This is a genomic window from Acinetobacter sp. SwsAc6, from assembly GCF_013391565.1.
GTDB lineage: Bacteria > Pseudomonadota > Gammaproteobacteria > Pseudomonadales > Moraxellaceae > Acinetobacter > Acinetobacter cumulans.
The window spans coordinates 115,344-173,014 of sequence record NZ_JACAXE010000007.1 but is presented as its reverse complement, the minus strand read 5'-3'; the positions used below and the strand labels follow the sequence as shown (position 1 = coordinate 173,014).

58 protein-coding genes (2 of these 58 cut by a window edge) are annotated in these 57,671 nt (G+C 42.5%); 8 read left to right on the top strand and 50 right to left on the bottom strand.

The genetic code is table 11. The features are described from left to right. The 29 genes from HYG93_RS07655 to HYG93_RS07515 all read right to left on the bottom strand — a co-directional run. Nucleotides 1-460, bottom strand: the 5' portion of a protein-coding gene (locus HYG93_RS07655; RefSeq protein WP_178962250.1) for a hypothetical protein. It extends 80 nt beyond the left edge of the window; 460 of the gene's 540 nt are visible here — the first part of the coding sequence; it begins with the start codon at nucleotides 458-460; its stop codon lies off the left edge, out of view. Between the two features lie 60 nt (nucleotides 461-520). Continuing rightward, entirely contained in the window at nucleotides 521-1,177 is a 657-nt protein-coding gene (locus tag HYG93_RS07650; protein WP_178962248.1) for an ORF6N domain-containing protein, read from the bottom strand. A gap of 412 nt (nucleotides 1,178-1,589) precedes the next feature. Next, complete coding sequence (locus HYG93_RS07645) at nucleotides 1,590-1,970, bottom strand: hypothetical protein (protein WP_178962246.1); 381 nt, start codon at nucleotides 1,968-1,970, stop codon at nucleotides 1,590-1,592. Beyond that, nucleotides 1,960-2,151: a hypothetical protein gene (locus tag HYG93_RS07640; RefSeq protein WP_178962244.1), complete on the bottom strand. Its 192-nt coding sequence runs from the start codon at nucleotides 2,149-2,151 to the stop codon at nucleotides 1,960-1,962. The genes HYG93_RS07645 and HYG93_RS07640 overlap by 11 nt, the downstream gene beginning before the upstream one ends. 293 nt (nucleotides 2,152-2,444) lie before the next feature. Beyond that, complete coding sequence (locus HYG93_RS07635) at nucleotides 2,445-2,657, bottom strand: hypothetical protein (RefSeq protein ID WP_306172555.1); 213 nt, start codon at nucleotides 2,655-2,657, stop codon at nucleotides 2,445-2,447. 47 nt (nucleotides 2,658-2,704) lie between these two features. Continuing rightward, the gene (locus HYG93_RS07630; protein ID WP_178962242.1) at nucleotides 2,705-3,139 is read right to left on the bottom strand and encodes a phage tail assembly chaperone family protein, TAC; all 435 of its coding nucleotides are present in this window, start codon (nucleotides 3,137-3,139) and stop codon (nucleotides 2,705-2,707) included. Next, nucleotides 3,139-3,618, bottom strand: a complete 480-nt coding sequence (locus HYG93_RS07625; protein ID WP_178962241.1) for a phage tail tube protein — start codon at nucleotides 3,616-3,618, stop codon at nucleotides 3,139-3,141. The genes HYG93_RS07630 and HYG93_RS07625 overlap by 1 nt, the downstream gene beginning before the upstream one ends. A gap of 69 nt (nucleotides 3,619-3,687) precedes the next feature. Then, nucleotides 3,688-4,050, bottom strand: a complete 363-nt coding sequence (locus HYG93_RS07620; RefSeq protein WP_178962239.1) for a DUF3168 domain-containing protein — start codon at nucleotides 4,048-4,050, stop codon at nucleotides 3,688-3,690. Continuing rightward, on the bottom strand, nucleotides 4,047-4,517 hold the full coding sequence (locus HYG93_RS07615; RefSeq protein ID WP_178962237.1) for an HK97-gp10 family putative phage morphogenesis protein: 471 nt from the start codon (nucleotides 4,515-4,517) through the stop codon (nucleotides 4,047-4,049). Before HYG93_RS07615 ends, HYG93_RS07620 begins: the two co-directional genes overlap by 4 nt. Continuing rightward, entirely contained in the window at nucleotides 4,514-4,855 is a 342-nt protein-coding gene (locus HYG93_RS07610) for a phage head closure protein (RefSeq protein ID WP_178962235.1), read from the bottom strand. The genes HYG93_RS07615 and HYG93_RS07610 overlap by 4 nt, the downstream gene beginning before the upstream one ends. 7 nt (nucleotides 4,856-4,862) lie before the next feature. After that, the gene (locus HYG93_RS07605) at nucleotides 4,863-5,051 is read right to left on the bottom strand and encodes a hypothetical protein (protein ID WP_178962233.1); all 189 of its coding nucleotides are present in this window, start codon (nucleotides 5,049-5,051) and stop codon (nucleotides 4,863-4,865) included. Further along, nucleotides 5,038-5,217, bottom strand: a complete 180-nt coding sequence (locus tag HYG93_RS07600) for a hypothetical protein (RefSeq protein WP_178962231.1) — start codon at nucleotides 5,215-5,217, stop codon at nucleotides 5,038-5,040. The genes HYG93_RS07605 and HYG93_RS07600 overlap by 14 nt, the downstream gene beginning before the upstream one ends. After that, nucleotides 5,218-5,505: a head-tail connector protein gene (locus HYG93_RS07595; RefSeq protein ID WP_178962229.1), complete on the bottom strand. Its 288-nt coding sequence runs from the start codon at nucleotides 5,503-5,505 to the stop codon at nucleotides 5,218-5,220. It abuts the gene before it with no gap. Next, nucleotides 5,486-6,760, bottom strand: a complete 1,275-nt coding sequence (locus tag HYG93_RS07590; RefSeq protein ID WP_178962227.1) for a phage portal protein — start codon at nucleotides 6,758-6,760, stop codon at nucleotides 5,486-5,488. The genes HYG93_RS07595 and HYG93_RS07590 overlap by 20 nt, the downstream gene beginning before the upstream one ends. An 11-nt stretch (nucleotides 6,761-6,771) precedes the next feature. After that, a complete protein-coding gene (locus HYG93_RS07585) occupies nucleotides 6,772-7,074 on the bottom strand; it encodes a hypothetical protein (protein ID WP_178962225.1) in 303 nt (100 codons plus the stop codon). Between the two features lie 68 nt (nucleotides 7,075-7,142). Next, nucleotides 7,143-8,471 carry a phage major capsid protein gene (locus tag HYG93_RS07580; protein WP_178962223.1) on the bottom strand — a complete coding sequence of 443 codons (1,329 nt, stop codon included), beginning with the start codon at nucleotides 8,469-8,471 and terminating at the stop codon, nucleotides 7,143-7,145. Further along, entirely contained in the window at nucleotides 8,468-9,082 is a 615-nt protein-coding gene (locus HYG93_RS07575) for an HK97 family phage prohead protease (RefSeq protein WP_178962221.1), read from the bottom strand. The genes HYG93_RS07580 and HYG93_RS07575 overlap by 4 nt, the downstream gene beginning before the upstream one ends. Nucleotides 9,083-9,095: 13 nt before the next feature. Continuing rightward, the gene (locus HYG93_RS07570; protein ID WP_178962218.1) at nucleotides 9,096-9,278 is read right to left on the bottom strand and encodes a hypothetical protein; all 183 of its coding nucleotides are present in this window, start codon (nucleotides 9,276-9,278) and stop codon (nucleotides 9,096-9,098) included. Further along, the gene (locus tag HYG93_RS07565; protein WP_178962217.1) at nucleotides 9,275-10,963 is read right to left on the bottom strand and encodes a terminase large subunit; all 1,689 of its coding nucleotides are present in this window, start codon (nucleotides 10,961-10,963) and stop codon (nucleotides 9,275-9,277) included. Before HYG93_RS07565 ends, HYG93_RS07570 begins: the two co-directional genes overlap by 4 nt. Nucleotide 10,964: 1 nt before the next feature. Then, complete coding sequence (locus tag HYG93_RS07560; RefSeq protein ID WP_178962215.1) at nucleotides 10,965-11,468, bottom strand: terminase small subunit; 504 nt, start codon at nucleotides 11,466-11,468, stop codon at nucleotides 10,965-10,967. Between the two features lie 79 nt (nucleotides 11,469-11,547). Continuing rightward, nucleotides 11,548-11,769, bottom strand: coding sequence for a hypothetical protein (locus HYG93_RS07555; protein ID WP_178962213.1), 222 nt, complete (start codon nucleotides 11,767-11,769; stop codon nucleotides 11,548-11,550). A gap of 200 nt (nucleotides 11,770-11,969) precedes the next feature. After that, entirely contained in the window at nucleotides 11,970-12,404 is a 435-nt protein-coding gene (locus HYG93_RS07550) for a hypothetical protein (RefSeq protein WP_178962211.1), read from the bottom strand. After that, the gene (locus HYG93_RS07545) at nucleotides 12,404-12,712 is read right to left on the bottom strand and encodes an HNH endonuclease (RefSeq protein WP_178962209.1); all 309 of its coding nucleotides are present in this window, start codon (nucleotides 12,710-12,712) and stop codon (nucleotides 12,404-12,406) included. The genes HYG93_RS07550 and HYG93_RS07545 overlap by 1 nt, the downstream gene beginning before the upstream one ends. Further along, nucleotides 12,712-13,119 carry an HNH endonuclease signature motif containing protein gene (locus HYG93_RS07540; protein WP_178962207.1) on the bottom strand — a complete coding sequence of 136 codons (408 nt, stop codon included), beginning with the start codon at nucleotides 13,117-13,119 and terminating at the stop codon, nucleotides 12,712-12,714. The genes HYG93_RS07545 and HYG93_RS07540 overlap by 1 nt, the downstream gene beginning before the upstream one ends. A 146-nt stretch (nucleotides 13,120-13,265) precedes the next feature. Then, nucleotides 13,266-13,739: a hypothetical protein gene (locus HYG93_RS07535; protein ID WP_178962206.1), complete on the bottom strand. Its 474-nt coding sequence runs from the start codon at nucleotides 13,737-13,739 to the stop codon at nucleotides 13,266-13,268. Between the two features lie 396 nt (nucleotides 13,740-14,135). After that, nucleotides 14,136-16,034: a DUF5906 domain-containing protein gene (locus HYG93_RS07530; RefSeq protein ID WP_178962204.1), complete on the bottom strand. Its 1,899-nt coding sequence runs from the start codon at nucleotides 16,032-16,034 to the stop codon at nucleotides 14,136-14,138. Next, entirely contained in the window at nucleotides 16,031-16,939 is a 909-nt protein-coding gene (locus HYG93_RS07525) for a primase-helicase zinc-binding domain-containing protein (RefSeq protein WP_178962202.1), read from the bottom strand. Before HYG93_RS07525 ends, HYG93_RS07530 begins: the two co-directional genes overlap by 4 nt. Continuing rightward, the gene (locus HYG93_RS07520; protein ID WP_178962200.1) at nucleotides 16,939-17,442 is read right to left on the bottom strand and encodes a phage regulatory CII family protein; all 504 of its coding nucleotides are present in this window, start codon (nucleotides 17,440-17,442) and stop codon (nucleotides 16,939-16,941) included. Before HYG93_RS07520 ends, HYG93_RS07525 begins: the two co-directional genes overlap by 1 nt. A 13-nt stretch (nucleotides 17,443-17,455) precedes the next feature. After that, nucleotides 17,456-17,686, bottom strand: a complete 231-nt coding sequence (locus tag HYG93_RS07515; RefSeq protein ID WP_178962198.1) for a ribonuclease D — start codon at nucleotides 17,684-17,686, stop codon at nucleotides 17,456-17,458. 100 nt (nucleotides 17,687-17,786) lie between these two features. On the opposite strand from HYG93_RS07515, the gene HYG93_RS07510 reads away from it, so the two are divergent. From HYG93_RS07510 to HYG93_RS07475, 8 genes are all read left to right on the top strand, one after another. After that, nucleotides 17,787-18,428 carry a LexA family transcriptional regulator gene (locus tag HYG93_RS07510; protein WP_178962196.1) on the top strand — a complete coding sequence of 214 codons (642 nt, stop codon included), beginning with the start codon at nucleotides 17,787-17,789 and terminating at the stop codon, nucleotides 18,426-18,428. Nucleotides 18,429-18,534: 106 nt separating this feature from the next. Further along, nucleotides 18,535-18,852, top strand: a complete 318-nt coding sequence (locus tag HYG93_RS07505) for a hypothetical protein (protein WP_178962194.1) — start codon at nucleotides 18,535-18,537, stop codon at nucleotides 18,850-18,852. Continuing rightward, complete coding sequence (locus HYG93_RS07500; RefSeq protein ID WP_178962192.1) at nucleotides 18,849-19,250, top strand: hypothetical protein; 402 nt, start codon at nucleotides 18,849-18,851, stop codon at nucleotides 19,248-19,250. Before HYG93_RS07505 ends, HYG93_RS07500 begins: the two co-directional genes overlap by 4 nt. Beyond that, the gene (locus tag HYG93_RS07495) at nucleotides 19,247-19,534 is read left to right on the top strand and encodes a hypothetical protein (RefSeq protein WP_178962190.1); all 288 of its coding nucleotides are present in this window, start codon (nucleotides 19,247-19,249) and stop codon (nucleotides 19,532-19,534) included. Before HYG93_RS07500 ends, HYG93_RS07495 begins: the two co-directional genes overlap by 4 nt. Beyond that, nucleotides 19,534-19,683: a hypothetical protein gene (locus tag HYG93_RS07490; protein ID WP_171262570.1), complete on the top strand. Its 150-nt coding sequence runs from the start codon at nucleotides 19,534-19,536 to the stop codon at nucleotides 19,681-19,683. The genes HYG93_RS07495 and HYG93_RS07490 overlap by 1 nt, the downstream gene beginning before the upstream one ends. 3 nt (nucleotides 19,684-19,686) lie before the next feature. Further along, a complete protein-coding gene (locus tag HYG93_RS07485; RefSeq protein ID WP_178962188.1) occupies nucleotides 19,687-19,875 on the top strand; it encodes a hypothetical protein in 189 nt (62 codons plus the stop codon). Further along, nucleotides 19,875-20,114 carry a hypothetical protein gene (locus HYG93_RS07480; protein WP_178962186.1) on the top strand — a complete coding sequence of 80 codons (240 nt, stop codon included), beginning with the start codon at nucleotides 19,875-19,877 and terminating at the stop codon, nucleotides 20,112-20,114. Before HYG93_RS07485 ends, HYG93_RS07480 begins: the two co-directional genes overlap by 1 nt. Continuing rightward, on the top strand, nucleotides 20,107-20,388 hold the full coding sequence (locus HYG93_RS07475) for a DNA-binding protein (RefSeq protein ID WP_178962184.1): 282 nt from the start codon (nucleotides 20,107-20,109) through the stop codon (nucleotides 20,386-20,388). Before HYG93_RS07480 ends, HYG93_RS07475 begins: the two co-directional genes overlap by 8 nt. Nucleotides 20,389-20,418: 30 nt before the next feature. On the opposite strand, the gene HYG93_RS07470 is transcribed toward HYG93_RS07475, so the two are convergent. From HYG93_RS07470 to HYG93_RS07370, 21 genes are all read right to left on the bottom strand, one after another. Beyond that, nucleotides 20,419-21,438 (bottom strand): site-specific integrase, encoded by a 1,020-nt coding sequence (locus HYG93_RS07470; protein WP_178962182.1) that lies wholly within the window; start codon nucleotides 21,436-21,438, stop codon nucleotides 20,419-20,421. Between the two features lie 344 nt (nucleotides 21,439-21,782). Beyond that, nucleotides 21,783-22,277, bottom strand: coding sequence for a hypothetical protein (locus HYG93_RS07465; RefSeq protein WP_178962180.1), 495 nt, complete (start codon nucleotides 22,275-22,277; stop codon nucleotides 21,783-21,785). Further along, complete coding sequence (locus tag HYG93_RS07460; protein ID WP_121530673.1) at nucleotides 22,274-22,858, bottom strand: glycoside hydrolase family 19 protein; 585 nt, start codon at nucleotides 22,856-22,858, stop codon at nucleotides 22,274-22,276. Before HYG93_RS07460 ends, HYG93_RS07465 begins: the two co-directional genes overlap by 4 nt. Continuing rightward, nucleotides 22,858-23,238, bottom strand: a complete 381-nt coding sequence (locus tag HYG93_RS07455; RefSeq protein ID WP_042890510.1) for a hypothetical protein — start codon at nucleotides 23,236-23,238, stop codon at nucleotides 22,858-22,860. Before HYG93_RS07455 ends, HYG93_RS07460 begins: the two co-directional genes overlap by 1 nt. 79 nt (nucleotides 23,239-23,317) lie before the next feature. Beyond that, the gene (locus tag HYG93_RS07450; protein ID WP_178962179.1) at nucleotides 23,318-38,806 is read right to left on the bottom strand and encodes a PLxRFG domain-containing protein; all 15,489 of its coding nucleotides are present in this window, start codon (nucleotides 38,804-38,806) and stop codon (nucleotides 23,318-23,320) included. Between the two features lie 147 nt (nucleotides 38,807-38,953). After that, the gene (locus HYG93_RS07445; RefSeq protein WP_178962177.1) at nucleotides 38,954-40,912 is read right to left on the bottom strand and encodes a hypothetical protein; all 1,959 of its coding nucleotides are present in this window, start codon (nucleotides 40,910-40,912) and stop codon (nucleotides 38,954-38,956) included. A gap of 75 nt (nucleotides 40,913-40,987) precedes the next feature. Further along, nucleotides 40,988-42,886 (bottom strand): hypothetical protein, encoded by a 1,899-nt coding sequence (locus tag HYG93_RS07440; protein WP_178962175.1) that lies wholly within the window; start codon nucleotides 42,884-42,886, stop codon nucleotides 40,988-40,990. Beyond that, complete coding sequence (locus HYG93_RS07435) at nucleotides 42,886-44,043, bottom strand: hypothetical protein (RefSeq protein WP_178962173.1); 1,158 nt, start codon at nucleotides 44,041-44,043, stop codon at nucleotides 42,886-42,888. Before HYG93_RS07435 ends, HYG93_RS07440 begins: the two co-directional genes overlap by 1 nt. Beyond that, on the bottom strand, nucleotides 44,036-46,606 hold the full coding sequence (locus tag HYG93_RS07430; protein ID WP_178962171.1) for a hypothetical protein: 2,571 nt from the start codon (nucleotides 46,604-46,606) through the stop codon (nucleotides 44,036-44,038). The genes HYG93_RS07435 and HYG93_RS07430 overlap by 8 nt, the downstream gene beginning before the upstream one ends. Before the next feature lie 4 nt (nucleotides 46,607-46,610). Next, nucleotides 46,611-47,198: a hypothetical protein gene (locus tag HYG93_RS07425; RefSeq protein WP_178962169.1), complete on the bottom strand. Its 588-nt coding sequence runs from the start codon at nucleotides 47,196-47,198 to the stop codon at nucleotides 46,611-46,613. Between the two features lie 30 nt (nucleotides 47,199-47,228). Next, a complete protein-coding gene (locus HYG93_RS07420) occupies nucleotides 47,229-48,419 on the bottom strand; it encodes a hypothetical protein (RefSeq protein WP_178962168.1) in 1,191 nt (396 codons plus the stop codon). Then, a complete protein-coding gene (locus HYG93_RS07415; RefSeq protein ID WP_178962166.1) occupies nucleotides 48,409-51,708 on the bottom strand; it encodes a hypothetical protein in 3,300 nt (1,099 codons plus the stop codon). Before HYG93_RS07415 ends, HYG93_RS07420 begins: the two co-directional genes overlap by 11 nt. Nucleotides 51,709-51,812: 104 nt before the next feature. Then, nucleotides 51,813-52,991, bottom strand: coding sequence for a LamG-like jellyroll fold domain-containing protein (locus HYG93_RS07410; RefSeq protein WP_178962164.1), 1,179 nt, complete (start codon nucleotides 52,989-52,991; stop codon nucleotides 51,813-51,815). A gap of 7 nt (nucleotides 52,992-52,998) precedes the next feature. Beyond that, the gene (locus tag HYG93_RS07405; RefSeq protein ID WP_178962162.1) at nucleotides 52,999-53,319 is read right to left on the bottom strand and encodes a hypothetical protein; all 321 of its coding nucleotides are present in this window, start codon (nucleotides 53,317-53,319) and stop codon (nucleotides 52,999-53,001) included. Between the two features lie 68 nt (nucleotides 53,320-53,387). Next, entirely contained in the window at nucleotides 53,388-53,792 is a 405-nt protein-coding gene (locus HYG93_RS07400; protein ID WP_178962161.1) for a hypothetical protein, read from the bottom strand. Then, nucleotides 53,773-53,970 carry a hypothetical protein gene (locus HYG93_RS07395; protein ID WP_120364425.1) on the bottom strand — a complete coding sequence of 66 codons (198 nt, stop codon included), beginning with the start codon at nucleotides 53,968-53,970 and terminating at the stop codon, nucleotides 53,773-53,775. The genes HYG93_RS07400 and HYG93_RS07395 overlap by 20 nt, the downstream gene beginning before the upstream one ends. A 93-nt stretch (nucleotides 53,971-54,063) precedes the next feature. Then, nucleotides 54,064-54,738 (bottom strand): DUF6682 family protein, encoded by a 675-nt coding sequence (locus HYG93_RS07390; RefSeq protein WP_178962159.1) that lies wholly within the window; start codon nucleotides 54,736-54,738, stop codon nucleotides 54,064-54,066. Further along, nucleotides 54,738-55,589, bottom strand: a complete 852-nt coding sequence (locus HYG93_RS07385; RefSeq protein ID WP_178962157.1) for a RyR domain-containing protein — start codon at nucleotides 55,587-55,589, stop codon at nucleotides 54,738-54,740. Before HYG93_RS07385 ends, HYG93_RS07390 begins: the two co-directional genes overlap by 1 nt. A gap of 78 nt (nucleotides 55,590-55,667) precedes the next feature. Next, nucleotides 55,668-56,141: a hypothetical protein gene (locus HYG93_RS07380; RefSeq protein ID WP_120365285.1), complete on the bottom strand. Its 474-nt coding sequence runs from the start codon at nucleotides 56,139-56,141 to the stop codon at nucleotides 55,668-55,670. Between the two features lie 67 nt (nucleotides 56,142-56,208). Further along, the gene (locus HYG93_RS07375; protein WP_120365284.1) at nucleotides 56,209-57,498 is read right to left on the bottom strand and encodes a DUF4043 family protein; all 1,290 of its coding nucleotides are present in this window, start codon (nucleotides 57,496-57,498) and stop codon (nucleotides 56,209-56,211) included. Nucleotides 57,499-57,523: 25 nt separating this feature from the next. Continuing rightward, a protein-coding gene (locus HYG93_RS07370) for a hypothetical protein (protein ID WP_120365283.1) crosses the window boundary here: on the bottom strand, nucleotides 57,524-57,671 show its end. Its footprint extends 893 nt past the window's final position; the window shows 148 of its 1,041 coding nt (coding positions 894-1,041); its start codon lies off the right edge, out of view; it ends in the stop codon at nucleotides 57,524-57,526.

The window sequence follows — 57,671 nt, the reverse complement described above, 5'->3', positions numbered from 1 at the left end:
CAAAAAACTCATCAACTGTACGTTGGCCGGTGGTGAAGTATCTAACTGTTAATTTATCAGAATTAAGAATATTACTAATAATTCCACAATTTTTACTGGCTTTCCCGTGAAATGAAGGTGTTTCAATTTTATTATCAAACCCAGAAATTCTATTACCCGCCCCCAAACTCAACGGTCTACCTTTATTTGCTTTATAAATTACAGCATTTCTACGATTAATTTGATCTAAACTATTTGTTTTAAATCCTAAATAAACCATATCTTTAGAATGACCGCTTGCTGATGCAGATCTCGAATCTTTTCTAAAAATATAAACCTCACTCTCTCCATTAATACTTTTTAAACTAACTGCTGGAAATGCTTCATCAGAATATCCAGCTTTACTTTCAACCCACTCACTTGCAGAGACATGACTAAATCCCATAAAGCAAACACAAGCTGTTAATAATTTTGTTTTCATAAATAACCCCATCAAACTCAAAAGTCTAATGAGGATATTATGAATTATTTAATTAATCTACTATACACCGCGCCAATTCAATCTACCCAGTATTGGCAACAGATCTGCATCCAGCTCTAAACTTTCACCCAAACGCTCCAGCGACCTAGAAAAAAGCTCTAATTCCTGAATAATCGTTTGGCAATCTTTCTTCACTACATCCAGCTGCGCCCGACGGATCATGGCGTATTGATCGGCCTGCCGTACAATTAAAGTGCCGTCTTTTTGGTTTTCTACAAAATAACGACCTTCGGCTTTAGGCAAATACAAATCATTGCCTGTCTGTCGGTATGCTGTCTTTTGCTGTACCGCAGGTGCTGCACTTTGTTGCGGTTTAAAATAACTATCTTCCAAACGCTCGAACACATCCCAAGCATGGTCGGTATCTAACATTTTGGCATGACGCGCAGCGCCACGCTCAGTCCATAAAATTAAGCGTGCTGCACGAATTGAAACATGGTGAACATTATTCACCATGTTCTTGAATTCCTTTAACTCAGCACCTTCCAATTTAAAATAATGCTTACCTTCGATAAAACGCTCAGTATTATTTGAAAAATTCTTTTTAATATTATTTTGCACTGTTCCATAAAATTCAGCCAGCTGTGCAGTCGTCACAACAGGTTGATTTTTAAAACGGATGATTTGATTTTTAGATGCAGAAATTTGTGTACTCATGATGAAACTCCTTAAAAAGAGGAATTCACCACCAAATTTAGGCTAATAAATTGGGTGGCGAGTTAAGCAGGATTAGCCTTACCAGTCATCATGAGCCTGGCGCGCCGAAACGCTCCTACCTAACCCGCCATAGCAGGTGCTGTTCTGCAAGATGCAGAAAGCTATAGGCAATAAAAAACCGCGAAAGCGGCCATATTGACCATGATGAAATTGATTGGAGGCTAACCCAAACACTAGATTTTGCTAGTGCCTTTTTAAAGTAGCTTGGATTGTGCATCTTGTCAATTTCATTTCGGGTTTTTGCCAATATACAGCAAAATCAAAGTTTAGTTAATATTTTTGGTTAAATTTAAGTTTACTTAATATTTAGGGTGTAAAAAACCCTGCAAATGCAGGGTTTTTGTTAGGCAAATTATTTATTTTTAAAAATAAAAGCAACTGCCAGAGTTCCAATGGTCACAGTGGCAATTGTACCACCTGCACCCGGTGCACCATTCAATGCGACGTAACCACCGCCAACAATACCGCAAATACCAATTGCGCCTGCAAAAAGCTGGCCTAAAATTCTTTCAGCAAAAATGAATTTATTAGTCCGACTTGTCTGCTTACGTCGTTCTATAGCTTCTTCAGTTGTCATCTTTACGACCCAATCGACTAAATCGGGTCTAAATGAATGCAATTTTTCAAGCTCATTGGTATATACGATTGGTGCATCAGACTCTTGGTGATGAACTTGAACTTCATCACCTTTACCATTACGTGCGCCAACGGCCACCCGTTTGTTACCGGCCATAGGCCTCCCGTGCTTTATTTTGAATATCGTTACCAACAGCATGAACGTCATTACGCAAATTCATTTGGTCTTGACGGAAGCCATTAGTAACTTGCTTATATTTACGCTGCTTATGTGGAGCTTCTAATATTACACCCGCTCCATCAAACAAGTTTGATAAGTGACGAATAATAGTTTCCATTTATTTCCCCAGTTGAGGTTCTAGTTACTTAAACAATAACTAGAAAGTATTGCTGAATAATGGATATGTACATAAAACTACATACAAAAACAAAATCTGCAAAAAAAGACCAGTTGAATGGTCTTTACGCTGTATTAAAGAATAAAATGAACAAAATTTAATCTTTGTTCAGATATGGAAAAAATAACACAGCACAAATAATTGTCAATAAAACATTGACCAAAAAACTCACTAAAGAATATTAAATCTAAGCTGGCATAATATTATTGATTAACATTTAATCCAGCTTAGATTTACTCATCAAAATCAAAAATATCACCTTTAGGCTCAGGCGTATCTTCATGTGGCATAAACACCACAGGATTCATTTCTGTACCCGGCTTACTTTTAGATGAGACATATACAGTCAACAAACCACCAATTGCCTGCTCAACACGACGGCCCACATTGAGTGAACCGCGTTTGTTTCTATAGGCTGCCCACATCATTACTTCTGCATTGGTCAAATTCTGTTTTGCTTTCGCAATCGTTTTACCGCCAATGCCATTTATGACTAACTCACACCAGAATTCGTCTTCTGCTGTGATGCCATCTTTCCCTGTGCTAACTTCAGTGCAGCATCTAACCCTGTTACCGCATTAAATACTGCACTGGCCAAACTTTGCGTAAAGTTTTGCTGTACTTGCTCTTTGACTAAATAGTTTTCGCCATTTTCATCTACCAAAGCCAAAGCAATCCATTCAGCAACAACATCTTCACCCTTGTTTAAACGTGTATACAAAGGTTCTGTTGTGGCAAACGAAAGCTGTTTAATGCGTACATCAACAGATTCAACCGCCCCATCATGGAAAAACTCCACAACTTGATCACGGATCTGACCAACCAGCGAACCCAACGCAATCGCTTTCAAATCTAATTTTGGCTTAGACGGCGGAGCTGTTTGCGGTTGTTGCTCTTCAACTTTTTCCACTAATTTCTTTTTAGCCATTATGGACCTACCACAATTGTACGTTTATGACGGGTAATACCTGAGTTGCGCACAAGCGCAAAGGTATAGCTTTCTACAGAATCAACTTCAACATCGTTTGGTGCCGTTGGGTTGATGTATGCCTTAAACTCATTCCATGCACGTGTTGTCGGTAACTTCACCCCAACAACTGGATCAATGGTCGGCGCATCTTTGGAATGACCTGAACCGATGTACCATGTTAGGGTTTTACCCGATTCAGCAATTTCAATTAACTTGTCATGACTATCATTTTCATCATCATAAGTAATTTCAATAGAACCTTCCCCAGGATCACGCATACCGCGTTCATAGGTTTTTGAATCTGCATCTAAACAAGTCACATCAATCTTAGAAAATGAGTCTTGGCCATAACCATATTTTTTCACACACTTAAAGCGAAGGATTTCATCATCCCACACAACAAAGCCTTGTGTACCTTGGGTTTTCACAACTGCCATGAGTAGCTACTCCTTATTTCAGGCATAAAAAAAACCACTCAAAAGAGTGGCTCAAAATTAAAATATTATTCACCGATCCATCCACCAACTACCATCAAACCCACGCCCAAAAATATCTGTATCCCCTTTTCGTTCGTGATAATTCGGATGTGTCCCAGTAATATAGCAATGGCTTTCCAGAACTTCAGCAATCATTTTTCGATATTCAGATGCTCGCGTTGCTTGAATGTCATACACCACAAGTTGAAACGAAATCTGATCAATAACTGGCAGGTCTGCCAAATTGTTCTCAGGTTGACCACCAATATTTGACCACACCGCATAAGGATAAGGTGTCTTATTGGGTGCAATATCTTCATAGATTCGGTCTGCAAACACAGCAGAAACCTCAGGATGCTGCAGCAAAATAGGAGCAATTGGCAAAATGTTCATCGTTTCGCAAGCTCCTTATCTAACTCTTCACTAAAATTCTTTGAAAAACTATTGGTTACTTGCTGAATATTGTTTGCCAACGCTGGACGCATAAAAGGTTGAGCTGCATGATGTGAATTACCTAACTCTATATGTCTCCAATGCACCGTTTCACCACCAGGTAATGCAGCAAGTTTTGCTCGATTAGACTTGGCATTGACTGCAGCACCACCTCGAACACCAACACGCATTCGCACAACACTTTTATCTTTGGACTTACTGCTCGCGATTGAAATGTTTTTCCAAATTCTCTCAGAAGTTTCAGGGTTATCAATTGATTTAGCGCCATTGCGCGCAGCATCACGCACAATACGCATAGCTTTACGTGCGGCACGGGTGGCAGCATTACGGGTAAATTTTTGATTTCCCAAACGCTTTATTTTCTGCTGGATTTCATCCATGCCTTCTATTTCAACACTCAAACTCATAAGGGTTCCTCCGCAAGCGAAAGCATCAAAGTCATATAAGTATTGCCATCACGATCATCCGGCATAGGTGGCGAAGTAATTTGGTACGCTTTCCCCTTAAACAACACTCGCATTTCAGTTGTAATATCATCCCGTTTCCGCAGTTTTAAACGAGCAATTACCTCCGAACCTGCAGCTTTAGCGGCAATCAAATCCTTTCCTGAAAATCCCGACAATTTACCCCACAGCGTTTTATATTCAGACCAAACTTTCCCTGTTGAGTTGTTATATTGATCTCGTTGATCAACATATTGCTGAATAACAACACGATGTCGAAGCTCACTTGCTAATGAACCCATATTCACCTCAATCCAAGCTACGCATTGGGTCTTTATCTTCGGATTCATCACTAAGAACTAAATCAAGCAACACACCGTTTTGATCCACAATTTTGGTCATTAATTCATTTTGTGCAGTCATGAGCTGCATAAGCCCGTTAATCTTTTCACAACTATGGCACTGACAAGATGTTATCGCATTTTTAGGTTTTGCCATGATATTCGCCCTCTATTGAAAGCCCAAACTGATAAGCCTTCCATGCCAATTCAATGGCAGGCACTTCAAATACACCATTTCGGCGTATAAATAGACGCTCACCATGAATGAAAACTAAATTTGTGTATTGCGGTGTTTGTTTTACGAAAGCGATGAAGTCGTTCATCTAGACCACCAACGGCACATAGTATTTAGACAGCAAATCCTTCACCGGCTGCGGCAAAAATCCATCATTTGAAGGCGTGTCTTTATTTACTCCACGATGTTCATCGAAATAACCACACATCATCAAAACTGCCCGCTGCTGAATCTTATTTTCAGCATCAAATTTCGTCAGTACATGATCTTTTACAGCTTGCTCTGCACTGTCCATAATGGATTGCAGGTCTAAAGCCACAATATCGTCATCGTCATAGCGAAGATGACGGGCTACGTCATTCACTGTTAGCGCCATCACCATCTCCATTTGATTTACCAGAACCCGAAGCAAACGGATCATCTTTCGAATCACGTTTTGAAATCGCTTCAAGTGAATAATTTTGCTGTTGCATATATGGTGTATGACCACCAAGAACAGGCGCGTAATTAAATACCGCCCGCGCCTCATTGGGTGCAAATATACCGCGTTGCACACCAAGCGAATAAAAGTTCATTTGCGAAATACTATCCATACGAAGCAAGTTCGAAAGATCAAGAAATACTTCATAGCCTTTGGCTTTTAAGTCAAAAGCAACATCAAAGCAGTTTTCAATCGCTTCAATCGGACTTTGCAGACAACTATTCAAGTAGATCCGTTCCATGTCTTCAACTTTTTGACCTTGCGGAATACTGCCAATGCCAATTTTCCAAGGCGGGACATTAAAGACAGAACAACAAATTTCAGCAGACCATTTATGCTGCTCGATCATTTGCGCATCCGCAGCTGGCATAGACATCGCAATGTATTTCACATCGCCGCCAAGTACTGCTGTTTTGCCAATATTTTCACCAGAATAATTGGCTTCCCAGTTTTCTTTGATTGTTTGCGCATCTTCTTTAGATATTTTGCCTGGCATTGTCAAAATACCGCTTGGTCGACCGTTATTACCAAAGAATTTTGCGCCATATTTTTGAATAGCCGTCCCTTGCGAAGCTGATAAACCACAAGCGACCAAAGGGCTAATCCCAACCAGAGGATGGTACAAACAGTTCCAACGATCGTGGATAATTTCAGATGCTGGAAGAATGATTGATTCTTGTAATTTAGCCAGCTTATCAATGCCAATGCGGTAAAAGACATCACCGTCATCGCTGACCAAAGGCGTCACATTGTCAGGATTTAATACAATGAGCTGCTCTACATCACCTTTAAAATTTCGCAGCTTGAGCACATAAGTATTGCCGCGGGTTTCTTTGGAAATGATGTAATACTCAAGAAACTGCTGCATGGTTTGAAAATGATTTGGTTTTTCAAAAAATGGTAGATTTTTGTCCTTGGTTTTGACCCAAACGCCATTTTCTTTTTTGCGAAGCTCCAATGGCAGCTTGCCAATATCTTTTGAAATGATAGAAATGCAGGCAAAAACAGCATGAAATGAAAGTAAGTCTTCACGATTTAGCTCTATATTTCGCTGCCAAGCACCAGTGAAAGGTTCAAAAATTTTAGTCCACCCACCGTTATTAACTGTAGAGAAAGACTTTTTGCGAAACATCTTGCTAAAAAGACCCATTAAATTCACCCTTATTTAGACGCTTTTGAGCCTTTTTTGGCAGGCTTTTCGGTTTCTGGTAACGGTTCTGGTTGCTGAGCCACATCACCAAAGTCATCTACTACAGGACGACCATTTAAATTTAATAAAGCATCTGGCGGTATCTGCTCATATTCTTTTTCAGCTGCTAAACGTGCAGCTTCAGTTTGTTCTGAATCATCAAAAATTTCAGCAGCACCCATTTTAATCAGTACATTTGCTTCATAGTCTTGCAGGCTTTGTACAGTGCCAGCACGACCAGAGCAAAGGTCTTTTAAAAATTTAACTTTTGGCATTTTCTTGGTCCATAAAAAAGCCCCTTAAAAATAAGGGGCTTTGTGGCAATTTAATTTAGAGTTTAAGTTTATGTAAATTGAATATAACCAGCGGCAATTCCACGTGCTTTCCAGCGAATGAAGCGTTCTCCGCGAATCGCGATTAAATCACTTTGGTATAAACTCACCCATTGTGGCGCAGCATCAGTACCTGTATTGATTGAGGCTTCTGAACTGATTGCAAAATCTACAGCACCATCATCAGCTAGTAAAATTTGTGATGGAATAACCAACACAATCTTATCGGTACAAGCAGCAGAAATTTCAACAGGCAAAGTAAGAAGCTCTTTAGCACCGTTAATATTCATTCCTTCAAAATATTTTTTGCCCAGTGCATCACGCAGCACACTTAACTTAGCAGCACGGGTTTCAGACATCACCCATGTTGCACCTTCCAAAGTTAAGCCAGCATCAGTAGCCTGTTTAATTACCGCTGCCAAATCAGCTTCAATAGCTGCACCTGTTTCGCCAGTACTATCCACAGGGGTCACACCATTTAGAATAGAAGCTGGGCTATCTGTAGCTTCAGCTTTAGCAGGATCAAAGAACTGACCATCAATGAATGCCGCTGTCGATTTAATTAAATCATCAAGTACCAATCCATCGGCCTTCGGATTCGAAAAGCGTACTAACTCTTCCGAAAGTATCACAATCCCCGCCACTTTTGATTTCGTCAAGGTGATACTGCCAAATGTTGGATTAGTCACTGGTTTAGTTTTAGCCTCACCCACCCAGCCAACTGTTGATGTGCCAGTTTGTGATGGAACTTTCACATTAAATGGAACTTGACGCATTTTAGATGCAAGCTTATCTACTGCGGTTTTACCACGCAGCAATTCAATAAACTCACCTGAAAGAACTTGATAATCAACAAGTGATTCACCAAAGGTTGGCTCTGACGTTGTACCAATTAGAGCTTTTTGTGTAACTGCATTTTTTACAATCTCTGGTGCATGCCAAGAGTCCAACACTTGTGACGCAGTCACCGCGCCTTTGCTCAATGCAGCAACAGCCTGTGCTTTAACAGCAATTGCATAACCAATACCTTTTGGTAAGTTGCTTTCAGTTTCAACAATTGGCGGGTTGCCTTGGGTAGAATTCAAACCTTTTTTAGAAGTATCACCTTCAATTGGTGTTGTACCGTCGCCCCAATCAGCTTGTGATTTCTGAATACCTTCAAGACGGTCCAGATTCTTTTGCATCACTGCAATTTCATCCTGAAGACCTTTAATTTCAGCTTCAGTTGCTTCATCCGGCGTAGCGCCATTTGAAATTGATGCACCTGATTTCACAACAATTTGGTCTTGATGTGACTTAATATTTGCCTTTAATTTTACAATCTGTTCAGCAAGTTTCATACGAGTTTTACTCCAAAAGATTTTGATGTTTCAGCCAATTTCACGATCAGGTGTTTTGATTCAGGCTGAGCCGCTGCTGGCGGCACACACGGAACAGATTTCTCTGCAATGGGTGTTTGTTTGTTTTGCTGATATTCAGCTTTAAAAAAGGATTTGACGCTTGTGATTGTTGCTTCCTGATTAGCAGGAATAGTCACAGCAGAAAGCTCAAGCCAATCCCATTCAAAGAAATGCAAACCCCATGAATGCTGAATGTCTGCGACCTTGAGACCACGCAAGCGAATTGAAAGACCGCGTACAAGGCCAGTCCTGATACTGTCCCAGGCTAAAAGAAGACGTTCTTTAAGCTCAGCTGACTTCACCTGTTCAGCCAATACCATCTGAATTGCTACATGAATGCCATCATCTTTGACATCTGCCTGAATTACATTTCCAACAGGTTTCTGATCGTTGTGCTGCCAGAGGAAAGGGATTGGCAACGTAAACTTCGCACCTTGTGGTTCAACAACGTCATCTACACGATCAGTCGCTGGGGTAGTCGCGATGCCGTAAACTATTCCTTTTTCTTCATCAATCGATTTGATTGTTAGCAAGCTATAAGCTTGATTCATGTGTAAAGCACTCCTATTTTGTAATTCGCTTAAAGCCTGCTTGAAGTGCTTCTAACTTTTCACAAGCCAAAAAAAATCGCTCATCAATGTGAGCGATTTCTTTATCTGATTTACCTGTCGTTGTGCAGGCCCCTAAATGGTTTTGAATTTCCAGCTGGTGACGAATTTCCTGTCGAATATTTTGATTTCTTGTCATACAAAAAATACCCCATAACTTTGTGCTGCAGCCTCTGGGTTTGCCGACATCAGTGCAACAGCGTTAAAAGTTGCAATCAACGGATCAATTTTACCTTTGCCTGATTCCTGCTTGCGAATCGTCATTGCATTACCCTGATAAACACCCTTCGCATTGCCAACGCACCAGTTCATCATGCGCTGTCCAGCATGCAGAAACTTTCCTTCAGCAACTTTTCGCTCAGTTGTTTGAACGTAGCTCGAAAGTTGATAACCTTGCGGTACACCAATCAATAACTCAAATGGAATTTCTTCCAACAATCCATCTTGAAGTGAAGGCATACCCAATTTATCCAAACCGATAGCAGCCTTTTCAGGAAACTTGCCTGCATCATAAATACGCTTACATATTTGAGCTGCTTGGCGAACATCATCACCAACGTTCTTTACGATGACCAAATCACCTTCTTTTTCAAAGTCCTTATAAGCTGGAGCATTCTCTTGACGACGTTCTAAAGCAATAGGATGCACCCAAGCACGATTCCAGCAATACCAAAGTGAACGATCATGTTTATCTCGACCAATAATCGACATACCAAACATATCATCAAGGCCGCCACCATCGAACCCAGCAGTACATATTTCACTAAGATCCAAAATAGACTCTACAAAAAGCTTATCTTTGTATGCTGAGAGCATCCAAAAATCTGCACCGGCCCATCGATCTGCACGCTTGTTCATGCCAATTTCGACGTTCAAATATTTCGCTAAGAAAATTTGAACTGAATCATCACCACTTTCCTTTGCCTGCTCATATTTATTCAGCAAATAGCGAATATGCGTAGAACGCCCCAAGTTTGGATTAGTCACATAGAAATAATCTGGGTTCAAATAGCTTTCATCATCAATCATGCTCTGAGGGAATTCATACAGCAGCGGCAAAAATGATGGATTGATAATCTCTCCATCACGCACCTTTCGAGCATAATCTAGTTTCTTCTTAAAAACGCCAGCTGGCGGTTTATCTGATTGGGTAGATAGCCAAATCAAAAAACCTTCGGGAAATGAGGCCATCCCGCCCGTTGCTTCTTCAAGCATAGACTCAGCATTGGCGCGTTCCCCAAAGACCCAAAGTTCATCGACTAAAATAAATGCACCTTTAGCGCCAGCACTTGAACCAGTTTCCGCTGCAACAACCGTTAGAACTGCCTTCGTGTAACGATCCGTTATTGTCCGTGTATGCTCTGAAACGCTAAAACGAGCCTTTAACTCTGGATCTTCACGAATCATATTTTTAATTGGTGTGAAGCTGTTATCTGCAACTTTTTTTGTAGGCGCAAGAATAATAAATTCAGCTGCTTCACGACTATTCAAAATAATCGCTGTCAGCATAATGCCTGCAGCAAGCGTGGATTTAGTATTCTTCTTGCTAATCAGCATGAAAAATTCATTAATAAGCCGTTGTTTCGAGTCTGGATCGTAAGCCCCAAAGATCACGCTTACAAAATCAAAGACCCATTCAGCTGTAACCTCACCAATTGTAGGCTTTGAATCCACATCCACTAAAATAAGTTCTTTGATCACATCAAGAGCCATTTCAGCTTCATCTCTAAATAACGGTTCACATGGGATTAAAGACTGCTTAGATAAAATCCTTTGCTCCCAATCGGGACAAGCCGTCGTCCATGTTGGAAACATCGAACCCATATCAACTCACCCTTTGGTTTTCACGCTGTTTACGTCTTTCGTCAGCTGTGGCGAATTTACTTGTTTTAGCGACTTCGCCAGCAGCCTGCTCACGACCTTCTTTGATACCCATTTCACCCACTTTGCCAAACTCATACGGTAAAGCAGCTTTGGCAGCTTCAATTCGAACCTTACGTTCAAGCCGTGAGTTTTTATAAATGGATCGCAAATACTCTAAAGAGTTTGTTACACTCTCCATCTCTTTCATGTCGGCTTGTATAGCTGCTTCACCTAAAGACATGGATTCAAAAACTGCGCCCGCCCCCTCTCCCCCTGATTTTAAAAGCCCGTCCAGATAGGTAATTACCTCGGGATTTTGCGCCAGCTGGCTGCCTTTCGACCCTGCCGACTTCTCTGAATAGCCCGCTTCGATGGCCGCTTGCTTATTTGACAGTTGCTTTCCAGTAGTCGGATCATTTTTCAGTTTGGCTAGAGCAAATTTTTTCATCTGTTCAGTCAAAGCCATATTTTCACCTTCAATGCTGAATTTTAAAAAAAATTAACCTAAATTTATGATTTTGAATAAAAAGTTTATTTACTTTTGCTCAAATCAGGAATTTTTTTACAAATGAGATTAGGGGGCGGTGTCCGCTGGGACCGAATTTTTTAAAATTTGATACCCCCCACGGGGTTAAATGCGCACCAATATGATGCATGTCATTCATTTTATTAAAATGTTCCACGAAAACTTTAATAAAATTAATCACGATATATGTTCCACGAATTAAAAATCCCTGCCATTCCTGACAGGGATCGACTTTCATCATGTCTTTGTGCTTAACGTTTTATCACCCAACGGCTTGTTCACGGACCAGCTACCGAGCCTTGAGAGCTACCAGCCGGGTTTTTCGTGCATCGGCGTCCACTATCTACCTTCGCCAAGATTGCGGTTTACAGTATTCTCTGTGCCGTCTTTCCGAGCTGTCTACATTGAGACTAGCTAACATGTGTAGCCTCAGTATGTCTTTTAATCTTTAATGCGTTGGAGTCCCAAGGTTGCCAGCTTCTCATCATCTAATTGTTCAAGGCCTACAGACTCATCCAATAACACAACTGGTTTAGCAGCCTGCTTTGAGAACTCTTCAAGATGACCGCGAAACAACTGCGCATCTACCAATGATTCAAAACGAGTATATTCACCGCGAACCACAATCAGCACAGTGTCTGCATTGATCTGTTCAACATCCTTTGCAATGCCAATCGAAAGCAACTCAACATCAATTGGCTGTTGATTTATAAAGCGCGGAGACACATCCAAGTGCAAACCCCAAATCTTTTGATCAATACCACCAGTCAATGTGACTTGCTGAATGCCGCCAATTTTAGAACCATCTTCAAGCACTACCTGAGATCCTATGCAAGATCCGCCATCTGGTATGTGCAACTGAGCAATTTTATTCATTAACGACTCATCCCCTGTTTGCTTTCTTGCTGTGTCTTCTGGTCATGGCATTGCTTGCATAATGACTGCAGGTTGTCCATGTCATCCGTTCCGCCTTGGGCTTTGTTTACAATATGGTCACACTCAAGGTTCATGGATACACGCTGGCACTTGCAGCACGTCCAGTTATCACGTACATGCACTTCACGTTTGATCCGACGCCATGGCCGACCGCCACGACCTTGGCCATAGTTTTCTTGTTTGGCCAAGGTCGGTTGATTACTCTTGAGTGTTGGTAGTGATCCACCCAGCTTTGTTAATCGTGCCATTACTTCACCGTATATAATTTTGCATCTTTAGGTATGGGTTCCTGCACAGTCAGTGGCTTGCCCTCAGTAATCCGCTGGAAGCATGGCTCACACAATGCCTGCCAGTTATCGATGTTCCAGAACTTCACTTGGCTGATAGGCTGATCAATGTGCGCAACCTGATCTGCTGGGCTTGTATAACCACGCTTAGTGCAGTCATAGCAGTATCGATTCGCCAGTAGATAATCTGCACAGGCTTTACGCCATGCTTTGGCCTTATCATCCTTTAGCGGTTTTGCTCTGGCCTTCTCAGCTTTGTCGGCTGATTGCTCATGCTCCTGCCAGTGAGCTGCTCGATTCTTTTTACCCATGTCTGCGTATCCCATAAAAAAACCCGCATGATTGCGACCAGTGCAACATGCGGGCATAAAAAAACTGCATGAACTTTCCGAGGGTAATCATGCAGTTTGTTTAAAGAACCTTTCGGTTCCATGGAGAACTACAGCGCTTTTATCTAGAGTTTTCCATTGTGGTAAAATTTAACCCCATTTTGCTTTTGAGTCAATATCAAAGTTTACTTAGATTTACTTATACAAGTAAAAATCTTTTCTTCGCCAGTAGACAACTCATTTTTTAAATCTTCAAGCACCATATCAATTCGAGCTTTCATATGATTTCTAACTGTTGTATCACTCCAGCCACACAGTGAAGCTCTTGAGCGTTCAGTTGCTTTATAACTTGCAGGCACCAAACAAAACTCTGTCAAAGCAACCAAAACGATAGACGAGTGATAAATTTGATTTACACCAGCATCAGCGAAGTGTTGCTCATATTTCCCAACCAAAATTTCACTGAAGATTTGAACATTGGCTTTTGTATTCGCACCAAAGTATTTTAAGCGGATTAAGTTGTCTTGCAATTTAGTCAGCTTAGCAAAGCTCATTGCAAGCAGAATATCTTGAGCAGTCATTGATGGCTGGCCACCATCAATGCGATCTGCTTCGTAATTGATTGACTTTGGATTGAGTAAACGCATGAATTTTTCCATTAGAAACGTCCCTCAACAATGGTACACATGGAAAAAACTTTAAAAACAAATACTTGGAATGCAATGTTTACCATTGGCGTTTTTTGTGTACCGTTGTATAAAAATGGTACACATACACAAGCCTTATATATCAAGGCTTTTAGAGAAATGTGTACCTTGTGTACCATTAATACAATATCTCTCACGCAAGAGAATTTTTTTAAATCATTTTTGAAATAGAAATTTAAATCATAATTACTGGCTACAAAATTTTCCCGTGTGCGCGTGCGCGCGCAATGGTACACATGGTAAACATTGGACAATAAAGTGTTGTGTGGTAAGGCTTGCAGATGTGTACCATTGGTCATAAATGGTAAACACGATGGTACACATGGTACACATTTAACCCTGTAATTATTATGGGAATGGGTATGGAGCATCATTATTATCACCTTGTAACGTCTTGTCAAATTTTTCGATGTCTGCACCGTACCAATCCATTTTCACAGTTGGTCGCATAATTCCCAGCTTATCCTCTGTCTGCTCAGGCATCACTCCAATAACCACCAATTTACTTTGCTGCTTATTTGCTGGCTGAGATGGTTTTCGCCAATGCTCCTGTTTCTCCGTCGAGATCACACCATATTTTTTAGCTTCACCCATAAATCTTTTTAGACTAACAATATGCTCATTGGTTTTTTTGGACCATTTTTGATAAGCGTCATAGAGCTGGGATACCGTACACGTACAGTAGGGGTAGTCCGTTTCTTCAGCGATCCACTGAACAATAAACGTGTCATAACCTGCCCGTGTATATTCAATAATTTCCCTTTTTGCCTTGGTCATTGGCGGCTTGGTGTGGGCATTAAACCCTGTCAAATCAACTTGTAACAGTGTTGCATAAAATGCTTCTATCACATCGTTATCGTCCAGATCCGCAACAACCTGGTCTAATAATTCCTGCGGTACAATGGACTTGGGATACAGCACCAAGAACCGGCGGTCATTTTCTTCAATTGGCAAAGGCTGTGTATGATTCGATAAAAATACCGTATTCATGTGGTTTGCCTGTTGCATAGATGACAAGAATTTTTGATGAATCGATAGCTTAGATCCAGTGATCAAATGCTTAATAAATCCCATCATGCCGTGCTTGGTCTTATTATTTGCAATTTCTTCAAACAGCAAAAAAAGCACTTCATCAGCCCAGTCGTTATATTGGCTTTCCAGATCTCGCTGGTCGAGGGTCTTATGATACTTTGTATAGATTTTCTCCATAATGCCGCCAAAAAATAGCGATTTACCTGCACCATGAATATTACCGTGCATGAGTATTGACGTGGCCATTTTGGCCCCTTTATGTTGAAGCGGATATGCTAACCATCGAATTAACCAGCCGTATGCCTGCGGCTCCCCAACACACAAATGGCGCAATAACTGGTCAAAACTTTTACATTTTTCATAAGCGTCTTTTCGGTTCATTAACATGTCTGGTGCATCAGCATCTGTTGCCGCAACTACATCAAGTCCCGTAAACCTGTTAATTTGATGAGGTTTGGATGAATTTGTCGGATCAAATACCAAATCAGTATTATGAATCATTCGGCGATGTGGTGATTTAAACCAAATTTCATATTGGTTCGGAAATGCTTCACGAATTGCCACATTTTTAACACGCTCACGATGAAGTGTGTCCCATGATTCAAGTGTCCCTTCCAAATGTACATAGCGTTTAATCAAGTCAGTGATTTCAATTGCTGTCTGACTATCAACCTCTGTTTTTAAGGTATCCTGATCAATCATTTTACGATTGCGATGCGATTGCCAGCGCTCTGCAACTGACTTTCCAACCATTTTTGTAAATGCAACCGCTTTGATGGTTTTTTTACGGAAGGAATCCCATACGTCAGTTTTACCCTCCACCAACATGAAGCGACCTAAACATTTCTCAACTGTAAAATCTGGACGCTCAAAGTCTTCAGATTCCCCATCCCCCTCCTGCGGAGGCCCACCAGAATGATTTTCACGCTCGATTAAGTCCCGCTCTGTATAGGTTTCAAGTTCAAAATCTTCATGACTATGAGTATTTGGCTCATCTTCAGCCAAAAATGCCTGATCCTCTGCTGAAAATCGCCCCAAATCTTGGCCTGCATTTTCAAGGGGGTGCGGGGGAACAACAAAAGCAGAAAATTGAGAAGAAATCCCGCTTTCTATCTGCGATCGCACTTCTGCTAACCCTGAAATCACATGCAGGTCATTAAAATCAGACGGATGAGAATTTGATGGTGGCTGCTCTAACATTTCATCTTGACTCATACGTTCACCGCTTGACTAAATTCGGGGATAATCACAATGCCGCCTGTTGCAGCCACAGCTTTATTCGCAGCTTTTAAGCCTGCATCTGGTGGCGTTGAATGGCTATCATCGTCAGCGCAATACACAAGACGTGCCTGCGGATGCAATATGCGTATTTCTTTACCCACTTTGTCTATATTTCCTGAATTAAACGCCACAACCGTGACATGACCGGTCGCTTCATAAATGCTGGCACCCGTCGCATAGCCTTCTGCTATGCAGATAATCTGATCTTGCTGAGTCACCTGGCCAATCATGTAAAAACATGCGCTGACTCGCCCGCCTGGTAAAAAAGGCTTATAGCCATCCGCATGAATTTCTTGAACATTCCAAATTTTTCCGTCTTTATCAAACAAAGGAACAATCAGATTTCCTTTGCCATTTATGCGACAGCCATGGTTTTGAACCTGCTTGCGTGCCAAGTACAGGCAATCACGATCAGATGATTTATAGGCCCAGATCCGTGCCGCACGTTTGGCTGCAGCTTCTTGTGCTTTACGCTCTTCAAGTTCAGCTGCTTTGGCCTGTGCTTCGGCCTTTTCTTTCCATTTTTTACGGTCTGCATCTGTGACTTTGGTTTCTGCAGATAAGCCCAGTACTGCGCCAACTTCTGTTAAAACTTCTGAATAGTTCATGCTGCGAGACTTTTCAATCAGTGCAAATCCATCACCTGCACCACATTGATTACAGATCCACGTACCTTTTCCCTGTTTGTCGTCACAACGAAAACGGTCTTTACCGCCACAAATCGGACATGGACCATGCATATTTTTTTTAGCTGGTACTGTGATGCCAAATGCTGGGTATACAAGATCTTTCCAACGTCCGAGCGCAGCATCCCGCACTTGATCAAATGTTAGAGCCATTAATTTGTCTCCACATCATTTTCTGCCTTTTGACGGGCTAATTTTTTAAGTTGTGCCACAGCTGCAATCAGACACATTGCATCTTTTTCAATGCTTGCCAATTCAACATCGACTATTCGTCCATCTTTCAATGCATCACTCACAGTTGTGAATAATTCACCTACACGGTTTGAAATTGCACCTATATTGGCCAAAAAGCCCGTGTCATGAATATCAATAACGGCAGGTAATTCGTAAACCACTGCATTACCATGCGCGGCAGCTGCACTTTGCAAAATGCGAATGTCTTTTGTGTAGTTCAAAATTGCTTCGACATGTTCAGGATGCAAATGATATTGCGTATTTTGTATATCAACACATTTGCTGAATACCATTGGATTAAACCCATGAATTTCAGCTATGGCGGCTTTACTTCCATGTCGATCTTTACAAGCACGATATAGCGCAACATCCAAAGGTAAGACAGCATTTTGTGCAGCGAAATTTGATAAAAAATCACTCATATCTAATTTGTCCTTAATTTTGGATATTTTCTAAGACCGCAGATGCAGTTAAATTTTGCTTAGACTTAAGTAAACGTTTTGGAACTCGACCAGCAGCCAATTCTCTGACTTCATATTCACGATACTCTGGTATATCTGCATCATCTCCCCATTGCGCGATTGCAGCCGTAGTCAATTCAAGTTTGTCTGCTAACTGAAAAAGTTTGTTCACACCTAAAAGTGCCATTGCTTCACGACGAGTCATATTTATTCCATAAATCTAAGTTGCCTTAGATTTATTAAACCGAAGTTTTAACTGAGCGTCAATAGCTAAGATGGCTTAGATTTATTTTTTTGGAAAGCTTATGGAAACCCTTGGCTCAAGAATCAAACAATTGAGAAAAAGTAAAAAACTAACTCAAGGAAAGCTTGGCAATCTGGTAGATGTATCCGATGTGACTGTTGGCTACTGGGAACGAGATGTAAACGAACCACAATTTCAAACCTTGATGGCTGTTGCAGAAATATTAGATACGACAGTTAATTTCTTGAAATACGGAATTGAAGACTCTGAACCATCAGTAAGAGATCCACGCCCAGTAGTACGCTTACTGCCTGTTTTAAGTTATGTACAGGCTGGTAACTGGACCAGTATTCGATCTTTGGAAAATTATGAAATCGAACAATGGCTACCTGCTCCACCAAATGCTGGCAAAAATAGTTTTTATATGATCATCCAGGGAACGAGCAACGCCCCTCACTTCAATGACGGCGATTATGTGTGTATCGACCCCGATGTTGATTTTGAATCCGTACAAACAGGCGAAATGATCGTTGCTCAATGTGATGGTGATGCAACATTTAAAGCATTAGTTAGAGATCATAATCGCATGTATCTGCAAGCCCTTAACCCTAATTTTCAACCCAATATCATAGACTTAAAAGAAAATTGTCTTTATAAAGGAAAATACGTAGGAAGATTTGAACCTTCGAAAAAATTTCTATAAAAAACAATTATTAAAAAATATTTCTAAGCAAACTTAGAAATAATAGTTGCCACAAAACCTAAGCTAGGTTAGATTAATTTCAATCTAACTATACTTAGGTTTTTTTATGAAAAATTTAAATCCTCAAAAAAATGATCAATTCGATCAAATCATTGTCAGTCGTCTACTCGCTGATGACTTTGCGCAACCACAAGTCAAAGACTTTGACTTCTACAAAGAACGTGCTGTTTCACAGATTCAGACCGCTATTCACAGCATCTACAAATCAAACAATCAATACGAATTTACAATCGCAATTGCACAAGCAAATGCGTTCATAGACTCAGCCTTAAATCTTGAAATTATTGATTTAGCAGAAAAAGCTAAATGGCTTGATGATGTTGCAAAAGCTATGCGTGTTCAACGTATTGGGGAGTATCCATGAAATTAATACCTACTCCAGCCAGCGTTTTGCCTGAACAACTTGTTATTGATACTTGGCCCCTGTGGCGCAAAGCTTCAAACCCATCAGTTGGACTCACTATTAAGTGTAATAGTCAGCAAGAAGCTGATGATGTCAAAAAGCTACTTGTAGCACTTGATTTCGACTGTTCAGAATTCAAAAGCTACAGTTCAACCTTTTATATTCGTGTAATCAGCGATAGAAAATTTGCCAAGACATACCCTGAGCTTTGGTTTAGCGATCGGGATGTTAATTGCACAATTTCCAACCTACGCAACATGTTAGAACCTGTATTTCAGGACAATTCCCCAGTCTTGGCAAATTCGGATGAAGCAAAGTTCTACGGTCAAGCGCTCATCGCAGAAGGATATGTGCCATGACTCTTGATCAAAACCTACTAACTGGAATAGCCAATATTTCACGGTTATGCATGACGCAATCGGGTACAGATTTTGAAATCAACATGTCTTTGTACCCAACTAAAAATGAACTGAATATTTATGTTTACAAAGGCGGCTATGCGCATGCATGGCGTAATCCCAAAAAACGTATTGAAAAAATTCGTATTGATTTACGTGATCCAAAACTTGCAGCAATGCATATGGTTGAAGCTTTTACTCATATTGAAAATATGGCAAACGGATTTCGTAAGGAGATGAACTAATGAATTTTCATTATGGCCATGTTGCCGTGTTCATTTTTATTGTTTGTCCCGCTGTTTTAGCTGCCTCAATATTTTTCCGCTTGATGATTAATCATGCTGGTGAACTGAAGGCGCAAGCAATGCAACATAAAACTAAAATTGGAGAATAAGACATGCTTCAGTTTACTGATTTGAATCATACAAAGCACACAATCCATTTAGCAAACATGACAAATATGGTCTACCGACTTCAAAACGGCGCTCATATCATCACTTTTCACATGCTTGGAAATCATATCGTACCTGCGACTGTAGACCGTGTAACTGCAGAGCGTTTGATTCAAGAATTGGGAGCTAATTAATGACTCACATTGAAATGCTTCAAAACCCCAACTTCAAACGTAAGCTTGAAAATAAAATAGTTGCGCATATCAATCATGAGTTTTCAAAGGCTGGCCGAGAACTACCATTGCCTAAATTTCGAAATGATATGGTGACTTACGATGATGCTAACGTCATGAAATTAGTGAATCGCATTCGTACAGGTGCAGCACTGCTTGCGCAACTGCTGGATGAAAAGGAGGACGCTAAAAATGCCTGAATTCATCGTTACCATTGAAGCTGAATCAGCACCGCAAATCGTGATAGGTCAGCGTATTTTCGGTGGGATGGTTACTGCATTAAAACTGGAAAAGCGCAAGCTGGTATCTGTCTCTGAACTTGTCGCAAAATATGGCTTGTCCGATGAAACTATTCGCACAAAATGTATTTCAATCAATCAAGGCAGTAATGGCAAACATCTTTATGATCCAGATGCCGCAGATGCAATTTTAAAGAATTCGAAGGTCCGACGTGGACCTAAACGTAAAAACTAATAAAATGCCCGGTTTAAGCCGGGCTTATTTTTACCCATTAAAAGCTGCAACTAGATCATCAGCATTAGGGTTATAGTAAGTATTCACCAGCACATCAATTTTCTTATGGCCAGTAATCTTGGCCAGAACTTCAACCGGCAATTTCCGTACCCGTACCATTCGTGTAATCGCTTCGTGCCGTGTATCGTGAAAGTGCAAATTTGGCAATCCAATGGCTAGTTTTCTTTTTTCCCACATCAAACGGAATGCATTCTCAGATTGAGGAATAATTCTACGACCATCATGCTTAACTAACTGCAACAATGCCTTTGCTTCCTCAGAAAGCGGAACGTTACGTGGCTCTCCATTCTTTGTTTTTGGCAAATGCACATATCCGTCATAAATATCTTTCTTTTCCATTGCCAATATTTCACCGCGACGCATAGCTGTTTCAATAGCAAATAAAAAGCCCCAGGCAACATAGTGCTGCGACAGCACCGGTTCAGTCCCCATCTCATAATCTAAAGCTTTAAGCATCAATTCGATTTCTGATTGATGAATACGACGAGCCCTAGCCTTCGGTTTTTTGGGTTTGGAAATTTGCATCCAAGCATTTTCATCGAGTAAAAATAGTTCTTTTTGAGCAAATGTAAACATCGCGCTGTAGTGGGATATTTCTTTTAAAACTGTATTTTCTCCAACCTCTTTAAGCCGCTTATTGCGCCAATTCGTTAAATCCTTTGGTGTAATGTCATAAATAGATTTTTGAGCCAACGCACCAAATTTTAATTCGAAATTCTTATACTGCCCTTTCATCCAAGCACGTGATGATTTTGATGCATTCAATTGACCAACGTCTGTGTAGTATTTTTCATTCAGATCACGGAACAAGAATTTCGGCTTAAGCTCACCAGTTTCGATTTTTGTTTGGGCTTTAAGTTCTAATAATTTTAGAGCAGCCCACTGCTCACATTCTTTTTCAGTGTCGCGTGTGCAGTAGTATCTTTTTCCCTGATATGAGACAGTGACCGTGTATGTGTCACCCCGTTTTCTTGGTTTTGGCAGCTTCATGTTGTCGCAGATTTGTCGCAAATGGCTAGGAAATATTGCCATTTTTTACCAATTTAGCCAACTATGCCAAGTTCAAAATGCGACAAATAGGCAAAAAAAATGACTTATAAGCATTTGATTTGCTTATAAGTCATTGAAAAATATATGGTAGGTATAAGCAGACTCGAACTGCTGACCTCTACGATGTCAAGGTGGATAACATTTTATAAATATCAATGAATTAAGTAGCATTGACACAAGACCTGACACACTATGATTTTAGTCTATTTTTATCTAAATTCACCTGACACAATGATTATATCGGGTTTTAGCAGAATTTATAGTATCTTGAAACAGCAAAGCCCTCACTTAACTGGCCAACTATCGTATAACCTCATTGCGTCCAGTGAATGTCCATCAGCTTTTTCTGCCAAGCTTCGATATTCAGCTGTGCAACTTTCGAGTAATTCTGAGTTGGCAATGGTGTAGTTAATGATGGTTTGCTTGGGAGCACTGGACAAACGTTTGTTGGCTTCACTGAGTTGCTTTGACAACCCACTAGCAGCCAAGTCAGCACTACGAGCGGCAGCATTCGCATCTTGTATTTTTTTAATTGCATTTTGTTCTACCTCTATAATTTTAGCTGACCATGTTTGCATAATGGTGGCTTTTTCCTCTTGAGCCTGATCAATTGCATCTTGATAAGGCTTAATAGCATCAGCTACTGCTTTAGTTTTAACTTTTTCAGCATTTGCCAATTTTACAGCAAGAGAATTGGCATAAAAAACATAGCCAAAGATAAATATCATTAAGCCTAAAATGATGTATTTGTAAAATTTACCTAACACGGCATCAATCATTTAAACCACCCTTTAATCATAGAAAGTTTATTTTTACGATCATCAAAGCCATTTAAACCGCCATTAATACGACGAGTAATCGTGGTTACATCATCATAATCTGCAAATACATTTAAGTTATTTTCAGACCAGTATTTGCAAGCTACAAGCATTCCAATACTTGGCAGCGCAACAATTGTAGGGTTATTTTCAAAATCAATTCCAAGTTCTTGACCATACTTACGATAATTAGCTCGACCAGTTAACTGGATTGGTCCTCGACCTTTATAACGCACACCGTCGCCTTTGTTTACATTACCTAAGTCTTTTCGACCTTCATAAGCTGCACCTGAAGCAATTTCTTCCATATAGCGAAAATTTCCGCTTTCATGAGCAAGTTGAGCAAAGAAATGACAAAAGCGTAACTGCGTCTTGATTGAATATGTCTCTAAGTGCACATTTGCTGCTAATGCTAATTCAGTAGCTCGTGCAGGATTAGCACCAAGTTTTTGAAATACAGCTGTTAAAGTATTACGCCCAAGAATTCCATCAGCTTTCACGCCAACGGCTTTTTGAAGTTGTGTAATATCAAGAGTATTCATCAATTTTTCCCACCTTTACCATTACTAAGTATTGAAATAAAGGCAGCTTTGACCTCACTAATAACTTCAGATAAGGGCTTACCCTGCATCAGTGCAATGGACTGATAAAGAATGCCAATCCCTAATAATCCAAAAACTGCAAACATAAGCATCACAAAGCCTTGAGCCATGTGAGAATATTTTGATAATTCGTAATATTCAATAAATGCTGAACCGCCATAAAGGCTGACTGAAACGCTGAATAAAAACTTGCCTATAACACCCAAAGAAACTTGAATTTTTCCGTTTTTATCAATGTCACCACTTAATACTAGGGCAAGAATAGCCCCCACTACGGCAGGCACAACTTTGATGATCCATGGAATTGTGTTTTCTTGCATAACTTGCCCCGAAATAAAACCCTACTTTATTTCGTAGAGTTTTATTTAAAGGTGGTTATTTAGCGAACCTTACAGGGGGTTATTCACCAAAAGCAAAGTAACCAGCTTCACGTGCATCTTGACGATTCCGTGACAAATATATGCCATCTTCCGCACGATCTATACGACGTTGGCGATTACGATAACTTTGATTAAGGTTCATTCTAGTTATACGACGTGATGGATTTTTGTCATTGAAACCTTGAATTTCTTCCCAAATTTCATCCATCTCTTGTTGGTCATCCATCATTTTCGCTCGTGACCATAAAGCCATTAAACGACTACGACGCTCATTGAGCTTTCGGTTAAGCTGATAAATTGCTGTTTTGCCTTCGCTGGCTGTACGAACATCAGATGGTGAGAACCCCATACCTTGGACAAGTAAATCCATTGAACTAACTTCATCCATGATAGATACACCAGTTTTGTCTTGGACACCCTCATCAGCATAACGATAGGTTTTAGCAAAGTTTTTAAGAAACACTGGCAGCATACTTTCCACTCCACGTAGATTATGCCCTTCTGAAATTTCCTGTGCACCTTTTGCAATATTTGCCCCAATCCCGCCAATAGGACCTAATACTGCTGCTGATGCTGAATCCCACCACTTTTTCCCTTCTAACCCTTCTTGTACATCTGGTAACAGTAAATTATTAATACCAACGCGACCAGAAATATCCACCCCAATACCACGTGGCGCACCTTTCATTAGCATATTTGAAATCGTTGGTCCAAATGCTTCAGCAAGATAGTTCCGTAATGCAACTTCAGCATCCCAAGGGTCATCGTCATCCCCACCCATCCATGATGCAACTGACAACAACATTCCAACCATAGGCAACCCAAGCGTACCAGCAAAAGTTGCGTGCATTGCCAAAATAGCAGCAAGTGATTTACGAGCTTCTTTTCGTTCGGCTTCCGTTTCACCTTTGATTGACTGATATGTCTGACGAGCCAATGTGTAAACCATGTTCTGACCAAACTGTTTAAACAGTAAAAGAACTTTAGCAACATTACCTTGCATGATGCGTGGACGGTTTCCGGAACTGTAATCAAAGTGCCCTCTGTAAGTAGCATCTACAGCCTGATCAAATGCTGAATCATGCTTTTCACCTGATTGACGCGCTAGACGATACGCTGCAATAAAAGTTACTTCGCGGTTAAATCGTTCAGCACTATGGAACATGACACTTGCTGCACGCATAATCGGACGTGTTTTCCACATCACCCCGCTATCTTCACCTTGAGCAATCCCCGCTAAGTCATGTGCTTGAGTTACGTCAATCACACCACGAGCCACAGCATCCTCGTAAGCCTGTTTTTCATCTTTACTTAGGAATTTAGAAATATCTGAACTAATCGTTTTGTAAAGGTCAGTCTTTGAGCCTTCCCACTTCACTTTATGAAACTCTACACCCTTCCTAAAATCATTGGATGCTTTCAGTAATTCATTCGCTGCTTTGTCAAAACCCCATTTAGCACCCATGATCGGATATGCAACCAATGCTGTCTGCGATAAGTTGACCATAGCCGCTGCTGGTGATAGCCCCAGGTAATAAATAAAGCCCAAACTGGTTAATGCACTTGATAAAGGATGCCCTTTAGGGTTCATTAAGTTGTCATGACGTTTGTTCATTTCATCAATGACACGTTGAGCTGTCGGCTGATCATAACTATCATTAAGCTTACTTTGTTCAGATGCGTATTTCTGCATATCATCAAGCTGCTGTGCCAACCGATCACCATATCGCAATTTGGCAAGATAACCTGCGCCATGAAACATATTCTGAGCAAATGCACGACGAGCATCCTGACTGAATCCAGCAGTACCCTTTCGATGGATACCATGTTTTGCCCAGGATAAATCAGGCATTGATGATAGATATAATTGACTTAAAGTGTCTTCAAATTCTGCTTGTTCAGCTGTGGATAATCCAAGATTATCAACCTCAGCAAACAGGTTAGTCATAAATCCACGGCCAACAGCATCACGAGAAGCATTAAACTCTTTATCCAACACGACTCGATCAGTTTTATAATGAGGATATTTTTGCATTAATTCTGATCTTAGACTTTGTGCTTCTCCCATGGTTTCAGCACGGCTAACGCTCTCCACTTCACCGTTTTGATTACGCATCACCACTACATATTTACCAAAACGAGCCAATGGGAAATATACTCCTTTGACATAACCGAAGAAGTTATCATCCATCTGTTTAAGTAAATCAGCTTTCTTTTGACTAGAAAGTTCTGATCGTAAGATGCGCTCTTTAATTGCTTGATGTACTTTTGCATAGTGCTTTTTATAAGCATCACGTGCTTTTAAATACATTGCCTGAGCTTCAGGTGATAATGAATTGTAATCATCACGTAATTGCTTATATCTGGAAACACTATCCCCTTTCACATGAGGCTTTGTAGGGTCAATTTTTGCTAAAGTCGAATCATGCATTAACTCTGCAAGTTGATCTTCATCGTTTAAATTTGCCCATTCACGCACGATACTATCAGCTTCAGCACCAGCATCGTTCTTATCAGCATCCATTTGAGCAGCCAATTCATTATATTTGTTTAACTGCGGTAAAATTTTGCTGTAAATTTCAGTAAGTTGTCGACGACCTAAGGCTGATAAGCCAATACCCAACCAATCAGTAAATTTATAACCTGTTTTATCCTTAACCGATGAAATGGAAATATTACCTAAGTTTTTACTCAGATTATCAATAATGTCTTTTGCTGAACGGCTAAATCTAATATCTGAACTTTCACTATTAAATGTGCCTTTATTCCCCTCTGCCATTTTTACTTGATTAGGCTCTAATGCAACAATATATTCTTGATTTTCAAACTGATGAACGATTCCCTGATATTTCCCAGAAGTTGTCGCTTCTACAAATTCATCACGTGAAACATTACCTGTAGTTTTGAACGCATTCCGAATGTTTACAAATAATGGAAGTACAAAGCCATTTTCCCCACGGATATTGGCGTATACATCTGCTGTATCAAAACTATCAGTTAAGTAAATACCACCCCCCAATAAGCCATGACCCTGCTTAAATTCATTAAACTCGGTGGCAGTACCATGATAAACAACCTTAGGCTCCCCATTTTCATCCAATACCTGTGAAGCATTTGCTGCATCATTTTCCCAATCACCAAACCATTTCTTAAATTCTGGTGTGCGGACTTGTAACCATTGTTGTTCTGAAAGATGTGTCTTTGCACCGTTTGGTGCTGTCATCCATTGATTTGTACCATGATATTTTTGACGAATTAAATCCAATGATGATTGATGTTTAATTTGCCCAATCATACGCTCTGATAATGCAAGCATATCATCAGGATTCAAATTAAGATTGATACCAAAATTATCAAATACCCATGCTTTTACATACGAAACAATATTGTTAATCAACTTTTGCAGTGCATTCCGTTGAATCACATTACGTTGTTGCATAGTAGATGAAAGGGTTAATAAATATGGTAAATATTCAAGCTGCTGACGTTCAGAGCCTTGTTCACGTTCTGCAAGCATCTTTGCAGCTAAAGCAACAGGATTACCCTGCTCAACTAATTTATTAAATTGATTCATCAATTCATTATATTGTTTCTGGTTCATCATATTTTGAAAACCAGCATGACCACCCAACTCATGTAAGAATGTTGGCACTGTGCTTTCAGCAGTCAGATTCGATGCAACGAGTACGGCTTTACCGTTGTAATAGAAGCCCTCAACACCTTCAACCTGATAATCCTGAATAATCTCAAGCTTACCTTGTTGTTCAAGCTCATCAATGGTCTCTTTACCAAAACGATCAATCAACACGTCTCGTACTTGTTGAGTTGTAGAGCCTGAATTACTTTTAGTGCGACGGCTATAAAGTGGAGTATCAGAATTGTTCTTAGATGAAAATTCTTGATTTTTATATTTACCAAAATAGCTTCGATCAACTACAGCCTTACGAGCTTCTGACAAAAACATCATCAAATCGGCATCATTGTAACGTGAAAGAAATTTATCAAAGCCACGATCACGAAACCATTGACGGATATAACCAAGCACTTCCTTTAGCTTTTGACGTACAAAAGGACGTGACTTGGCATTTTGTGCAACAAAAGCAAATAGCTCAGAAACCAAAGCTTGCTGAACATCTGATTCGGTATAAATTTCATCTTTAACACCTTGAGTGTATGGTTCAATATATGCACTTTCAAATTGCTGCATATCCACGCCATTATCTTTTGCTATTTTACGAATACCCTCAAGCTTACCCAGAGCATTAAATAGTTGTTGAAATTTGGTCTTATACTCATTTCCAAATAGCTTTTGAACACCAAAATGCCCAACAATTTCATGGGTTAATAATTCCTCATAAGCATCAAATGTAGTAAGCTGTTTATTGCTATCCCCATAAACCTGATCAGCAACCACATAGAGCGTGCCATCATGCCAAACACCGCTTACATCATAATTTTGGGTTTTGCCATTTTCATCTTTGTAGGTTGCATCATTTTGTATGACTTTCGGAAGATCGCTAAAACTAGAAATAACCTGAACATCAAATCCCCCCTTAATTCCAGCACTTCCAACAGTAATTCGACCACTAATCGACGAATCTTGTGTAGCGGACAGTTTGAGATGTTGAAGAACAGAAAGGACTCGTCGAGTAGCACTGACAACTGATAAAGCATTAAAGGTAGTATCTAGTGGTGAAGTACCTCTACGCTCGTTATCAGGTTTTAATTTGTCACGGCTATAGTCATTAATTTCATTTTTTACATCATTGTCTGCCTTTGTTTTGTCATTAATATTTGGTGCTTCAAATTCTCTTTCCTCATAAATCGGCATACCTACACTGTCGGTTGCTTCCAGGTACGGAATCTCAATGGTCCCTTTCGCATCATCTGCTGATACAAACCAACCGTCATTGGTATAACGGTGCCCAGACACGATAAACAGTTTGCCTTTGTAATACACTTCTGAATCAATTGGCGTACCACGGCGTAACCAGATCGGCGGTGCTACCGGGTTGCTTTCCAAGTCTTGCTCAATATTTTCAAGCTGCTTTTGAGTACGTGCCAATTGATCAGATTGTCCAAACGGCTGCTTGACTGCTTTTGACAGGCTATCAATGGTCTGTTGCGCCGATGCTTTGGCATCTACAATAGCTTGAATATCTTGGCTAACACCACGTAGCTTACCCTCGATGCCACGTAAGGTATTACCCTTAAATTCAATCGGCCCAATCTTCATCGATAATGTTGCTTGTGGTTGCAGGCTATCCCATTCAACCGACATAGTGACATTGCCGTACTTGCCTAATGTGATTCGTGATGAGCCAGTACGCACATGGTCGGCAATGAATTGTTGAATCGCGTCCGATGCTTCCTTGTGCTTGTCGTATTTCTTGCCGTCCACCTCTGCGGAGAAGTTTTCAGACTGTGACTGCATTAGTGTTTGAATACGATCCAGGACAGCATTGTTCTCATACTCGGCAATTTGCTCATCAAAACGAGCAATACGACGTTGCGTGTTGCCAATGGTACGCTTCATATCCGCGATACCCTGTGTATGCAAACGCTCTTTTCGTTGCAGCTTCTCAAGTTTTTCTTTCATCTTGATCCGTTGCAGTACACGTGGGTCGCCGGAGGCTTCTGAGAATGAGGACATAATATCCCCTGCATTATCTTCACCGTTATCCGCAGCAGCATCACCTTCAATCGAACGAACATTACCATCGGCTTTCATAAAGGCATTGATAAAACGGTCCTTAATGGCCAGGACTTGCCATGATTTACCGTCTAACTTATCGGTGATGTAACGATACTCAAGTACCGTGTTCCATTGGTTGCCCTGGCGTAAACCGCGACCATTACGCTGTTCAAGTTCACCCGGCATCCATGGCGCGTCCAGGTGGTGCATGGCGCGTAAGTTGCGCTGCATATTCACACCTACTCCGAGCGTTTGAGTTAAGCCAATCACCACACGGATCTCACCAGTATTCACCTTGTCAGCAATCGCTTTACGTGCTTCGGCTTTGACTGAACCATCGACAATGGCAATATGTTCACGTGGGATACCCGATTGAACCAGACGTTCTACAATATCCTTGATTGGTGAAAAGACTTTAACTCGCTCACGAATCGTTTTCCCGTTAGCATCTTTCTGACCAGTGCTACGTTCGGTTGTAGTGTTATAACCGGTATCTGCAAAAATGACCTGGCTTGCAAGTGGGTGTGAGTGATATACCTCCATCACATTTTTAACCACTTGAGATGCTTTTGACATTTCAAAATCTTCGGTTTTACCCTCCTGGCCAATGTATTCAGGATCACCAATACGCGCATCATAACTGGCTTTCTTGGCTGCGGTACTGATCGATAGCGGTGCACGTGGATCGCCATCACGCATCCATTGGCGTTTTTCTTTACCGGTTGCTTGCTCCCATTCTTTCGCTAGGGACTGAATCTCAGCCAGCGTTTGTTCCTGTTTTGGCGACATTTCCGTGGTGACGTTAATCACTTTTTTATACGGACGATCTTTGGCACCTTCGGTACGGCCATTTAGCAACTCGGCTTTTTCTGCTTCAGTTAAACCTTCATCTGACAATACTTTGCCGGTTTTGGTTTTACGTGGCTGCATCTCAGGCATATCGTTGGCAAAAACAATATCCATAAACTGACCAATCATCTTGCGAAGTTCTGGCACGTTTACGAATCCAGCCAAACGAGTGACCAATTGATATTCACCGGTTGCAGACAATTCAATATCAGTAATGTCGGTCGCAAAACTACCAAACCAGCCATCCCAGGCAGCGACATTAAGTTTCTGCATTTCTTCTTCCATCACATAACGCATCTGATGATATATTTCAGTCAGGGTGTTGGTGATCGGTGTACCGGTAAAGGTATGCACGTTACCGCCATTATTCATACGGCGCACATAACGAGTGAGCAACTGCAAATTCACTGAGCGTTTATTGCTACTGGTGTTTAAGCCTTTCATGTTCATACGTGTGGCAATGCTTGGTTTTTTAAACTCATGCACCTCATCTACCATGATCATGTCTACACCAAGTTCTTCAAAGTTCACCGCATCGGCTTTACTTGAATCCATGGCTTGCTTTTGAATGTCCTCCAAAAGTTTCAGACGTTGTTTTGCAAGCTGCTTGGCAGTTGGGTTTTTAAAGCCCATTTTTTTATTGACGGTTTCGCTATCCATCGCCAAGACTTCATCTAAAGTTGCGCCACCTTCTTCGGCCAGTGCTTCTTCAAGCTCTGCTTCTAGTGCTGCAATATCATCAGCAGCCATAGCCATCAAGGTTTCTTCAGACAAAGTGAGCTTATCAATCATCGAGTGTGGCATCACCACCACATCCCAATCATCATTGGCAATTTGACGCATACGGATCTGACGGACTGCTTTACCTAATTCACTGATAAACAGTACACGCGCCGATGGATACATCATCTGAATTTCTTTGGCTACGGCTGCGCTGTTGGCATTGTGGGCTAGGATCAATGGCTTTTTAGCAATACCATAGCGACGTGATTCAAGTGCAATACCACCCATGGTAAAGGTTTTACCGGTACCCACTTCATGCGCATTAATGGAACGACGATTGACAATCGCTCGCCAGATGGCATTCTGTTGGTGCTGACGCAAGTTAAACGTACCATTACCCAGGCTTAACGCCATACCCTGCATCGACATGAACGAACCATCATATTTAGGTGTCGCCCAAGCATTGATTGCATGGTTATATTCTTTTTCCAGTTGCACACGGCGTTCAGGATCGGACCATAACCAGGTGGCGAAATCTTCCTTGATCTTGGAAATCTTTTCGTTCACTTCTTCCGTGGCTTGTACGTCCACGTGTTCAGAGCCATCACTATCCTTGTATTTCACTGTAATGGTCTGGTTCGATAATGCAGCAGATACTACAGTCTGGAATGACTTGTATTTAGATCCATAGTTGGTCGTGGCTTCGGTACGACGTGCTGCAATAGGATCAAGTTTGACTTTCCATTTACCATTTGGGAATGTCACTTTGATGCCAGTGCTGTCAGTCATACCAAGCATGTGTGCAATGTAGTTCTCATAGTCTGACAACGGCACCCAGGTCGCGCCCATCTTCGCTTCAATATTGAAGTATGGAATATCCTCCGGGATGATTTCCTTTAAGGCATCGATGTTACGTTGTAGATCAGTATTCCCTTCTGCAACGGCGTTTTGTACTTCTTCTAATTTTTGGCGAACATTTCCAGATAGGTACATATCGCTTGGCATAATATCGCCATTCGGCAATACATATACCGCACCCTTTTCTAGTAGTTCAGCGCGTGCCTGGTCCTCAGATACATTGGCTAGTTTTGCAATATTGGCCAGACTAGGCGCAGCGGATTTATTCCGTTCCACCACAAAGGCATCCGATACTGTTGGGTTATCAAGAGCAGCGGCTCCACGAACAACACTTCGCTTTAAAATTTCAGCAGGCTTACCATTCACTTCTAAAGCCGCTAGGCTGTAGTAATACGCATCTTCCAGTTTCTTAAAGTATTGCAAACCAAACGAATCAGCCAAAGGACCATGTTCTTTGGTATATGCCAGGTAAAGTTTATTCAAAGTTTTGCGCAGCTGCTCTACATTGTCTTGATCGATACGTTCTGCATCGGTTAAATCGGTGTAGGCTTTACGGATTGCAACCAAATCCTCAATCGATTTCTGACGCTGTGCGGTTTTCTTTGCATCCTTGATTTTATATTCAACAAGATCGGTGGCTTTGACCATCTGGTCGCCATAGACAAACATCAGTTCGCCATTGCTGATCGTTAGCGTATTGGTACGCTCACCAGCTTTGTTGGCGTAGTAAGTCAAATGATCTTCGCTATGTCGTGGCATTAAAGCATTTTCAGGAACAAAATCAGCTGCTTTTTCAAGTCGCTGTTTTAGGTCATGTGGGCGATGCACGATCATGCCAGCACCAAATCGGGTAGTGCCACTGCCATAATCAATATCACCCAACACATTACGCAAGTTTTCAGCATAGAAGCTGTTTACTTTCACTGGTTTTGATGAAGTTTTAACTTCGGATAAACCAATCCAATTGACTTCCGGCGTCATAGATAAAGGCTCTGCGCGTTTACGCAGCACAATAATATCTGTCACAACGGCAGTGCCGGCATATTCCTGGAATGCACCAGATGGCAAACGAACCGATGTAATAAGCTCGGCTTTTTTCGCAAGTTCACGACGAATCACTTCGGATTGTTTATCCATGGTACCGGATGAAGTAATCGCCATCACGATACCACCAGGCCGTACTTGGTCCAGCATTTTCAGGAAGTAGTAATCATGCAGATTCGGGTTAAATTGGTTGTAGCGACGGTCTGCAATTTTAATATCAGCAAATGGTACGTTAGAAATAACCAGGTCATAGAAGTTATCTGGTGTTTTAGACTTCTGGTATGGCATGTTCTGCACATTGCTTTCAGGGAATAGCTGTTTTGCAATAGCAGCAGTAGTAATGTCTAGGTCAATCCCGGTCACTTGGCTGCGCTGTTTTAAGTGATATGGCATCAAGCTGATAAAGTTACCTGTACCAATAGCCGGCTCAAGTACACGTCCACCGGTAAAGCCCATTTTTTCAGCCATGGACCACATAGCCGCAACGGTGTACGGGTCGGTAAAATGCGCATTAATAGTCGAATCTTTTGCGGATTCCCAGGCTTCTTTGCCTAACTTCTCACGTAACCATAAGTTACGCTCTTTCCAAACACTTTCGTCTTTAAATACTGGCTTATCCCAGGTGCCTTGGAATAGATCCTGGCCAAATGAACCCCAACCAGTGTAACCCGCTAGAATCGCTTGTTCTTCAGTTGTCGCTTGACGACCTTCGTTGGTCAGTTCTTCCAAAAGCTCAAGAGCTGCTTTGTTCTTATCGAATCGTTTTACCTGAGTGCCGCCAATGATCAACTCCGGATCGATCATGTGAAAATCTGTAGCGGTATTGGCTACTGCTGCCGGTGATTCTAATTTTATAGGTTGATCAACGGATAGTGTTGTTGTTCCGCTTGTTCCCGTGCGTCGGTTGGATTCATTCCAGCCTGTTGCAGATCCTCCATTGTTCGCCACATTCGCTGTTGCACCACGAACGCGAGATCGTCCAGTAGCTTGCGTTGTTCCAGACGTTGCACTTCCTGCGGATACTCCTGTTTCCACATTTGTATTATTTGCTTGTGGATCATTCGATTGTGGAGTACGTCCTCGTCCTCCTCGTACTGCTGACGTTCCTTGCGGATTGCTTGTATTGCTTGCAGGTTGTTCATTGCTGTTTTCCTTGTTCTGGTTACGCTTCACAAGCGCAGTGACCATATCATCAATCATTTGAGCCAGTTCAAACGCTGATGTATTAGCACCAGCATACTGGTTTCCAGAGTTCTCAATACCAAAGCCACTGGCTTGCTTATCGCTTTCCTTTATGGTGGCACGATACATAATGCCAATACGTTGTGGGTGAGAACCTGGACGACCATCACCAATGCTGACATATACGTTAGTACCTGCCACTGGTTCGCGGATATAAAGCGATACTTCACCACTACCAGCTACGCCTGATTCATTTACGCTGACTTTTTCAGGCTTGCCCTTTTTATTTAGATGCAACTCATAACCAATGCCTTCCAAATTCTTTTGTACTGCTTCAAGGTACTTTTTAGAATCTTTTAGGAATGCAGCTTTTACGCCATCTTTTAAGCCATTATCAGTATAAATTTTACCTGTATGTTCCGAATTGGTTGCCCAACCATCTACATATTGAACACCCCAATCCTGAACAAGTGTTGTGTCATTCTTAGGGCGCTCAACCGTTGGTCGTGTTACTGCTGTGTTGGATTTCGACGTTGCTGCATTTGATTGGCTAGATGCAGGTCCTTGTCCTGTTTCGCTAGGTTTTCCATTACCTGTGTCATCATTTCCTTGGCTAGAGAAGATGTCTTGTTGCTTTTCGGCTTCGCCTTGTTTAAGTCTGTCATGTACTTGTCCTAAAATTTGCTCATTGCTTAAAGGTGCATCACCAAACAGATTAGGTGTCGCTTTTGCAGTCATAGCCAATTGCGCATACGACTTTAATGCTTCTGCAACTTTCTGGCTGCTACGCGCTTTTTCCAGTTTATCACCACGATAGAAGATACTAACGAAGTCTTTTGTTACCTGATCAATACCTCCATCGAACATATCGTCTTGGTTTAGCATTTCAGATAAAGATAGGTTTTGCTGACGTGCTTTGCGTACTAGATGGACCGCCTCAACCAAATTGGCTTCGACGTTTACACCCTCAACTAGAATGCCTTCCATTACACCTTTACGGACTTGCGCCCATTGTGGTGCCACTTCAATCAAAGCATTACCAATGGCTTTAATATCGCTGTCTTTAGACTCAATCACCTGACTAATGATTTGAGCATCATTAAAAGCAGCTGCAAGCAAGGCTGATTCAATACGGCGATAACCGTCCTGGGTCAGTGATACCCCATCTTTATCGAGCATGGTACCGCGCTCGTTTTTGGATGCTACACCAGTTAAAAAGGCATTCACAAAATCACGATTGGCCGTATTGTTAAAACTGCCACCTTGTACCAGGTGCAAAATATCCATGACTTTCGGTGCATCAGACATGGCCTGTTCACTTGGGCTCATATCCAGTGTTTCACGCTCATTGGATTCTGTGGTATAGGCTACACGCTCGGCCATGTTCATTGGCGTGATACGTTCACGGACCAATACTGGCTGCTGCATGTTGTCCACATCATAGCCCTGTTCAGCTAACCATGCTTTGTATGCGTCTGCTTTGCCTATTTGGTAGGCTTTGCGAATCGCCAGGGTACGACCATTACCGCTTTCAACTTCATTACCAGGCGATACGATAGGCGCACCATTGGTAGAGCTTGCACTATCACCCAATAATTTAGGGTTAAGTTTGTTGGCAATGTCATTGACCTGGGTAACGGATTTTAAAGTGGTGCGGTCACGTGGTTGTAAGGCTTGTGGGTATTCTGCATTAATTGCACCGCTGTCCAGATTTGATGTGATTAAGTCGCTTGCTTCAACGACTTTGTGGCGCACCTCAAATTCACGACCTGCAGGTGTAACAACCGTTTCTGTTTTGCTCTGTACTGTATTTAACTGTTGTTGTGGATTATCGAGTTTTGCTAATTCTGCACGAACGGTTTCTGCACTATCCATGCCCTGAATATCCGCACCCATATCCTCCATCATGTCACGTGCACCGTTATACCAACTACGCAGGTATGGACGGATCTTTTCGACACTCACATCAAGATCATTCGCAATATTTTTAGCTAATGCTGCAAACTTACGTGCACCACGTTCAATATGGTAAACCGCAAGTTCCGCACCAATAGCCATGATTTCAGGGTCAATACCACTATTCAGTTGTGATAGCTTGGCTTTTAATCTTGCACGTAACTCTGCTGCACGCTCATCGGATACCAACGTGTTTTTAGAAGGTTTGGCTTTTGGCGCATCTGCTTGTGCTTTAGGTGCTTCTAATTTTTTCTCAATCTCACGTGCCTGGCGTAATGCAACGGCACGATCAGAAACGGATTTAAGCCCATTCTTGGCACTGGCTTGCAGTTTTTTAAATAGAGGATGCTCAGGATCGGCCTTTTCTAAAGCCTTATTCATTTCCTCTTGCCACTTGTTTACTGGATGCTTGATCTGCTCATGCTGCTGTTCAAGTGTTGGATATTGCTTCTTAGCAAATTCCATAGCCTGATCAACTTGTGTCTGAAATTCTTTTTGGTTTATATCGCTAGGTAGAATCTCATCAAGTTTCTTTTCAACCGCTGCACGTGCTTGTGCTGACCATTGGCTGTCGCGCTGCCAGTTATTAGGGAATGCAGACTTGTTCTCAGTGATGAATTGCTCAATGTCTTTTTGTGGGTTTGCTGATACCGGCGTATTGTCAGACTGACCTACCCATTCGCCGCTATGTGGGTCCTTAACGGCTGTAACTTTGCCAATAAAGGTTTTCGGGTTGTAGTTGATCTTATAATTTGGATTGTTCTTAACCTTGTAATATTCACGATCAGACAATTCATAGCTGCCTGAAGTTTCAATTTCGTCAGCAATCATCGTAACACGCGCATTGGTTAAACCATGTGTTTCACGAACACGATCATTTTCAGCGGTGAAAATTTCAGGATTTGCTTCACGTATACGTTGACGTACTGCATTAACCCGTGTGGTAGCGTCTTCAATTTTCTTAAATTCGCTACTCAGATTTTCTACAGTAGTCTTTTGTGGTTGATTCAAACTGACACTGCTTTGCGCCTGTTCTGTCAAACCGTTTTGCAACTCTGTAATCTGTTTACGCAAACGGACCTTTTTAATCACGCTCTTTTCATTGGCAAGCTGCTGTTCCAGGTCTGAAATTTTCGCTTGCACCGGAGCTTGTACCGGAGCTGTTTTATCTTGCACCGGAGCTTGGACTTTAGGCTGAATTTCAAAACGCTTGCCGTCTTGGACCACCTGGTAATCATTGCCTAGATTTTTCTTTTCAAGAAAAGCATTGGCTTTATCCTGGTTGCCAAACCATTTATTTTTACCGTCGGCACCTAGAATAGGCTCTACAGTTCGATTTTGTGAATCACCTGCAGTTGTTCCGATAGTAGAACTGCTTGTCGCTGCTGCTTCATTTTCGCCTGATAAAACGGAGTTATTCCCGACGGTGTTGAGATTATTACGATCTGGCTGCCCTGGTGCTGCTTGTGAAGGCTCACCAATTCCTGAAACTGAATTGACACTATCGTTTCTTCCTGACGTATCTTTTCCATCATTTCCGATAGTGTTTGAAAGGAGTGCTGTATCTCCTGGCCGCTCAAGGTTGTTGTCTTTGCTGTCATCTGCGTTACTGTTTGCAACGGTGGAAATAGATCCTGATGTTTCTCGAAGCTGCGAATTGCTTGTTTCTCCAAGAGGTCCATTACTTGAAGATCCGGTACCCGATTCATTGCTTGAGCTATTTTCGTTTGGCGCATTAAGTAGACCTGCTGCTGTCGTTAAAGGTGAATTATTATTTTCATTCTGTGCCGCTGCTGTAACCTCTTGCGGCATCTCTGAAGATATACCACTATCCACGGCCAAAGCTGCGGCTGTAGACAATGGACCATCATTAGGATTCAAGCCCATACGCTGTGAAGGCGTTTGGTTCAACGGTGGTACTTCGTTTAACAGATCATCAAAGGCTGCTTCACTGCCATAATCACCATCAAAATAATTACCATTCGGTGCTGGTGGTGTATCTGGGCTGACTGGATTACCAGTTGCTGCACTGCCATAATCAAAGCCATTATTGTTTAATAAATTATCAGCATCCATTGATGGTTGATCATAAACAAAAGCTGTGCGACCTTGATTATCACCCTGTGGCACATTTTCACGTGGGATATATTCACCAGTTAAAGCATTATCTGAACTTGAGCCTAATTGTGGAGGTGCCGATGGTAGATTAGGTGAGCCTGATTGTTGTTGGTTATCTTGGGATTCTGTGCCTGTGTTATGGCCAGATAAGATATTGGCAGCACCACCCATTGCCATACCAGCCAAAGTCCCCATGACAGCCGCATCCTCAATGCCATCATGCCAAGGCTTATCTAGGGCTAAATTTTGTATGACTTGTTCTGAAACTGATTGAGGTAATTCTTCTAAAAAGCCTTCTGAAATTGCACCTTCAATTACACGACGAGGTAAAGACTTCGCAGGCATTGATGCAATCTCACCAGCGATTTCAGCTGGACCAGCACGCCCTGTTACAAGCATGGTATCAACATCACCAATACCCATTTTCTGGGCAAGACGACCACCAGCAAAACCAATTAAACCACCAAGTACACCTGTTGTTACTCCTGCTAAAGACTGGTCTGCTGTTAAGCGTCCATCTACAGTTTCTTGGCGAATTTGTTCAGCTTGGCTACCTGCCATAACTGCACCTTCACCAACAGCACCAGCAACAATAGGGTTAGCTATACCTAAAGCACGACCTAATACGGCACCAGCTAACATTGAAGGAACAGATTCAACTACTGTATTAGCAATTAATGAGGGATTTGTTAAGGCAACTTTTGTTTTATCAACGACTTTGTCTACCCAATTTCCATCTTTACCAGCATCAGCAAATTCTTGTTGTTGGGCTTTATATTGGTCTGTATGTAAATCACCTAGAGCTTGTTTAGCTTCTTTAGGTCGAAAGCCAATAGCGCCATCTTTATTTTCAAGTGTTTTACCGGTAGTACCATCAGACATGACATCCATGATACCAACAGCCAATTCAGGCACAGCAACCGCACCTTTTAAAGCAGATAAGCCAGTATCTTTTAAGTGCCCCATTACACCTTTTTTTTCACCATCAAGTGCACCAGTAAATGGTTTTAATGCTGGCTGTTGATTTGTATCAATATTTTCGTCAAGTTTACCTGTAAATGGTTTTAGGGTAGATTCTGACATGATGCACTCCTATTGGTATGTGCATAGCATGTATAAAGGGTTAAAAAAGGTCTAACCTTAGAGGGGGTTAGACTTTTCACCAAAGAATATCTTGCATCGGTAATATGCGTCGGCATAAAAATAGCCACCCTAAAGTGGCCATCCCAATCAATTGCCTATAAATCGATTACCTTGAGCATCCTCATAAACAGGCTTGCCATTGCTTGTACCTACTTGACGTGTCATGCCATTTGGTAGATTAGTCGATGATGCAGCTGGTGTATTAACGAACTGCTGTGTCTGAGTATCAAATAATTGTTGCGGGCGATTAACCATTGCCATAGCTTCATTGTTCCATTCCTGACCACCGCCAACAGTCATATAACGATCTTTACCTGTATCAGCTTTTCCACCAGTGTAACGATTAATTTTTTCTTGAATGGATTTGCGATCTTCATCCGATTTCGCAGAATCATATTGCTCGTACAATTTCTCTAATCGTGCTGAATTACGAATGCCAAAACCTTTTTCAGTGGCATTAAGATTAAATTCTCGATTCGCTAAATCATTGGTTGCTTGGAATTTTTGTGCATCAAAGCCTAAATTTGCATTAAATCGGTTATTGGTACCTTGCTCACCTAGTTCCGTACGATAGTTCTGTCCAGCTTGCCCCATAGCTTCACGCTGTAAAGCAGCAACGTTGTTTGCATCGGTGGTATAACGTTGATTTGCACGATTATCCTCACCTTGCTGTAAATCAGATAAAGTACGGACTTGATTAGCAGTTAATCCTCTTGCCCCTGCAATCGGTGTACTTGCTGCACGAATTACAGCTTGACGTTCAGCTTCCTGTGCATCATTACGTTGAGGTGCTTGTACAGGATTATTACCATAACCTCGTATACCCAAGCCTAAATTCATTTCACGTTGAGCGATTGCATTTTGAATCTGTTGTTCAGTCGGTCCCATTTCTTGAGTATTGGCAAATAAATTTGCTACCCCACGAGGGTCATTCACTGGTCTTACTTTGAACCCTAGTCCTTCACCTTCTCGAACTCCATCTGCTCGTGCTTGAGCTGCTGCACCAGGATTAGCATAGCTAAAGCTGTTTCCTTTTTGTTGAATAGCATAAGGATCAGAGTTTTGTGCAGAGTTTGATTGAGTCTGGACTTCAGGCTGTGTTTGTGTAGTAGATGATGTTTTATTATTACCAAATGGATTGTTTACAACAGCATTGGGATTATTCTGTTTGGCATTAAATTCAGGTTGAGCTGCCTTTGCTTCACTTGCAATACGTTGTTTGTCTGCATACAAGCGTCCAGCTTGTCCCAGTGTCATTGCATTTCCCAAATCTGATGCAGCACCCAATGCACGAACACCAATATCTTTACCAAGACGCATTAAATCTGAATCATCAGAATTATATTCGCCAAACCCAAAACGCTCACGATATTGTTCTGTTGGTGTATCTGCAACTGCAAAACCTGTGCTTGCCAATGCACCTGCTGTTCCCAGTTTTTTTAAACCAGACATATTATTAATGTTAGCTCTAAATGCTCCAAAACCTTTACTTTGTGTTGGTGCTGGATTGCTTGGACTTGCTGATGGTGAGCTGGTTGTTGATGGTGCGCTAGTTGGTGATGGCGTATTTACTGTTGTGCTTGGTAAAGGTCTATTCACATCACGAGTGATACCAGATACATCACGCATTTGTGGTCCACCAATTCTATTTTGTTGTGCACGACGAATATCATCTGCACTTGGGTAGGCACTTGGTACCAGTCCACCATTTGCAAAAAATAACTCAGGTTTATTTTGACCAGGCTTGAAACCCAATTGAGGTTGATCAACAGGTACATGCGTTTGATTTTTCATCTGATCAAGTGCCTGCACACCCACCTGATGCACTTCGTTAGGCGTGAGCTGGTATTCACCGTTACTGAGATTAACTGGCGTGGGATCACCTATATTTTGCAGATTTTTCTCACCAATCGCTTCAGTTGAATCTGCTGGCATAATATAGCTGCCAGATGGTACGGTTTTTTTTACATCATCCGATGTGCCAGTGCCAGCGCCTTTGATTTTACCGCCCTTGGCTGGACTGCCTTTCTTAATGCCAAAGCTCATAAAAAAGCCCTAAAACTTATTTGAATTGTTAAATCTTATGCATCAAATAAGCTTAGGGCCTACCCCTACAGCGTGTTAGTAGCTGTAGTTATGGCTTTCACTGTTACTTGTGGATTTCGATGTGCTTGCAGATCCGCTGCCGCTGATTGATGCGGATACATGCGCTGCAGACATTGCTCCTGCCGCAAGCTGTGCTGAATACTGACCAAGCGCTTTCGCTTGTTCAAGCGCCAGCTGGGCTTCTTGCAGTGATTTCTGAATCTTTGCCTCATATTCTTTGATCTGCATTTCTGCAATTGCAATATTTGTCCGAGTATTGTTGTCTGAAAAACGCGACTGCATTTCAGCATGCGAGATTTCAACACCTGCACTGGACTTCCAAGCATCGACTTGCGCACTGAAGTTGGATGTTTTCAGCTGCGCTTCACTTAAACGGGTCTGCAAGTCTGCTTTGTAGCCGTCCATATCGGCGCTGTATTTGGCGATCCATGTGCGGGCCGCTTCCATTTTCAGCTTAATCTCGTCACTCTTTAAGCTGGCTTTCGATTGAACTGCCTGAACCGTTGATGCATAAGCGCGGGTCTGCGCTTCAAACATGCTGACACGTGCAGATTCAGCGCGGGTCTGCGCTTCATACGCATCGACCTTAATTTTTTCAGCATTAATCTGCTCACCAAACGCCTGCACTTCGCTGCGGTATGCATCAAATTGATTCTTGATAACGTCCGCACGTACTGACGCGCCCTGCATGGATGCTTTGTACAATTCAACATTAGACAGCACTGCGTCTATGCGCGCTTTATACACCTGCACATGCTGTTCATTGACTTGGCCCAGCGCCACTTGAGCATCTACAGCTGTTTTGTAGGCAGACAGTTTAGCAATTGCGCCTTCCAGTTTTGTTTTATATACCAAAGTCAGCGATTCAAATGCGCTGTTCTGCGCATTAAACAGCGCCACTTGCGCATTAAAAACACTGATCTTACTTTCAGCATTAAACTTGGCTGTTTCAAATAAATGATTCACTGTGTTGTTAAACACATTGACCATGATCTGCTCAAGCGCAATGCCCCTCTCAACCATGAATCGAATATTATCAATTTCCATTTTACTGGCTTCGATTAAAATATCCCGATTCAGCTCACCTGTCTGCAAATGGCCCTGCTCACGGATTGATGCGGCCTGCTTGGCAAGCATGCCCGGTGGCATAGAATAGTTTCTGCTTGACCAGTCATTGATAGATTCTTGAACTGCGCGCTCAGTGTCACGGCTTAAACGGCTTCTTGCACGGCTAAACAGCGCATCCTCAATCGGCGCAGGCAATCCCGTGCCACCTGCCATCCATGCTTTCACCTTTTGTTCAATATCAGTCAGCAGTGCTGATTCATAGGATGGCTCACGCCATTCCATAAACACATTAGGCACAGCAATTGAATCCAATGAAGGTGGCTTGCCGTCAAAGTCTGCCAATTCCGGAAAATGGAACTCCGGTATTTGCAACTGTACCAGCTGATCTAATTCCGGCATTTGCAATTCCGGCAGTTTAGGCAGTTCAATATCTGTCGAAATATCCGGCTTGGCTGGCTGATGCAATATTGTAATACCTGGTGCAGACGGCATCTGAATCGCTGGCATTTCAGGCGCAACCGGTATATTGAGATCATCTAACTCCAAATCAGCAAGCAAATGCTCAATATTGGTGAAGGACGGTAAATCCGGATATGCCAGCGGTGAGGCTGTTAAAACCGGCTGATGGCCAAAGTCCAGTACAGGAACCGGTGTTTCAGGAATACCGATACGGACATACGGATCAATCGGCGCTACAGCAACATTTTTAATATCCTGCAATGCGCCATTGAGCTGTGTTTGATACTTCTCAGCGAACGTATCAATTTTATCCATCTGTTCAATAACTGTTGTAATTGCCGCGCCCATAATGCCGTCCGGCGCTAAATCCTGCACAGAACCCGCCATTAGATTCTCCTTTTGGTATTAGTGTAATCAAAAGACAATGCGTTGATATGTGCTGCGCTGCCTTGTATTGAAAGTGCAAATGTAAAATGACGGCCTCTTAGGCCACGCCCGAACACTGCTCTGCCATTGGTTAATTGCTGAGATGTTTCTTGCGGCATGAAATATTTGAAAGTCTGTTCTGCACCGGTTTGTGTTGTGCTTACATCAACCGCGATAGGCAAATTGCCGTTGCTGGAATATTCAAGATAAGCTGCCTGCGGATGCACCAAAGAATCACCAAAATCAATCTTGCCTGTTTTCAATTCTGCGCTGATCTGCTCACCTTCCAGCCCAGCAACATACACGCCCTGCTCATTCCATAAGTGCAGCTGTCCATTGATTACCGTCGCACCTTCAAAATTATAAGGCGCATAGCGTGACATGGCCCAATTATCTGTATTCGCCGTCCATGCTTGTGCATGGCTCTGCGTTTGCACATAACTGTCGGTAATAAATGCCGATTCCAGCACCATAAAATGTGCATATTTTAATCCAAACTGCATGTCAGACATGACCGCCGTTTCATTTATACGGTACGTGCCTAGTTGAATGCTCTGATCTATATCCGCTGTGGTTGCGCTTTCTAGCGTCAAGAAGTAGGAATGCCGACTGCCGGACAGCAGATCCTGCGCAAGCGCCTGCTCTTGCACGGAATCTATGAGTGACTTGTAAGCCGTATCTGTCAAGACTGCGTTTTCACTGACTTGAGTCGCTACTGCGCGCTGTCCAAATGCAGTATCAGTCGTGGTAGCGGATTCCAGCATGCGGTGTGACTGTATATAAAATTGCAGATCCGAGGCATAGGCGGTTTCTGTAACAGCCATTGCGCTGATGCCGCTAAACGGTTTATCTGTCAGCGTAGCCTGTTCCAGCACATACCCGTAGCTGTGCGCTGCACCAAATGCATGATCAGATAAAGCCGCCTGTTCATAAATGATGTAAACGATTTGACCTAGATCAAAGTCTGATGCAAGAGCCCGTTCTTCAATTTTTGCTGAAATGCGGACAAATTGCGTATCAGCTAAACGTGCAAATTCTTCCGTAAAAAATGCTGTATTGCTCCAAGTCTTATCACTTGCAATTGCCAGTTCGCTGGTAATATCTTGATAATTACTCATTGATTACCCCAATAAAGTGATGTGCGCCAGAATGATCAGCAAGGCTGGTATAACCCCAATAAATCCTGCGCATGCGTTCATTACTTTCACTAATGTTGGCATATTCGCAACTGCCAAACACAGCCTTACAACCATCTTTAACCACATAGTTTCCAGTTTCATCCGGGGATGGCAGAAAATACTCTGTAACACGTGTATCTTTAGCAGCAAGTAGCGGTTCATCCTGAATACTGGCATAAATCGCATTACTGCTTTTTGCTGGCGGACTGGAACTTTTACTGTAGGTATGCACCTTAGGTGCACCGCCACCGCCACTTTGTTTCCACTCATGCACACTTGGATGTACTAGCCAGCGAATGTCATAAGGGAGGTTAGGCAACCAAGGGCCCTGATCTGCAAATGCATTGGCATCTGACGGCGCATATTTGAGAATTTCCACCCAAACCGGGTTGCCGTCTTTTGGATACGGCACACCTGTCATTTTTTCCAGCGGGTTATTCCATGCAAAAATAAAATCATAAGTCCACATGCGGTAGCTGGTAGGATCGGTGATGCTGTGCAGCGCCAAACTCTCAGATACAGATTGGCTTGTCTGCAGCTTTTGTGAAGCAGTTAAGGCTGCATTGCGCATAAAATACGGGATACATACGGCGACGCCTAAGCTTTGATCATTTGAGCGTGTCACGATAGTTTCATGAGTGTAATAACGGTTACGCCACACACTGCCCGACATTGAAAAGAAATGATCGAATGCGAAAAATGGCTGTGAATCAAAACCTTTATCACGGCCTGTGATCTTGGTTGTAATGGTTACTGGATCATAGATTTCGCGCAGATCCAAATCAGAAATATAAAAATGGCCATGCGGTGATGACTGCCCTGATATTTCCGTCTGCTCCCATGACCCAACCGTCATCACTGGCTCAAAATTATTTACAACTTCCTTCTGATAGCTACGCCAATCCACAAAATAGCTGATCGTTTTAATACTGTCGCCAATGTAGTATCCATACATAATGGTGTCGCAGTTTGGTCGCTGGCTGGCTGGAACGGGCTGATAAGCACCGAAATCAAAAGAAATGCATGCACCAAACCAAGTATCAGGGAATTTAATCTGTGGCTGATTTTTCGGCGCTGCGTTATGGTACAGATAACCCTCTGCATAGCGCCGGATGTTGCCGCTGTGTTTTGCAATCGGCTCCATGGTCAAGTTGTACCAGTAATTGACTTCATCCTCATTCACCGTCTGGCCTAAACGGCTTAAAATCATGCTGCTGTCAGCACGGCGCAGTTTATACAGAATGCTTGCAGCTTTCACTGTGCCGGCAGGTAAAAGAGGAATAAGAGCGCTCAAATATGGGCCAGCGCTTTGAGCATCCTGCTGCGACATTGTTACCTTGCCAAGCATGCCTCTGTTTTCAGCAGGCATAAAACTGGCATTCAGCAAATAGGTGTAACCGATACTAATGCCAGTATCAGGATTTACCCCCCAGCAGGTATTTATGCCTTCAGTTCCATTCAGATTAAACGACCAGCCACAGACTTCGGTATAAGCATTGAAGCTGTAAAAGTCTGCCGTGTCGCAGACTTTGATAATTGCGCCAGCACGATGCCATGCGAAAAAATCATTATGGTTTTCAGGAAATCCCTCACCGCTAGGCATAGCACCGAAACGATCAAGAATGGCTAGAATCTCACTGTCGCCCTGCTCACTAATCCATTCATAAAATTCCGGTGTTGCCGTTGCGGGTATGCATGGCATCGGCATCGCCCAAACGCCTGAAGCATTGACTTTAAGTAGCCAAGGTGCGCCACCACTATCAAAGCTCACCGCATCTGTATTGCTGAATTTGTAGTCATATTGAAACTGTCCGCTGACTGGCGGTATTCCAGAATATGCAGGCAACAAATTGTTTTTAATGCTTTCTTCAATAGCTTCACGCAAGTCTTCAGGTAGTGCTAGTTCAGCGCGTTCAAACTCATTGTTCGGCAGGCTCTCAAAATCCTGAATACCGTATCCGCCGACAATCTGCATCACTTCCGCCATAGCGCCGCTGTACCACGTAGGCCGCTGCTGCACATACTGTGTAGTCATATACACCGCATTCATATTCTTTGGTGCAAACTCATTCACTATGCTTTCATTGACTGAAACATTAAAGCGGTGCAGCTTCAATTTTTTTGCAGGCTTTTCCCGCTTTCCATATCCGCTAAGGCGCGCGCGGGTCTGTTCTGACAGCATCAAACCCGTGCCTTGATCTGCCTGTGGCTTTGCATCGGTAATACATCCGCTATACAGCATAGGCACATAAGACTTGGCAAATCCGGTGTAGCTGAAACGCTCATCGCTGCGCTTATATGCCAGCACTTTGAGTATTCCAGCCATATCTGAAATAACAAAATAACCGCCATCCGGTAGGTAGGCGGTTCTGCGTAGGCTTTCGACGTTGCCTGCTTGCTTGAAGTCTGAGAAGCGGCGGACTGAAACATCAATAAACGCGCTGTCGCGCTCACTGAGTAGGCCGCCCTCAACACTTAAACCATACGGTTTAGCGCTATGCATCGCTTTACGCTAGTGCAAAACGGTAGCCAATATCGAATGTGTCATCATTTTGAAAGGTGCGCGCTGCCGCATATTTCGCTGCTGAAATCAGCACACCTGATGTGCCGCCACGGGCTGAATGCGTCAGCAGTGCTGTGCCTGTCACATTGACTTGTGACGCTGTTGCAAATACCACGCGCGCTGTCGATGCCAAGTTTTCAATATATGTATCTTCGTTGGCCTGAATAGGCGTAAATGCTGGACGTGTTGCGCTGGTATAACCTTCAGTTAGTGATGTAATTTCATTTGCCACTGTTGCGAAGTTGTTTGCTTTCCAGTTGCTTGCTGGTGCAGCTGAACCATTAAAAAGCGCCAAATAAAAACCGGCAGGTTTAGCTTTGCTTGCAATGAAATATGTATTCAATACATCAAGCAAACCTTCTTTGGTGATTAAGTTTTTAGTGCGCGTCCATTCACCGTCATTCACACGGTCAAAATACTCACCTGTTGCAATAATGCCGTGGCGTGGGAAATAAATCCCTTCCTCCGTCTGATCATAAATTTCGTTGTGCAGATCTTTCTGCAAGTCATTTTTAATACGCTGTTTGTTCATTGCTCTGCGCTGCTGTAAATGAATATGCCTTCAATTTACAACAGCAGTGACACGTCCATCCAACCCTACAGCGGAGGCGCTGATACCACTGATATTCTTCATCACAGTTTTTTGCAGCTCGATCAGCTGTCCATCAGCTGTGCCGGCAGTAAAACCTTTCTCGCTTAACCAAACGGCGGCACTACTACTGGTATCCAAATGCGCCAGCAATGCACTGTCCGCTAAAAAACTACTATCTGGAATAGGCCGTGCTGAAGCTTTCGGCTCAACTATCATCTGCTGTAAATCCGCGCCTCTGAGGAATACCGTATGATCCACCTGACCAACCCAAATACCTCCTTCAACCGGCTCCAAGAAAGTAATGCGCTGTGGCATTTGAATAAAGCTGTAGCGCATATCGCATAAGTGAAAAGCCATCGCTTGTGAAAAGTAAATGACATTGGCGCGCACTGTAATAATCCGGCCCCGCCATAAATTCAAGTATTTGCCCGCAGGCATCGGATCTATGTATTGAGTGACAGTCGCAGCGCCAAGCGCCGGCAGCATCGCAATATGCGCTTGCGCTGCTGATATTGGGTAATCTTCAACTCGATACAGCACAGATCCGCCTGCCTCAGTCATGTAAAGGCGGATATGCGTGACGGATGGATCAGAACACAACGGAAAAGTAACCTGCGCTACATTCTGCCCTGCGCACTGAAGGCTGCTGATTTCTGACAGTCCAGATTCAGCGCCGCTACGCAGCCATGACACTGCAAAATTATACTGGCCTTCATGCAGGCTACCATCACCATCTTGCGTCACATACGGCGCAGCTGGCGTATCCAGCGTAAACTTCAGGGCATTCTTGCCGTCATATATAAACAAGCCTGCATCACTACACATCAACACATGGCTATTTAAAACAATGTGCTTTGTACGCCCAGCCGCTACGCCGGCATAGAGTACCTCATACGACCAGTCTTTAGGATTTACCTTGACCCAATCACCATGCAGTGAAGCAAAACAATCACCGTGTAAACTAGATTGCCATAGCCATTTAAAAGGCAATTGCGTTTGCTGTGCAACACCTGCGCGTAAAGATGCACGGCCTGTTTCAGAAATATCAATGTTCAAAGCCTCTCGAACATGCAGGCTTGGACTGTCGCCGCCGCGTTCTAACGCTTCATCTTCACGCGCATTATCTATTCCAGCAAATGAAGGTAATTTTCTAATCGGCATCTGGCGCTCCTTTTCGGTAGTTATCACCATTCCCATAAGGGCGAATATAGTGAACCTTATTGCCGATATTAGGCGTGTTAAGTGTGCTAGAAGCAAACCCTAGAGCGCCGATTACCTGTTCTGGTGGCGGCGGCAACGGTATGCGCTTCACCTTCATGCGCTGATCAAATCGGGTATGATCATAATCTGCTCTAAACGTATCAAAGCTGGCAGGATTAATTTCACGAACCTTCAGCGAGATCCATGCTTGTCCGAATTTTTCAGCATTAAAGCCACCATAATTACCGCTGACAAGGCCTCCAATGCGTAAACCTTGCCACATGAATGGACCATCACCAAACAAGCGCGTCCCCATTTGTAAAGCATCATAGCCATGCATGCCAATTGAACGGTTTAGCAGTTCAATACGCTGACCGCCAAACGAAAGCATATTCATTGCGCCAGCATAAATACGGTGTACACCAATTTCAGCACGATGCTGTATAGACGCGCGCCCTGATGCAAAGAAATCGGCAGAATCGAATTGCTCTAATATTTGCTCAAAAGGGCCAACAACATGCCAACCCGCACGATATGAGGCAAAACCCTTCACCCCGATATAACCTTTTCGGTTAAATACGCTTGGATGACCTAAACCTAAATTCGCCCAAGCAGAAACATTTTGCAATTTGCGGTGTCGATTCGTAACGGTCGCATTACCAAAAACTTCACCTGGTGGACGACCACCTACATCACTGTTGACAAAGTGCAGTATGCCACTGGCAGGATTATTTTGCTGTGCTTGTGCTGGTGCTTCAGTAACGGCATAGATGATATTTGGCGACATGCGCGGACGGCCCATTTCGATCTTATGTTCAAAGCCTTTAACACCAATAGTCCGGTTGCGGTTGCCGACTGCTGGACTGCCAAAATCCAGCACCTGAATGCCGGATTGAATCTGAATGACGTTTGAGCGCACAGACGGCAAACCAAAAACGCTGCGGAAAATCCCCGATGGATACAGCACATTCTGGTTAATGCCTGGTGCTGGAACTTGATTTTGAGGTGGCTTAATACCGTGGCCTGAATAATCTTGTCCATCAATGGATATAGAATCCAGCCAAATACGCTGATCTGTAAACGGCGGCTGTGCCGTTTTGGCTAGGCGCGCTCTACCGAACTGCATCGAATGCCAGCCAGCAAAATCAAATGACCTGTCACGAAACGCAATCACCGGCTTGCTGAATAAAGTAAGTGTATCGCCTTGCGCATTTACATCGCGCCATTGCGTCCGTATAGATGCGCTGCCAAATTCTGCGCTGTCATGTCCAAAGATCCGCAATTCAGGCGTAACATTATGCAGCTGCGGTGTGCCAAAGAAATCACGCAAGGCCCATTTCGGCGCAATCTTCGTCCATCGTTCAAATACTTCACCAAATCCGCCGATAAATGAATCTATGCCGCCGACTGGATCAATATAGCGTGTATGCAAATGCACAGACGGCATTCTGATCGGTGGCGGCGCAATAGAATGACGCGCCTCTATGCTCACTGTGCGGATGCGGTAAGCAATAAACGCTGTGCCGAATGCTTGGCTTTCAATGTTGCCGATGCGTTGGAAATTGCGTCGGGTATTTTCAATGCCCGCATTACCGAATGTCTGCGCGTTAAAGCCTACTGACTTAAGAACCGCAGCCGTATTGTATGCAATATGCCAGCTTGACATATACGGCGCTTCAATGCCGTCCGGTTTAATCTTACGGACACGGTGCGTAATCCGCGGCTGCCCTAGTCCTTCAATTGCATCAAAGCCCTTCACTTGCAGATCACGGCCTGTATTCTCAATAAATGCGTGACCAAATTTGCTATGCACAAAGCCGCTGGCCTGCATTGCCCGGTTGCGGTTAGCAATCGCAGTCCATCCGACAATTGCAGGCGGTACAAGGCCGCTGTCATGTATAAAGGTCTGCACAATATACTGGCGTAAATTCCAAACCTTGGCATAACCCCAGCGCATCGCATCTTCATTGCCTGCGGTCAGAAAGCCTTTCGCGCCGAGATAGCGCTTTTTCAGTGAAATTTCAGCGCTGCCAAATACGCCAGTAAAACCTAATGCTGAAATGGTTTGAATTTCAGGAATAATCCGTGTGCCGAAACGCGCTGCATCAAAGCCTTGCGGGCCAATGTGCTGATCTCCGCCAACTCCAGGCAGTCCAGCAGCAGGTGCTTCAATACCATCAGGCGCAATGCTCCGTGTTTTAAACGTGACCCATCCGCCTGAAGAAACGATCGATAAGCTGAAACCTAAAATTGATACTGTCCGGATGCCATGCTCAATGCGAGGAGTACCTGAATCATTAAACACTGCCCCTTTTGTCTGCACTGGCCGGTTTTTAAAATCCAGCTGAGCAGAACCGAATGCGCTACTGTCCTTGCCTCCAGCTTCAAGATAGCGCCTTAAACTGATGACACTTGGCTTTCCAAACTGCGCGCTGTCTGTGCCTGTTGCAAACAGCCATCTAACACCGCCGAGCAGTGCTGGATTGCCAAACGCCAGCGGGCTGAAGCTGGGTGCTGCAATAATTTGCTTGCTGTTGTATATGCGTGTGGTGCCGAACTGCAATACATTAAAACCGCTGACAGTAGCCAGCTGGTTTTTGTTTACAGCGGATGCATGGCCTAATGTTGAAGCGCTGAATCCTGAAACATTAATCAGCTGTTTAAGATTGTACAGCTTGGCTAAACCAAACAAAGATGAATTAAAACCGCTGACCTTAGTCTGCTGATTTTTACTGATAATTCCAGCGTTACCGAACGCTTGATTGCTGAAACCTGATCCAGCGAGATACTGCCGGCTGTTATGCGGCTTTGCTGTGCCGAATGCTTGATTACTGAAACCCGCCGCAATCAGCTTCTGATTTTTATTTTTTAATGTCGCGCTGCCGAATACTTGCGTAGAGAAACCGAATACCGAAAGATATTGATTGCCATTATAGATTTTTGCCGATCCAAAAACCGATGCATTCAATCCGGATGGCTTTATTATTTGACGCAGATTATAGGCTTTATGTACGCCGAAAGACTGAAAAGACAGTCCAGCTGGTTTAATAAATTGGGTAAATGCCAGCTTAGGCTCTGCAAAAGATAAGCTGTTAAATCCCAGCCCCAGCACAAACTGCGGCGCAACAGGATCTAAATCTGAAATATCACCGACTGTCAGCGTTAATCGAAATGATTTTTCAAGGCTGGAATTTTGCTCAATTGTATATTCAGTTATGAGCCTGAAAGGTTTTTCAACGTCATCTGTCATTGTCGATCACAGCATTCAATGTTGTTTTCAGTTTAATTCAACGAGGGTACGAACCCTAAACCCTTCACCCCATAAGTTCGACAACAAAAAAGCACCCGAAGGTGCTAGAAATTTGGAAACGGCTCTATTGGAACAACATGAGTCCCTTTATATCTCGAAACCCCTTTTGTTACTCGTAACTCATCAATAATACAGTTAGACCAACTGTTATTGACATTATAATCTATCCGCCCCACCTCGAACGGGGCATCTACCCATTTTATAGCTTCTGTAAAAATTACCAAATCAACTACAGATCCATTTCTTAAAGCCCTAAGAATATTCCCATGTCTTTCAACAGATAAAAACTCAAAAACACCTACTGTGAAGCTACCAAAATTCAAACTCGCTCGACCGCCATTTGCACCAATAACTTCAAATGCTACTTGAGTTCCGCCTGGTGGCATAAACAACGCGAAAGATTCATTGTTGGAATTATATCGCTTACAGAAGATTCCACCCCATAAACCATTCACCCCCTTATGAGCAAACCACAAATCAATTGTAAAATCCTCAGCACCAAAATCTTGAGATGTATCACTAACAGTCGCTCTAGCTGTACGCCAATGATTTGCATTTGTTCTAAAGCCTTGGCCAAACTTACCAGTTTCGTAAGCAGACTCTGGCGATGTCCACGGTGTGCCTTTTAAGTTTACAATACTGCCATCGAATCGCAACAATGCAACAACATTGTCAAAGTACGGGTCTCCACCAGCTACGACTGTAATTTCATCACTAATTTTCTCAACGCCATTTTTCACAGAACCAACACGCACAAAATAGGTTTTACCGACTTCAATATCTGTATCAACATAAGTCCGCACATCACCTGCCAAAACAGCTTTCGGCACCGGCAAATTTAGCGGATCAATCGGAGATTCTGAACAATAGTAATGAAGCTCAGTTACACTTTCAAAATCCCATTCAATTTCCAGCGCATTATTTGAAAAAGCCACAATGAGATTTTGCGGTGCACTGAATGTGGAAATATAGGTCTGTAATTCATCACTCAATAGTGACTGATTACCGCGTATCACGCGCACTCTATAATAAAGATCACGATCCAACACACTTTTTAGATTAATCTGATCAATAAAACGCATGGTTTTTAAACCAGTGGCTATCGGTGCTGGTAGCTCATGATCCGCTAGTCCAATCATACTTGTAAGTGAACGGAACACTTCAAAAGAATCAAAATGACCAAACTGTGCAAACTCAAGACGGATACCTTTTTCTTCAGACATGCTCCACCTATACAGACGGTTTAGAATCTATGATATTTCCATACGGATCTTCATTCTTCCAATAGCCTTGTTCGTCATGCCATTGAACATAGCTTTCATACAATGCTTGTTCACCGTTAGCCTGAATGGCTTTAATAATAAAAGGCTCAATCCATTGTTCGACTTGATCATAAGGCTGTTTGCACTGCTCATACGCATAAGTCTGAAATTTCGGAACCATAGAAAATCTGCGCCAATCATGAATGAAAGATGCGCCGCCAATTTCACCCATCGGCTCTGGATCAATACTGGTTACACCAATCGACTGCGCTGGTGGCTTTTCTGTCATTTTTAATCCTTCTGCATGATTGACATAAGTGGTCTTGTTACTCATACCGCTTAGGCATGAGCTTGGATTTAGACTTTATAGATTTTGTTCGCGCCATTATCCCATGTGACAATAATGTCACCACCATTAGGGGTAATGGGTAAGCCTGTCGCAGTATCAATATAGGCAAGCAGAGGACTTGTGGCAGCCGTTCCGGTATCCACATATAAAATGATTGCAGTAACCGTACTGCCAGCCACCGTCAGGAAAGTGACATCATTGGCATCTGCCGCGCCACCATTCGTAGATTTCCCGCTGAGTACGACAGCTGGTGCAACAATTGCGGATGTTGAAATATCAGAAAGATACTGGTGCGTACCTGTTTGCACTGCATAGCCGGATGAAACAAGAATGCATTTAATGGTATCTGAAAGCCAGTTGAATTGACCCTCTAAATAACCTTTGCGGGCCGTATCATAAAGTGTGTTTGCCATGCGTTTGAGTCTCCGTAATTAAATCGGAAGCACTCATGCGCTTATGTTTGATTTCAATGTGATTATCTGCTTCAACACAAATTCGAGCCAATTTCCCAGATTTTTTGATCAATTGAACTTTAGCATCGCCAATGTAAAGCGTATCTTCGGTCTTTAAATCAATAATACGTTTGCCCATATTTGTGCATGATTAAATAAAATAAGTAAGATCATTATGTAAAAAACCCCTGAAAAGCTTTAGCCTTACAGGGGTGCTTATGTCACAAGCAAGTCATGGCATGAATGGTTGCACCAAATGTGGAACATCTTCACGTGTCATGCGACGCAAATCACTATCAGGTCGTATACCAAAGTAATCTGTGAAAGCCTGTTCTGCTATTGCTGCTCGGTTTGGGTCAAAAAATTCAGAATCAGGTACGCTATATGCTCGATGCAATACCCACTGAATTAAATGTACATGATGAATTTGGTTGATCTCTGGCATGTCAGTTTCATTTTGCATTGGTACAAGCGGTACTCGATAGCCTTCAAGCTGTAACTCACCATCCTGATCGGGAGTTGGAATAACCCGAATACGTGTATCATCTTGAATGACAAATTCTGGTCTACCTTGCAAACGTCTCCAATTCTCAGAACTGTATCGTTGGTCCAAATATTCTGGAGAAGCAAGAGATAAATTAGAACCTCGATAACCATTCGCTGGCTCAAACCATACTTGGGTCAATTCATAAAGTGATGGGTGTAATGAGTATTGTGAATTGCCAGCCACTACAGGAATGTTACAAGCGTCTGAATTCTGACTTTCATGCAACAAACGACCACGAATACACGCCTCATTGACTGCATCGTTGAGCCATGCAATAACATCTACTTCATCATTAAAATAAGGTTCTACCTTATCATTGGCATCTACACGAAAACGACGTAGCAATTCACTTAATACCATTAGATCACTCCAAAGCTATGTACTTTCTCAATTGCAATGGCTTGAAGATCAGCTAGTTTAAGGTTTTCCTGAATTTCATCGCCATAACGTGATTTGATGTAATCTTTAACAGCATCCTTTGTACGCATTCCTTTGATGGCTTCAATTTCATCAAAGATAATATCCTCTTGCTGACGTTCTTCTTTCTGTTTTTTCTCAATATTTTCAGAAACTTGATTATCCACTAACGCTGGTTCGGTATTTTCATTGGCATCAACACGCTCAAATTCGGTGTGACCTAAAAATTTAAGTGCAGTTGCTTCTGGAAGAATTATCGTTACACCGCGCTCAAATGTTAAACCGGTACCATATAAATGGTCACAAAAACGTTCACGAGTTTTATGTGTGTAACGCACTCCCACACCAACAACCTGTTTTTGGGTGAGCACCGTAGTGGATTTTTGGCTATCCAAAACCTGTTGTTGCAACTTAACCAATTGATGGCTTAGTTCTAAATAATCATCAGGATCAGGCAAGTCTTTGATCAAATTAACCACAGCCTTAAACAGATGATCTTTTGCACGTTGTTCTGGTGGCAATTCAGCATAAGGTAAAATATTAGGATGGGTTTTATTGGCTAAATCTTTGACATCGCCATATACCCAACCATTTTCTGCTTTATCTTTTAGCCATTCTTCATGTGATTGTTCAGGGGTAGTATCAGGATTATTTAGATGAAAACTTACCCCAGCTTCCACTCCCTTTTTAATACTTTCTGGAGCATTATCCCAAGAAAGCTGTTCATCACCCATTGATGCACAGTAAGCCACATTAATACTGTATGCGATTGCTGCGATTAGACCTATTTTCATGTTCTTTCCTCACATAAACAAAGGGATAGATAACTATAATCAAATCATCTACCCCTAAAATTGCCACACTGATACCGATTAACGTGGACCAGTTAATTCACCAGACACTACGACCTTAATATCGGATGCCTTTGCGTTGGCAGCACCACCAGTGGTTAAGGTCAAAATGGCATCCTTGGGTAATGTGACCAGCTTCGTTCCATTTGCACGTAGACGTACTGCACTAGATAAAGCACCAGCACTAATGAAGTAAGCTGCATCCTGTGGTACTTCAGTAGAGTTCACACCATCCGCATATTTGAAACCAAGTGAACCTGTAACTGATTCAGTCATACCTGTTGTAATGATGACCTGTGCATCATCCAAACGCATACCACCTGGCAATAAACCAAGCTCAATCACATCACCTGATGCAACTGCTGCCGTAGAATTTGAATCCACAACTGCACCTGCTGCGGTTGTCGCCAAAGTAAATGCCAATGCAGTTAAGTTACCAAATGGTGCTGCACCACCGAACATAAGCGGATTACGCTTGCGTGTAATTGTTGCCATGATTGCAATACTCCAAAAAAAATCAAATAAAAGGCTGTACAGTCACTTCGACCATACAGCCTGTAAATTAAGAACCTTGCAGTTTCACCACGGTATCAACCGTAACAATGCCGTGATCGGTGTATTGGAACTCGCTACCATCACCATTTACATCAACATTGAAACGGATTTTCTTCACACCACGAATAGCACCAACAAGCAACTCAGCTTTATCGCCATGATCTAGTTCTTTTTCAGACCAGAAATATGAAACGCCTGTGCCTTTATGAGCAGCAAATGCCTCTGCTAATGCCTGTCCACCCAAGATGATTGAACGATCAACTGCATATCCAGCACCCAAAGCAGGTACTAAAGCATCTGCCTCAGTTTCACTGGTATAGCTTGTTGCATAGCGAATTGGATCACCTGGATTAAATCGAATCGCATGTGACATTTTGCGAATCAAGAAGTTATTCCACAAGCCAACTTCACCACGGAACAATGGATGATTCTTCGCATTAGATGAACGAGCTACTGCGTTACTGATAAGGGTGCGGAAGCCTTGTTGTTTAGCGAACCAGCGGTACTGCGCTGGTGAAACAATCCATAAGCGTAATGGCTCGTCAGTCGCAGCTTCATCACCTTCAACTTGAATGCATGGAGGTGGTAAAACCATATCGTCCATAACTGAACGCATACTGTCCACAGTGTCCATTGTGAAAAGATCGGTTGTTGCAAAGTCGACTTCCCCGCCATTAACTTTAAATGGCCGAACAGCATCACCAGATACAATGAAATGGCGGTTTTTAGTTGGTGCCTTAACATCATTGACCATGATCTGCTTATACTTTGCATGAGATGCAAGCGGAACAGCCCATTCAGCACTATTCTGGAAGCCACGTGCTCCACACAAATGAACAAGTGTAGAACCATCTGAATAACGATCCATCAAGTCCTGAGCGATTGGCTTACCAATACGACGAAAATCAACCGGCGAACGGATAGAAGTCATCACATTACCAAGATCAATCGGGAAACGCGCCTGATCTACACGCAAGCGATCTTCAACAATCGACATGCCTGTACCACGACCTTCCGCATATTCACTACCCATAATCGGGTAAGCATTCACAGGTTGAATCAAGTTATAGGTAACTTCATCACCTTTCTGTTTACCTAAATCCGTTACACGCAGAATTGGCATGTGCTTGGATGATTCATTTTTAATCTGGCTTGCCGCACCTGACTCGCCATTTTGCATTTTGCCAACCATGTTATTGATTAGGCTTTTGCGACGCAGGCTTTTAGCAAAAAGACCTACCGACTGTTGCACCGCATTTGTTTTATCGCCATAAGGGGCGTTTGTTTTACCTGGCATGGTTTATTTCTCCACAACAATGTAATTAAGCATTGCGTGCGTAATAAGCATCTATCTGTGCATCGGTCCAATTACTCATTTCAGCAAGTAATTCTGGACCCGATAAATTGGCTAGACGCTCATCATTAGATTGCCCTGTAGGATTGCCGCTTGGGAAATCAGTCACGCTATGC

Excerpts from the sequence above, each read along its gene's own strand:
- HYG93_RS07650 (WP_178962248.1), bottom strand. The coding sequence starts at position 1,177 with ATGAGTACACAAATTTCTGCATCTAAAAATCAAATCATCCGTTTTAAA.
- HYG93_RS07645 (WP_178962246.1), bottom strand. The coding sequence starts at position 1,970 with ATGGCCGGTAACAAACGGGTGGCCGTTGGCGCACGTAATGGTAAAGGT.
- HYG93_RS07640 (WP_178962244.1), bottom strand. The coding sequence starts at position 2,151 with ATGGAAACTATTATTCGTCACTTATCAAACTTGTTTGATGGAGCGGGT.
- HYG93_RS07630 (WP_178962242.1), bottom strand. The coding sequence starts at position 3,139 with ATGGCTAAAAAGAAATTAGTGGAAAAAGTTGAAGAGCAACAACCGCAA.
- HYG93_RS07625 (WP_178962241.1), bottom strand. The coding sequence starts at position 3,618 with ATGGCAGTTGTGAAAACCCAAGGTACACAAGGCTTTGTTGTGTGGGAT.
- HYG93_RS07620 (WP_178962239.1), bottom strand. The coding sequence starts at position 4,050 with ATGAACATTTTGCCAATTGCTCCTATTTTGCTGCAGCATCCTGAGGTT.
- HYG93_RS07615 (WP_178962237.1), bottom strand. The coding sequence starts at position 4,517 with ATGAGTTTGAGTGTTGAAATAGAAGGCATGGATGAAATCCAGCAGAAA.
- HYG93_RS07610 (WP_178962235.1), bottom strand. The coding sequence starts at position 4,855 with ATGGGTTCATTAGCAAGTGAGCTTCGACATCGTGTTGTTATTCAGCAA.
- HYG93_RS07605 (WP_178962233.1), bottom strand. The coding sequence starts at position 5,051 with ATGGCAAAACCTAAAAATGCGATAACATCTTGTCAGTGCCATAGTTGT.
- HYG93_RS07600 (WP_178962231.1), bottom strand. The coding sequence starts at position 5,217 with ATGAACGACTTCATCGCTTTCGTAAAACAAACACCGCAATACACAAAT.
- HYG93_RS07595 (WP_178962229.1), bottom strand. The coding sequence starts at position 5,505 with ATGGCGCTAACAGTGAATGACGTAGCCCGTCATCTTCGCTATGACGAT.
- HYG93_RS07590 (WP_178962227.1), bottom strand. The coding sequence starts at position 6,760 with ATGGGTCTTTTTAGCAAGATGTTTCGCAAAAAGTCTTTCTCTACAGTT.
- HYG93_RS07585 (WP_178962225.1), bottom strand. The coding sequence starts at position 7,074 with ATGCCAAAAGTTAAATTTTTAAAAGACCTTTGCTCTGGTCGTGCTGGC.
- HYG93_RS07580 (WP_178962223.1), bottom strand. The coding sequence starts at position 8,471 with ATGAAACTTGCTGAACAGATTGTAAAATTAAAGGCAAATATTAAGTCA.
- HYG93_RS07575 (WP_178962221.1), bottom strand. The coding sequence starts at position 9,082 with ATGAATCAAGCTTATAGCTTGCTAACAATCAAATCGATTGATGAAGAA.
- HYG93_RS07570 (WP_178962218.1), bottom strand. The coding sequence starts at position 9,278 with ATGACAAGAAATCAAAATATTCGACAGGAAATTCGTCACCAGCTGGAA.
- HYG93_RS07565 (WP_178962217.1), bottom strand. The coding sequence starts at position 10,963 with ATGGGTTCGATGTTTCCAACATGGACGACGGCTTGTCCCGATTGGGAG.
- HYG93_RS07560 (WP_178962215.1), bottom strand. The coding sequence starts at position 11,468 with ATGGCTTTGACTGAACAGATGAAAAAATTTGCTCTAGCCAAACTGAAA.
- HYG93_RS07555 (WP_178962213.1), bottom strand. The coding sequence starts at position 11,769 with ATGATGAAAGTCGATCCCTGTCAGGAATGGCAGGGATTTTTAATTCGT.
- HYG93_RS07550 (WP_178962211.1), bottom strand. The coding sequence starts at position 12,404 with ATGAATAAAATTGCTCAGTTGCACATACCAGATGGCGGATCTTGCATA.
- HYG93_RS07545 (WP_178962209.1), bottom strand. The coding sequence starts at position 12,712 with ATGGCACGATTAACAAAGCTGGGTGGATCACTACCAACACTCAAGAGT.
- HYG93_RS07540 (WP_178962207.1), bottom strand. The coding sequence starts at position 13,119 with ATGCCCGCATGTTGCACTGGTCGCAATCATGCGGGTTTTTTTATGGGA.
- HYG93_RS07535 (WP_178962206.1), bottom strand. The coding sequence starts at position 13,739 with ATGGAAAAATTCATGCGTTTACTCAATCCAAAGTCAATCAATTACGAA.
- HYG93_RS07530 (WP_178962204.1), bottom strand. The coding sequence starts at position 16,034 with ATGAGTCAAGATGAAATGTTAGAGCAGCCACCATCAAATTCTCATCCG.
- HYG93_RS07525 (WP_178962202.1), bottom strand. The coding sequence starts at position 16,939 with ATGGCTCTAACATTTGATCAAGTGCGGGATGCTGCGCTCGGACGTTGG.
- HYG93_RS07520 (WP_178962200.1), bottom strand. The coding sequence starts at position 17,442 with ATGAGTGATTTTTTATCAAATTTCGCTGCACAAAATGCTGTCTTACCT.
- HYG93_RS07515 (WP_178962198.1), bottom strand. The coding sequence starts at position 17,686 with ATGACTCGTCGTGAAGCAATGGCACTTTTAGGTGTGAACAAACTTTTT.
- HYG93_RS07510 (WP_178962196.1), top strand. The coding sequence starts at position 17,787 with ATGGAAACCCTTGGCTCAAGAATCAAACAATTGAGAAAAAGTAAAAAA.
- HYG93_RS07505 (WP_178962194.1), top strand. The coding sequence starts at position 18,535 with ATGAAAAATTTAAATCCTCAAAAAAATGATCAATTCGATCAAATCATT.
- HYG93_RS07500 (WP_178962192.1), top strand. The coding sequence starts at position 18,849 with ATGAAATTAATACCTACTCCAGCCAGCGTTTTGCCTGAACAACTTGTT.
- HYG93_RS07495 (WP_178962190.1), top strand. The coding sequence starts at position 19,247 with ATGACTCTTGATCAAAACCTACTAACTGGAATAGCCAATATTTCACGG.
- HYG93_RS07490 (WP_171262570.1), top strand. The coding sequence starts at position 19,534 with ATGAATTTTCATTATGGCCATGTTGCCGTGTTCATTTTTATTGTTTGT.
- HYG93_RS07485 (WP_178962188.1), top strand. The coding sequence starts at position 19,687 with ATGCTTCAGTTTACTGATTTGAATCATACAAAGCACACAATCCATTTA.
- HYG93_RS07480 (WP_178962186.1), top strand. The coding sequence starts at position 19,875 with ATGACTCACATTGAAATGCTTCAAAACCCCAACTTCAAACGTAAGCTT.
- HYG93_RS07475 (WP_178962184.1), top strand. The coding sequence starts at position 20,107 with ATGCCTGAATTCATCGTTACCATTGAAGCTGAATCAGCACCGCAAATC.
- HYG93_RS07470 (WP_178962182.1), bottom strand. The coding sequence starts at position 21,438 with ATGAAGCTGCCAAAACCAAGAAAACGGGGTGACACATACACGGTCACT.
- HYG93_RS07465 (WP_178962180.1), bottom strand. The coding sequence starts at position 22,277 with ATGATTGATGCCGTGTTAGGTAAATTTTACAAATACATCATTTTAGGC.
- HYG93_RS07460 (WP_121530673.1), bottom strand. The coding sequence starts at position 22,858 with ATGAATACTCTTGATATTACACAACTTCAAAAAGCCGTTGGCGTGAAA.
- HYG93_RS07455 (WP_042890510.1), bottom strand. The coding sequence starts at position 23,238 with ATGCAAGAAAACACAATTCCATGGATCATCAAAGTTGTGCCTGCCGTA.
- HYG93_RS07450 (WP_178962179.1), bottom strand. The coding sequence starts at position 38,806 with ATGTCAGAATCTACCCTAAAACCATTTACAGGTAAACTTGACGAAAAT.
- HYG93_RS07445 (WP_178962177.1), bottom strand. The coding sequence starts at position 40,912 with ATGAGCTTTGGCATTAAGAAAGGCAGTCCAGCCAAGGGCGGTAAAATC.
- HYG93_RS07440 (WP_178962175.1), bottom strand. The coding sequence starts at position 42,886 with ATGGCGGGTTCTGTGCAGGATTTAGCGCCGGACGGCATTATGGGCGCG.
- HYG93_RS07435 (WP_178962173.1), bottom strand. The coding sequence starts at position 44,043 with ATGAGTAATTATCAAGATATTACCAGCGAACTGGCAATTGCAAGTGAT.
- HYG93_RS07430 (WP_178962171.1), bottom strand. The coding sequence starts at position 46,606 with ATGCATAGCGCTAAACCGTATGGTTTAAGTGTTGAGGGCGGCCTACTC.
- HYG93_RS07425 (WP_178962169.1), bottom strand. The coding sequence starts at position 47,198 with ATGAACAAACAGCGTATTAAAAATGACTTGCAGAAAGATCTGCACAAC.
- HYG93_RS07420 (WP_178962168.1), bottom strand. The coding sequence starts at position 48,419 with ATGCCGATTAGAAAATTACCTTCATTTGCTGGAATAGATAATGCGCGT.
- HYG93_RS07415 (WP_178962166.1), bottom strand. The coding sequence starts at position 51,708 with ATGACAGATGACGTTGAAAAACCTTTCAGGCTCATAACTGAATATACA.
- HYG93_RS07410 (WP_178962164.1), bottom strand. The coding sequence starts at position 52,991 with ATGTCTGAAGAAAAAGGTATCCGTCTTGAGTTTGCACAGTTTGGTCAT.
- HYG93_RS07405 (WP_178962162.1), bottom strand. The coding sequence starts at position 53,319 with ATGACAGAAAAGCCACCAGCGCAGTCGATTGGTGTAACCAGTATTGAT.
- HYG93_RS07400 (WP_178962161.1), bottom strand. The coding sequence starts at position 53,792 with ATGGCAAACACACTTTATGATACGGCCCGCAAAGGTTATTTAGAGGGT.
- HYG93_RS07395 (WP_120364425.1), bottom strand. The coding sequence starts at position 53,970 with ATGGGCAAACGTATTATTGATTTAAAGACCGAAGATACGCTTTACATT.
- HYG93_RS07390 (WP_178962159.1), bottom strand. The coding sequence starts at position 54,738 with ATGGTATTAAGTGAATTGCTACGTCGTTTTCGTGTAGATGCCAATGAT.
- HYG93_RS07385 (WP_178962157.1), bottom strand. The coding sequence starts at position 55,589 with ATGAAAATAGGTCTAATCGCAGCAATCGCATACAGTATTAATGTGGCT.
- HYG93_RS07380 (WP_120365285.1), bottom strand. The coding sequence starts at position 56,141 with ATGGCAACAATTACACGCAAGCGTAATCCGCTTATGTTCGGTGGTGCA.
- HYG93_RS07375 (WP_120365284.1), bottom strand. The coding sequence starts at position 57,498 with ATGCCAGGTAAAACAAACGCCCCTTATGGCGATAAAACAAATGCGGTG.